Source organism: Microcoleus sp. K5-D4, assembly GCF_036704575.1.
Classification (GTDB): domain Bacteria; phylum Cyanobacteriota; class Cyanobacteriia; order Cyanobacteriales; family Microcoleaceae; genus Microcoleus.
Map to the genome: position 1 here is coordinate 1 of NZ_JAUBSD010000027.1, position 57,671 is coordinate 57,671.

A 57,671-nucleotide genomic window follows, 5' to 3' on the forward strand; every position below is an offset into this window, starting at 1 on the left:
TCGGGCCCAAAAAATCCCGGATTGGGAGTATAAGTAAACGAACCATCCTGATTCAATCCGAGAGTGCCATTGTTGGGGTTTGTAACTTTAGTTGCCGTCAATACATCATCGTCCAAGTCGCTATCGTTGTCTAAAACTCCATCAGCAACAGGCACATTCAGGACTTGACCGTGCAGAGTTTGGTAATAGTCAATTTGTGCCAGCGGTGGATTATTGGTTATGTTAATCACAAATGTCTGGTCTGCCGAAGTATCGACGCCGCCGTTAGCTATACCGCCACTGTCTCTAAGGTTTAGAGTGATATTGGCAGCGCCAGTTGCACCCCCCGCAGGCGTAAAAGTCAGTTGTCCAGAAGAGTCGATCGCCGGTGGTACACTAAACAAAGCAGCATTGTCATTTCCCACCACTTGAAAACTAACAGTTTGAGCCGATTCGTTGGCGGGGCCTGGGGAAATGCCTGTGGCCCATCCAGCAAGGGTTTGCAGCCCTGCGTTGTGGCTGGCGATGGGATCGACCCCTTTAATAAACGAGGGTACGTCGTTGACTGGATTGACGGTAATTGTAGCCGTCTCGCTTTCGCTGCTAAACGGCGATGTGCTGCCGTTTACCGATACGTTTACCGCCGTTGTGCCACTAGCAATGTTATCACTTGTATCCCAAGCCCGGAAAGTTAGGCTGGGCGACGGTCCAAAGTAATCTTGATTCGGTACGAAACGAATCCTCGGTTCTGCGCTTTTGACTGCTACGTTTTTTAATTCAAAACTGGCAGATGCAGAGGTAGTGTCGTCCCCAAAAAACAGAAAATTGGGAGTTTTATAGGGATTTATGGCGCCCGTGAAGCTAGTATAGTTTCGCAGGGGACGGTTGTTGAGAATTGCAGTGCCGTTGCGAAACAGCGTGAAGTTGTCGCCTAAAACTGTGAGTTCATAACTGGCTAGTTGGGTTGTATTGCCAAACCAGCGATCGGGAGAAGTATTGGCAATATCATGAGTAAAAAGCGGCCCCGAGTCAGAAATCCCATCTTTTTGTACCCAAATCTCGTTGTCCCAAAAACCAATTTCTACACCTTTTTGACCGTCAGAACTAATAGCTACAAGGCTGAAACCGGCGCGGTCTGAAAGATTGTCGCTGTTTTTGTCGCTGTCTGCAAAAGTGTGACTCTCGCTGTTAATTTTGACATCAAAACGAACGCCGTAACCTAAAGTGCGATCGAGAACTGGCACCGCCGCAGCTTTGGGGGTAAAAGTAACACTTGTTAAAGTTGGAGGAAGACCGCTAAAGACAGGGACAGCGGTGTGAGTGCTGTAACCTGCATAAATACTTCGATTGGCAATGCTGTTGAGCGTAGTCGAACCACCATTTAAAGTTTCAGTAGCAAAAACACCACCCAAAGGATTAGCCTGATTAACATTTCCTAAAGCCATCCAAGGTTGGCTCGCCGGTGGAGTTCCCAATTGACCTGCGTACAGAGATGTCGAACCCAGTAGCGTGGCGTTAGTATCAGAAACAGCACCAAAAGGCGTCCAAGAATTGCCACCGTTGAGCGAGTATTGCCAAGCGCCATTACTGTTATCTGCGCCAGTGATAGCAATACCTTGAGGGTCACTATTAATATCAGTAACTAAACCACTGATTAAGGTAGAAATGGGCGTACCCGTGTTGCTTGCTGCCGGAATATCTTCATTAATAGCTGTCAGTGTTGGGAAACCGGAATTGTTTAAAATTGGTGCAGCGTAGTGACTACCTAAATCGCCTACTGTATCTTGGGGAAATCCTTGCCATTGCAGGATCAGATCGAAGGTATCATTAGGATTTGGATCGCCATCGGTGACATTTCGAGTGCGTCGCAGGGTGTTGTCTGCCGTACTGATAAGTCCATTTCCCCACTGTGTACCGGGATCGAATCCAATTTGACCGATCGAGTCTACAACTTGACCTCCAGTTCCCCCTTTTCGCAGTACAATTGCATCGTTGCCGTTGTACCACCCAAATTGATTTGTATCAGTTTGATCAGCTTGGGCAAGCATAGCTGCAAGAGTGCTATTAGTTACAGGGTCGCCATTATTCAGTGCGAAAACATAAACATCGCCCACAGCTACCGTTCCCGTTAAAGAAAAGGTTTGTGTGGGAACACTGTTGCCATTAAAATATGTTTGTACAACATAATTTTCTGCGAATAAATTAATTGGTGCTGTAGTACCGTTGTATATTTCTAAAGCTTTATTATTGCCACTGCCTTCTATGTACTCGGAGAAAAATACATCTAATGACGACATGATTGAAGAAAAAGTTATGTATAAAAAAATTCTACTCTTTCATTGTTTTTGTGTCAAGTAATCTTTTTCAGCAAATTACAAAATTGATAAAACTTATAGTTTTTAGCGAGCGAGGTTTGGCAATCTTTATAAACTACCCGACTTAAAATTGACAGTCTAACAGTTCTTCTGCTACCAATCCTTTCTGAATTGCGAGTACAGCAGCTTGAGTGCGATCGCGCACTTCTAACTTTTGCAAAATGGCGTGCACGTGAACTCGCACTGTACCCGGAGCAATGTACAATATTTGAGCAATTTCCTGATTGCTTTTTCCCCCCGCAACTAAAGCTAATATTTCCTGTTCTCGCTTCGTCAGCGGATTCTCTAAAAGTTCCGATTTCAACCCTTTTTTCACAGGTTCGGGATTAGTAAAAACCGCCCGAATTTCCGCAGTCGCGACCTGATCCCACCACGAAGCACCCGCCGCCACCGATCGAATTGCCAAAACCAAAGTTTCCGCCGCAATTCCCTTAAGGCAATATCCCTGAGCACCCGCTGCCATCAATCTTTCAATTAAAGATTTTTGCGAATGAGATGTTAAAATCAAAACTGGAATTGCTGAATGCCGCTGTTTAATTTGGCGGCACGCTTCAATGCCCCCAATTCCAGGCAAACCGACATCGAGAACCACCACATCGGGCAAGTGTTCCTGAGTCAATTCTACTGCCGTTTCGCCATCTTCGGCCTCTGCAATTACTTGTAAGCAACTTTCTTGCTGCAACCTGGTTTGCAGTCCCAACCGAAACAGTTCGTCGTCTTCAACTAAGAGAATTCGCAAGGGATAAACTGGTTTCATTTCTCTGGGATAGCAGGGAGTCGGAATCCAAACAAAGCGCCTAGAGGCAATTTATTTTCTGCCCAAATTATACCGCCGTGGGCGTCAATAATTTGGCGAGATAAGTATAACCCCAATCCCGATCCTTTGGCTTGGCGATGGCTGTGTCCTTGATAAAAACGCTCAAACAAGTGGGGCAGTTCATCGGCGGTAATTCCCAACCCGCTATCGATAACTTTCACCACCTGATAACTCGAATAAGATTCCATGATTATTTCTACTTTGCCACCGCGAGGAGAATGGTTGATGCCGTTTGTTAACAAATTCACAAAAACGCGCTGGAGTTGCACCGCATCGCCATTTACCCACAAAGAGCGACGGAAATCTGAGTCTCCGTAACTCATACTAATGTAAACCCGGCGCGCCGCAGATAAATGGGTGAGAGTTGCGATTACTTCTTCGGCCAAAGCTACTAAATTTACGGGCGCAAGTTGCAGTTTTAAACCTTCGGCATCGTTGCGGTAAACATCTAGCAGCGTTTCTACTAATTGTAGTGACATTTTGTGCGATCGCGCCATTGTTTCGAGAACTTTTTGCTGACTGGCGGTGACATTCCCAAATTTTGCTGACTGAAAAGCTTTAATTGTTTCGATCGCCCCCAGCATCGGCGTTTTTAAGTCGTGACTCAAAGTAGAGACAAAATCTTCTCGGATGCTTGCTAGCTGCTGCTGCGACTGCAACTCAGCTTTAGCGATCGCGATCGCTTCTTGGTACTGGTGGTTGCGATCGCTCAAATATCCCGTCACCCCTAAAGCCATGACTGCGATCAATCTATTTGCGACAGTGGCTAGGGCGATCGCTTCTCCATGAGGAACAAACAAATTTAACAGCGTCAAAGCTGCCGATAGCAGCGTAATTTGCAACTTACCCAACCGACTCAAGCGCGAATTTGCCAGTAAAATTGGCCCCGTGTAGAAATACCCAAACAGATACTCCGACGGCGTAGTAAATTCCAGCATTGCAACAATCGCAAATAAAATTGCGATCGACCACCTCCCCCGCAAATACTTCTCTTGAATAGCCAGGTTTTTTGGGATAGCCGATAAACTTTTAAACATCCTCAATCAATCCATTTTATATTTGATATTCACAGTTTTTTCCTTCTATCTACTCCCTTTTACCTACTCCTTGTTACCTACTACCTTAGCATAGTTATTTTTTGGGATTTTTTTTCACCTATTCTCGCGCAAAAGCCTCGCCTTTAGCGAACATATATATCTCGAAGTATAGACAGTTAACCCGATTTAAATATTTATATATTCTGATAAATATAGAGCAAATAAGCTTAATGTGCAAACAGCAATTTATACCTGAAAGCTGATTATCCAATTTTCTAACAGTGAGTATAGTAATCAGTAAAAGTAGATAGCCTTTTTGGGCTTACAGAAGTGACAGATGAACTTTGTCTAATCAAAGCGAGTTCAGTTTCATCCAAATTAACAATAGTTATGGTGGCGCACTCTTAAATGCTATACAATTGCTCGATCGCTGTCAAAGCATGGGAGTAGCAAAATAAAAACAAGGAATTCTCGCCAGCAAAAACCCGATGATGGCGTTAATCCCTCTGGCTGGGGAGATTGCATCTTAGCAGCATTGAATTGGGCGCTCGCCCCAAACTGAAAGTGAGCTGCAAAAAAAGCTCGCCCGGTTTTTGGAACCTCCCACCTAACCCATTTGGCGATCGGCAAAACCCCTTTACCCAACGATAAAAAATTGGCTCAGTTATGCAGCAAGGATTACTTCAAATCGCATTAACCCTAATCATTTTAATAGCAATCGCGCCTGTCTTTGGCAACTACATGGCGCGGGTGTACATGGGAGAAAAAACCATTCTCGATCCCGCTATTAAACCCCTAGAACAACTCATCTATAAAGCCAGCAACATCCGGTCTGTAGATTCCATGACTGGTTGGCAATATGCCCGCTCTTTACTCTACAGCAATGCAGCAATGGGCATATTTGTTTTTTTTATTTTCATACTTCAGGGAGTGCTGCCTTTAAATCCCACTAGCCTAAGTACCCCAACCTGGGATACTGCGCTGCACACAACTATTTCATTCCTCACAAATACCGACCAACAGCATTACTCCGGGGAGACAACCTTCAGTTACTTATCCCAGTTAACTCTGGGTTTTTTAATGTTTACCTCAGCCGCTACCGGTTTAGCGGTAGGGATTGCCTTTATTCGGGGATTGACTGGTCGCCCGCTGGGCAACTTTTACATCGATTTAATTCAATCAATCACCAGGATTCTGCTACCTCTTTCTTTAATAATTGCCTTACTGTTGCTAATTTCAGGAGTGCCGGAGACCCTCGCAGGGCCGGCAGTTGCCCGTACCTTAGAAGGCGGCACCCAAGTAATTGCTCGCGGCCCAGTAGCTCACTTGGAAAGTATTAAACAACTCGGAGAAAATGGCGGCGGATTTTTTGCCATTAACTCGGCTCACCCTTTTGAAAATCCCAACCCTTTTACCAACCTGTTGGAAACGCTAGCAATGGTTTCTATACCAGCAGCTATGATTCACACATACGGCAGATTTGCCAACAACAAAAAGCAGGGATGGCTGATTTTTTGGATGGTGTTTGTCATCTACGTTGTCTTGATTGGCATTGCAGCGTTTGGCGAGTACGGCGGCAACCCTCAAATTAATAATTTACTGGGCGCGCAACAACCAAATTTAGAAGGCAAAGAAGTTAGATTTGGCTGGGCCGAGACTGCACTGTGGGCTGTTACTACGACTGGGACAATGTGCGGCGCTGTCAACGGGATGCACGATTCTTTAATGCCTCCCGGTGGTTTTGCTACTCTGTTTAATTTGTTTCTGCAAATCGTTTGGGGCGGACAAGGAACGGGAACGGCTTACTTGTTTATTTACTCAATTTTGAGCGTATTTCTCACCGGCTTAATGGTGGGGAGAACGCCGGAATTTTTGGGACGGAAAATTGAAAAACGGGAAATTGTTTTAGCCAGCGTTGTTTTGTTAATTCACCCGATCGCAGTTTTAATCCCCGGTGCAATTACCCTCGCCTTTACCGACAGTTTGAGCGGCATCAGCAACCCGGGATTTCACGGCATTTCCCAGGTGATGTACGAATACGCTTCGGCGGCGTCTAACAACGGTTCTGGCTTAGAAGGATTGGCTGACTCTCAACCCGCACCGACAGGACTTTGGTGGAATTTAAGCACCTGTTTTAGCTTGCTGTTGGGGCGCTACGTTCCCATTATTGCCCTGCTGCTTTTAGCTGACAGCATGACGAACAAACAACTGGTTCCCGAAACAACGGGCACTCTCAGAACCGATTCAGTTTTGTTCACCAGTGTAACCGCAGGAGTAATCATAATTCTGGGCGCGCTGACATTTTTCCCAGTCCTAGCTTTAGGGCCAATTGCCGAAGGATATGAAATTAGCAGCGGCAAGTTTGAACCTGCATCGATAACTACACCCACAACACCTTTAGCAACACCAACTCCTCCACCTCGGTAGCAAAAAGTTATCAACCTAACTCTTCTCTTTCTCTGTGTTCTCTGTGTTCTCTGTGGTTCATTAAAAATTCCCAATCGATATGGCTTCTTCCAATACTCCTGATTCCCCAAAAAAACCTGCTAGAGGCTCTCGCGAGTCTCGCAAGCACACGCCGAAAGCAAATACAAAAGGCCTTTATCAAAGAGCTTTTAAAGAAGCTTTTGTGAAGCTAAACCCGCGGGTGATGCTAAAAAATCCGGTGATGTTTGTGGTGTGGGTCGGCACAATTGTTACTGCATTATTAACGATCGACCCCACGTTGTTTGGCCCGGTTGCCGGCGAAAATCAGAGAGTTTTCAACGGTTTAGTCACGTTTATTTTGTTCTTCACTTTAGTATTTGCTAATTTTGCTGAAGCGGTAGCAGAAGGGCGTGGCAAGGCGCAAGCAGATGCGCTGCGATCGACCAAAGCCGACACAACAGCCCGCAAACTCCTACCAGACGGTTCAATTCAAGAAGTTAGTTCGACATCCCTGAGACGCGGCGACCAAATTAAAGTGATCGCAGGCGATGTCATTCCTTCCGACGGCGAAGTAATTGCAGGCGTCGCGTCGGTGGATGAATCTGCGATCACTGGCGAATCCGCGCCGGTGCTCAAGGAACCGGGTTCGGACATCGCCAGTTCCGTCACCGGCGGTACGCGCATCCTCTCTGATGAACTGACGCTGCGGGTAATGGCCGACCCGGGTAAAGGGTTTTTGGACAGGATGATCGCGCTGGTGGAGGGGGCCGAAAGGTCGAAAACGCCCAACGAGATCGCGCTGACGGTCTTGCTGGCGGTGCTGACGCTGGTGTTTTTGATTGTGGTTTCGACGATTGGGCCGATCGGCAATTACGTGAAAACTCCTGTGGGCGTGGTGACGCTGATTTCGCTGCTGGTGGCGCTGATCCCGACGACGATCGGCGGTTTGCTGAGCGCGATCGGCATTGCGGGAATGGATCGCGTCGCTCAGTTTAACGTGATAGCGACCTCTGGACGCGCTGTGGAGGCTTGCGGCGACGTGAATACGCTGATTTTGGACAAAACGGGGACGATCACCCTGGGGAACCGTTTAGCCGAGGAGTTCATTCCGGTAAACGGTCACTCGCTGGAGGAGGTTGCGAGTGTAGCCCTTGCTGCTAGCCTGTTTGACGATACTCCAGAGGGAAAGTCGATCGTCCGTTTGGCTCAGAATTTGGGCGCACAGGTGGATTTCGATCGCACCAACGCCACGGGGCTTGATTTTTCCGCAAAAACGCGGATGTCTGGCACGGATTTGCCCGATGGGACGGAGGTTCGCAAGGGTGCGGTGGACGCGGTGAAGGGTTTTGTGCGATCGCGCGGCGGCAATTTCGGGCCGGATCTCGATGAAGCTTACGAGCGAGTTTCCCGCTTGGGAGGCACACCCTTAGCTGTTTGTCAAGGCAGCGACACCTACGGCATTATCTATTTAAAAGATGTCATCAAACCGGGAATTCGCGATCGATTTGACCAACTGCGAAAAATGGGAATTCGTACCATTATGCTCACCGGAGATAACCGAATTACAGCATCAGTAATTGCCGATGAAGCAGGCGTTGACGACTTCATTGCCGAAGCAACTCCCGAGGACAAAATCGATGTAATTCGCAAACAACAAGCCGAAGGCAAATTAGTAGCAATGACTGGAGACGGAACCAACGACGCACCCGCACTAGCCCAGGCAAACGTAGGACTCGCGATGAATTCTGGAACCCAAGCAGCCAAGGAAGCAGCGAACATGGTGGACTTAGATTCCGACCCCACCAAACTAATTGACTTAGTGACAATTGGCAAACAATTGCTGATTACTCGCGGCGCGCTGACTACGTTTTCGCTAGCGAACGATATTGCCAAATATTTTGCAATTATTCCGGCAATATTTGCCCCTGTTGGCGCTTTAAACATCATGGGTTTAGCCAGCGGTCAATCGGCAGTTTTGTCGGCATTAATTTACAATGCTTTGATTATTCCCGCTTTGATTCCACTAGCATTAACTGGCGTAAAGTTTAGACCTTTGAGCGCCAATCAACTTTTGCAGCGGAATATTTTAATCTACGGATTGGGCGGAGCAGTCGCGCCGTTTATCGCCATCAAAGTTATTGATGTTTTGATTACCGCCGTTGGGCTAGCATAGATCGGGAAAGCACGATACGGATTTTGACACGGATACAGGGATTAATCTCGTTCCCCGGCTCTGCCGGGGAACGCAGTTCCAGAGGCTCTACCTCGATTTTCCACAAAAAATCCTCCAATAGAAAGACAGAGATTTATTTCCAAAATAAGGAGAATTTATGAAACGGAATGATTTGCTGAATGATATTTTTCCCAGAGATTTCCAAGAAATTATTGAGTTATGGCAAATGCTTTGGCAGCGCCACCCAATCCCGGTGCAGCTATTTCTGGTAATGTGTTTCAATACTATAATTGCCCCCGCTGTTTACGCGGCTGCGGGTGAAGATTTGACCCGAAAAGCTGTCTGGGGTTTAAGTCTCCTGGGTTTGGTGATTATCGCCCTTTCTATTTACCTGTTTGTAGTCATCTTTCAGCCGGAAAGATTTTAGTCAATAATTAACCCTTAGCAAATAACCGAGCCATGTAATTTATGAGAGAAATAATTAGAGCCATTCGCGTTACCCTGGTTTTATGGGGAATCACAGCCATTATTTACCCTTTAATCTTGTTAGTAATCGGTCAAATTGCCTTCAACTCCCAGGCAAACGGCAGCTTAATTACCAAGCAAGGAGTTATAGTGGGATCGTCATTAATTGGCCAACCTTTCTCCTCAGAAAGATATTTTTGGAGCCGCCCCAGCACGACAAATTACAGCACCTTTGCGACAGAAAATTACGCTCCCACAAACGCAGAAAATTTAACTCAAAAAACAGGCATTTCGGGAGCTAGCAACCTGGCCCCCAGTAACTCGGATTTGCTGAAACGAGGTAATGAGAAAGAGGGTTTTCAGGGGGTGCAATTTGAATTAGATAGCCTCAAAAAAGCTGGTATCCAACCGACTGCTGATTTAGTCTACACCTCTGGTTCTGGCCTCGATCCGCACATTAGCGTAGAGGCAGCTAGGGCGCAAATTCAGCGGATAGCAACGGTGCGATCCCTCAATCTCAATCAAGTAGAAATGTTGGTAGCCAAAAATACAGATGGCAGATTTCTCGGCATTTTCGGCGAACCGGGAGTTAACGTCCTCAAACTGAATTTGGCTCTCGACGGTTTACAATAGTTTACAATAGTCGGCAGTCATCGGTCATAAACTGACTGATGACTCGAAATTGACTAACTACCCACTACTCAGCTATGATTCACTCTAGCGAACTTACAAACAATCCAGACGCGGTTTACGCCCAACCGAACCGCACTTACGATCGCACCCTCCGCCGGGGAAAGCACAAAATATTTATCGGCATGGCCCCCGGTGTCGGCAAAACTTTCCGAATGCTAGAAGAAGGGCACAGGCTGAAATCTGAAGGCATTGATGTGGTAATTGGACTGTTAGAAACTCACGGGCGAAAAGAGACAGCAGCTAAAGGCGAGGGACTAGAAATAGTGTCTAAAAAACAAATGCTGCGCGGCGAAAAAATTCTCACCGAAATGGATACTGAAGCTGTCATAGTACGCCGCCCCCAATTAGCCTTGATAGACGAACTAGCTCATACAAACATTCCCGGTTCTCTGCGAGAAAAACGATATCAAGATGTCGAAGAAATTCTCAAGGCTGGGATTGATGTTTTCTCCACTCTCAACATTCAACACATAGAAAGTCTCAACGATTTAGTAGCTCGCATTACCGGAGTTGTAGTGCGAGAGCGAGTGCCCGATCGCGTCCTCGAAGATGCTGAGGAAATAGTCGTTGTCGATGTCACGCCGGAAACTTTAGAAGAAAGGTTGCTAGAAGGCAAAATTTATGCTCCCGAAAAAATTGAACAATCTTTAGAAAACTTTTTCCAGCGCCGCCATTTAATCGCTTTGCGAGAACTCGCCCTGCGAGAAGTCGCAGACAATGTGGAAGACGATGCAGCAACTTTAAAAGGTCAATCTTGCAACATTCACGAACGAGTTTTAGTGTGCATCTCGACTTATCCGAATTCTTTGCAACTGCTGCGGCGGGGGGCGAGGATTGCTAGCTATATGAATGCCCCATTTTATGCTGTGTTTGTCAACGATCCAGACCGATTTTTAACAAAAGCAGAAAGCTTGCACGTTGAAACTTGTGAGAAACTCTGTCAAGAATTTAAGGGGCAATTTTTGCGGGTAAACGGCAATAATATAGCCAAAGCGATTTCCGAGGTAGCTAAACAGTATCGCATTACTCAAATTGTGATCGGCGAAAGCCAGCAATCCCGCTGGAAATTGCTGCTGCGGGGTTCTTTGACTCAACAGTTAGTGCGATCGCTCAAACACGTAGATTTGCACATCATCGCTACCGAAAAAAGTTAGTAGTCAGTAGTCAGTAGTCAGTAGTCATTAGTCATTAGTCAGTAGCCAGCAGTCAGCAGTCAGTAGTTGTGAATGGTTGGTCATTTTGCATAAAAACTGCAACTTTCGGAGGAGAACTCAATCTAGCGGACGACGGATGCGCCAGAAGCTTTTACGTGTCAAAATCGCCCTTGTTGAACCTGATAAAAAGTGCGATCGCTATGGTGGATGATTACATTCTCAAGTTGCTAGTTATTGGCATCCTCCTGCTTACCGTTACCTTGGGTTCCGGCTGGATTTCGCGATTGCCTGTATCTTATGCCTTAATTTATCTCATTGTCGGTATCGGATTAGGGCCCTACGGCATCAAGCTGATTGACTTGCGTCCCGAAGCTGAATTTTTAGAAAGACTTACAGAATTTGTAGTTATTGTTTCTCTGTTCAGTTGTGGCTTAAAAATGAATCGCCCGCTGCAATTTTGGGCTTGGAATTCCACAGTGCGGCTGATCGGTTTTTTAATGCCGATTTCTATTTTTGCAGTAGCTGCTATCGCTCATTGGTTTGTGAAATTAGATTGGGGCCCGGCGATTTTACTGGGAGCAATTCTGGCTCCCACCGATCCAGTTTTAGCCTCAGAAGTTCAGTTAGCTCATCTAGACGATCGCGATGAATTGCGCTTTGGTTTAACATCGGAAGGCGGTTTGAACGATGCTTTAGCTTTTCCCTTTGTTTATTTCGGCATTTATTCGCTAAAAGATAACAACTGGTCGAAGTGGTTTTCACAGTGGGTAGCAGTTGACTTGATTTGGGCGATCGGCGCAGGTATCGTTATGGGAATTTTAGTAGCTAAAGCCGTCACCTGGATCGATCGCCAACTCCAACACTATCGACCGGCCGATCAATTAATGGAAGATTTCATTGCTCTCAGCACCATTCTGCTCACATATTCCCTCACAGAAGTAGTCAACGGGTACGGATTTCTCGCAGTTTTTGTAGCAGGAATTGTGGTGCAGGGGAGTTACAGAAACCCAGAAAAGCCGCTTTCCCAACTGCACTTTACCGAGCGCATAGAAAAGTTAATGGAAGTAGCAACTATTTTACTATTAGGTTCACTTTTACGCCTAGAACCTATGTTGGCCTATGGAGGTTACTCCCTCTTAGTAGCTGGATTGTTAATTTTTTTAATCCGGCCTGTGGGAGCTTGGATTAGTACGATCGGCAGTCCTTTGCATCCCGCTAACCGCTGGCTTTACGGTTGGTTCGGCATTCGTGGTGTCGGTTCTATCTATTATCTTACCTATGCTTTGGGTAAAGGTTTAAAAGGCGAAACCGCCGAAAAGATTGCCTGGATTACCTTTACAACCATCGTACTTTCTGTGGTTTTGCACGGCATTACTTCCACCCCGCTAATGAACTGGTACGAGCGCCGAATCAAACCTGAGGTACCAGATTTAATTTAATTCAGTAAGGTGCATGACTTTAATAGTCCAGGACGCAACCGTCACACCACAGGACTTGTAGGGTGCGTCAGGCAAAGTTCTCTAACGGCGATCGCGAATTTCGGGAGCTGACGCACCTTACTATATAATCTAAAATTGACTTGTAGGGTGCGTCCGGCGAAGTTCTCTAACGACTCCGAAAGAAAAGAAGATTATAATTTTTTGGATAACTCTCATATAAACGTTCGCTCAATCAAACATGGATAGATTTGAGTTTCAGCTAGCAATGCTGCAAAAAGGAGCAGAGGAACTAGAAAAAAAAATAGCTAACTTCACAACGATTCTGATGCAATTAAAAACTGTGGCAATTACCATTTGGGTAGCGTTGATTGGTTGGGTTTTTACAAGCAAAATAGATGCGTTGGTTCCTCTAGGATACGTTATAATTTTTGGTTTCTGGTTTTTAGAAGCTACCTACTGGAAGGTGCAATTTTATTACATACAAAGAGGCCATGCAATTACCCAATTCTTGAATAATGAAAGCGCCTTAGATGAAAGTTTTAATACTCGCTCAATTCCGGAAGGTCTTGTTCACCCGCTCGGCTCATTAAAAACAATTAAAATGCCTTCTTTATGGAGAGCTATCTGCGCTCCATCAATCTATATTTTTTATACCTTTTTGTTTGTTGTTAATTCGATCGTTTGGTTAATAACTCTTAAAACAGCCCTATAACTGGCTAAGATCCCAATGTGCGAGCGACCGGACAATATCTTCCATCCCAACTAACTACAAGTGTAAATTGGAGGTTCAATTTGCTTGCTACTGAAAAAAAAGGTTGCTTTCTGTATCGTTTGGGTTAAGAGTTTGCCTGTTCTCTCCTCAATACTTTGTTGGTTATTTTCAAATAACCCGAACTGTTCGCGTTCAACTTCTACTACGATAGCAACCTTTTATATTCAGGACTTAGGCAACTGGCATACTAAAATCAAGTTGTAGGGTGCGTCAGGTGAATTTATAGAACGATTATTGAGGGTTTAAAAATCTGACGCACCTTACTAATTGTGAATATTTCCAATTTTAAAAGGACACGAGAATGCAGTCCTTACCCGCAGCTAAAAAGGTTTGACCCCAACTAATAAAGCGAGTTCGCGCCACTTCCAATAACAGTCTGCATCGGTAAAACCAATTTCTCTAAACCAGCGCAATTGCGTTTCGACATCAAGCAATTTATTAGACGGATCGTCTGGCGAATCGCTAATACCCAGCGCCTCTCGAAATTTCTCGTGTAAAGCCGGAGTTGCGGAGGCTACGTGCTCCAAATTGCCAAAAATGCCTCCCGGTTCCAAAAGCTCGAAAATTTCAGTGTAAAGCGAACGTTTGCGATCGTCTGCTACGTGATGAATGGCAAAACTAGAAACAACCGCATCAAATTTGCCCAAATCCGGTAGCGGTTCATCAAAATTGTGTTCGATTACCGTGACATTCGGGTCATCAGCAAAGCGAATTCTGGCTTTTTCCAGCATTGTTGGCGAAAAGTCGATCGCCACACATTCAACATTTGGTCGATCGCACTTAAGCAGACCCAGCAACCGCCCGTCTCCCGTGCCCACATCCAGAATTCGCTTAACATTTTTCGGCACTTCCTCCAGCAAAACCGCTTCACCTTCAGTGCGGTGAGGAATACCATCAGCCTTAGCCAGATACCATAAAGCGTGTTCCGCCGAACTCCAAAGATTGACTTGACTCATAAATTTTTAACTCTCATAAACCTCGCCATTTTGGCGAGTGAAAATCCAACCATTATCGCTAGCTTTGGCAATTGGTAGTCCTATTTAGTAAAGGATAGAGAAAAAGCAGACATATTCAACAACTCGAAGGCTCAGAACGAATCAGTGCATTGTAGTGATGGATGAAATTCCCGATTGCGCCAATGTGATTGTCTAACTTCAAAGAGAACGATAATGTCCTTCTTACTAGCCGTGACACTCGTTGCCGCTTTCGTGTTATTGAATCGTTCTATGTAACTGGTCAATCCACTGTCCTTGCCTACGGCTTTTCGGACGTTTGCGATCACAGTGCTGTTTCATAGGCCTGCCAGTAATCGGTATAGATGACGGCACATTATCGGTACACAGGCGGCAGCGAGGCCCATAATGCCCGAGGCAGCATCCAAGCGAACGATCGCCGATATAGCAACCGACAATCTCACGGGTTGTGACATCTTGGGCAAGCCACACCCACTGCTTGTTCCCTTTATCATCCACCAAGGACCACAACTCATCCATCTGCACCGCTAGTTGTCCCTGGGTTTTGGGCTTTACCTGCACTTGTTGCGGCCCGGCGCAGCGTAGCAAGCGTTGACATATCCTTGCAACCAGTCCTCCGACACTTCCATCACACGGGCGATTCCGGCTAGGGGAAGTTTCTCTCTTTTGCAAGCGATCGATCATCGCTTTACGGTCTGGGTCAATCGGCTTCCACTGCGGATTCTCAACGAATTGACGACCACAATCACGACATTTGTAGTTTTGTTTTCCTCGGCGGGTCGTGCCGTTCTTCATGATGTCATCCGAACCACAGCTTGGGCAGAGTAGGTAAAGTTTCACGGCGCAAAAGTGAGACATACAACTCCATGCTAACTATTTTTCTCTATCCTTTACAAAATAGCACTACCCATTTTTGTATTGATTGACTAAACTAAATTTTTATCATACCCTATTTAAAGTCACAACAGCTTCTATAGAGCACTCTTGCTCTTGGGAAAGTGATCGATTATTCCGCAAGCTCTAAGTAGATTAAAAAAGAGGCAACTCGCGTTGCCCCTCATCTATTTAACCAACTGGAAAATTACGCTTCCACAGCAATCTTTTGTTCCGAAGCCTCGGGGGAATTAGCTTCACTCGGCGGCACAACTTGCCAGAACTTAGGCAAATATTCCGACCAATTTGCTAAAATCTTATCAGCTTTCTTGCTGCCCGTTCGATCGCGCTGAGCCTCAATCAACTCCTTCAATTGCGCCTCCCCAGCGGCCGTACAAACGCGCTGCATCTTCACAATCTCCCCGTTGACATGAGCCGGGAAACTGCCATCTTCATCGAGGAAATAAGCCAAGCCGCCAGTCATTCCAGCGCCGACATTCCGCCCGACTTTTCCTAACACCACGATCGCGCCGCCAGTCATGTACTCGCAGCAGTGATCGCCCGCACCTTCAATCACAGCTTTCGCCATTGAGTTACGCACCGCAAACCGTTCGCCAGCTTTACCCGCAGCCAACAGAGTTCCCCCCGTCGCACCGTACAAACAAGTGTTCCCGACGATCGCATTTTCGGAAGCATCATAAGTCGCACCAGCCGGCGGTGCGATCGCGATTTCGCCGCCGTGCATCCCTTTACCAACGTAGTCGTTGGCTTGGCCTGACAGTACCAGCGTCATCCCCGGCAAATTGAACGCGCCGAAGCTTTGGCCCGCACTACCAGTGAAGTTGAGGGTGATGTGACCGCTAAAGCCGGTGTTGCCGTGTTGCTGTGCGATCGCACCTGCCAAACGTGCGCCTACAGTACGATCGGTATTCACCAATTTTACATTCTTGCTAACAGTACCGTGATTGGCGATCGCACTTTTAATCTCAGCATCCGCGAGCAAATCGTCGTCTAACACAGGCCCGTTGGTATGTACGTCGCCGTGGATCAAGAAAGATCGATCGCTCTTAGTATCCGGTAACTTGGTCAAACAATCCAAATTAATTGCTTGCGTTTTAGTTAGTTGCACCCCATCGCGCATTTTCAGCAAATCCGCGCGGCCGATGATATCTGCGATCGACTTATAACCCAATTTCGCCAGCAAACTCCGCACTTCTTGTGCTACGAAATAGAAGAAATTAACAACGTGTTCCGGCGTTCCGGGGAACCGTTTCCGCAAGTGTTCTTGTTGAGTTGTCACGCCCACCGGACAACTATTCATGTGGCAAACGCGAGCCATAATGCAGCCTTCTGCAATCATTGCCACGGTGCCAAAACCGTACTCTTCGCCGCCCATCAAAGCGCCTACAATCACGTCCCAGCCGCTTTTAAAGCCACCGTCAACGCGGAGTAAAACTCGATCGCGCAATTTATTTTCCATCAGCACCCGGTGAACTTCGGTCAATCCGAGTTCCCACGGAGAACCTGCGTGCTTAATCGAACTCAGTGGCGAAGCACCGGTGCCGCCATCGTGGCCGGAAATTTGAATCACATCAGCATTTGCCTTAGCGACACCAGCCGCTACAGTCCCGATGCCGACTTCCGACACCAACTTCACCGAAACTCCCGCTTTCGGATTGATTTGGTGCAAGTCAAAAATCAACTGCGCCAAATCCTCGATCGAATAAATGTCGTGGTGAGGAGGAGGCGAAATCAGCGTGACACCCGGTTTCGATCGGCGCAAATAAGCAATGTACTCGCTCACTTTCGCCCCCGGCAATTGACCGCCTTCACCCGGTTTCGCACCTTGTGCGATCTTAATTTCGATTTGTTCGGCGTTCATCAGATACTCAGGAGTCACCCCGAAGCGTCCCGAAGCTACCTGTTTAATGGATGAAGAAGCTGTATCGCCGTTCTGCAAACCTTTCAAGTGAGGTAGCGTTTGTGAGAAACCAGCCGCGCTCACATCGTTTAGCACTTTGTAGCGCACCGGGTCTTCGCCGCCTTCGCCGGAGTTGGATTTGCCGCCGATGCGGTTCATGGCAATCGCTAGCGTTTCGTGGGCTTCCGGGGACAAAGCGCCGAGAGACATTCCGCCCGTGGCGAAGCGTTTGACAATATCTGCTACAGATTCTACTTCTTCGAGAGGAATCGGAGGACGATCGCTCTGGAAATCCAGCAAATCCCGCAAAGCCGTTACCGGGCGATTTTCGAGCTGTTTCTTGTAAACCTCGTAATGGTCGTAGGCACTTTCCGAATTTTTGTCACCAATTGGTGTCATTTTGGGTTCGGCCCCGTTGCCATTACTGTTAGTCTGAGCCTTAAAAGTAGTCACAGCCTTGTGCAAAGCCTTGGCCATTTCCGGGCTGTTCATGTGATATTCGCCGCCCCGGCGGTACTGCACGAAGCCGAAATTTTCCAGCTTTTTCAGAACCAATTCTGGGAAAGCCTGACTGTGGAAAGACATTACCTCGTTAGCCAGTTCCGCGACACTCAAACCGCCGATCCGAGAAACCGTGCCTTTGAAGCCCAAATCGAGCAGATCGCCGCCAATGCCGATCGCCTCAAAGATTTGCGCCCCCTGATAGCTAGCCAGCAGCGAAATCCCCATTTTCGACATAATCTTCAGCAAGCCGTTTTCCACCGCTGTGCGGTATCTAGCTTGAGCCTGCGTCACGGTAATATTGGGAACTTTGCCGTGCTGCATCAAGTTTTGAGTCTTGGGGTCAGACCACCAGGCGCGCACGCTTTCCAATGCCAGGTAAGGGCAAACAGCCACTGCACCGTAACCGAGCAAACAAGCGAAATGGTGAGTGCTCCAGCACTGGGCGGTATCGACAACTAGGGAAGTTTGCATCCGCAGGCCGACGCTAATTAAGTGGTGGTGAACCGCACCAACTGCCAGGAAGGGCGGAATATAAGTGCATTCTGCACTCAATCCAACAGAAGATTCGCCTTCTGCCTTCGAGACTCGATCGCTCAAAATCAGAATTCTCGAACCCTCGCGCACCGCTTGAGCCGCCTCTTGACAAAGTTGCTCGACTGCTGTTTTCAAACCGCTAGGCCCGGCCGCAATTTTGTAAAGCGTTGACAATTCGGTAGCTGGGAAAGACTTTTGCTCTTTCAAGAAAGACAGTTCAGCGTCGTTGAGTACGGGGGAATCAATTTTTAGCCGCTTGGCATTTTCTGGTATTGCTTGCAGTAAATTGCCCCGCAGGCCCACATTCATCGTCAGCGACATCACCATCCCCTCGCGCAGGGGGTCGATCGGCGGATTTGTCACTTGAGCGAACCGCTGTTTGAAATAGTTGTACAGCAACTGAGGCTTTTCTGACAACACAGCCAAGGGAACGTCGTCGCCCATGCAGAAAGTCGGTTCTTTCCCAGAACTCGCCATCTCGACGATCACCATGTCCAAATCTTCGGCTGTATAACCGAAAGCAGTTTGGGTTGCCAACAGCGTTTGCGAGTCGAGGGTTGGGGTTTCGGCAAAAGGCTGCGGTTCCAAGGTTTCGCGGTGTTTTTGCAGCCATTCGCCGTAGGGATGCCGCTTAGCAATTCGCTGTTTGAGTTGCCAATTTTTGAGAATTTCTTGAGTTTGCAGGTCAACTGCAATCATTTGTCCGGGCCCCAAACGGCCTTTTTCGACAATATCTGCTTCGGGAATATCCACAACTCCGGCTTCGGAAGCCACAATTACCAAACCGTCTTTAGTAATGCAGTAGCGGGCCGGTCGCAAACCGTTGCGATCGAGCGTAGCACCTACTTGTTTGCCGTCGCTGAATACCAGCAGTGCGGGGCCGTCCCAAGGTTCTTGAATGCCGCTGTAATATTCGTAAAAATCGACAATTTCTGGATAACGAGCCAAATCCGGCTGATTTTTGTAGGCTTCGGGAACCAGAATTGTCAGGGATTCTAGGGGGGTGCGGCCGGAGTGTACCAACAACTCCATCACGTTGTCCAAGTTTGCCGAATCGCTGCTTTCAGGATTGACAATTGGGTTAAACGTGTCGATATCCGCTTGACTCCAATTCGGGTGAGCTAAATTGGCTTGCCGCGCCTTCATCCAGGTAATATTGCCCAACAGCGTGTTAATTTCTCCGTTGTGTCCCAGCAAGCGCATCGGCTGGGCTAAGCGCCAGCGGGGCAGGGTGTTGGTGCTGAAGCGCCGGTGATAGACGGCAAAAGAGCTTTTATAAGCGGGATTTTTCAGGTCTGGGTAAAATTCTGCCAGTACGGCCGATCGCACCATGCCTTTATAGACGATCGTGCGACAGGAGAAAGAGCAAGTATAAAAGTCTTCGCGGGTGAAGTTGGGGCGATTTGACAGCGCGTGTCCGATCGTGCGGCGCGCCAGAAATAGGTGTCTGTCAAGTTCGTCTCCGGCTAATTGCGGTGAACTGACAATTACTTGTTCGATTTGAGGTTGATTTTCTAGCGCTTGCTCGCCCAAAACCGACGGTACAATGGGAACTTTGCGCCATCCCAAAAGTTTCAGCCCGCGATCGGTCAGAACTTGCTCAACCACCTGCCGCGCTATAGTCGCTTGAAATTTATCTTGAGACAGAAACAGCATTCCCACGCCGCAGTTTTCCCGTGCGGGAGGCACAATTCCCTGTTCGGCAAACCAAGTATCCAGCAATTCCCAAGGAATCGCGGTCATCAAACCCGCACCGTCGCCGGAATCTTGGTCGGCGCTGCAACCGCCGCGATGTTCTAGACAAGTTAAAGCTGGGAGCGCTTTCTCAATAATCGAGTGGGTGGCTTCACCGCTTTGGTTGGCAATAAAGCCCACACCGCAGGCATCTCTTTCTTCCACTAACCAGCTTTGGCCGGCGAATGGAGTTCCTCGCTCAGTTTGATGCACGTTTCTGTTTGGATCGATCGTGTTACCCATGTTGATTGAATGTTATTTCCGTGATTGTGTGGTTGATGCGTTTTTATAGCTCGGAGAGAGAAGGCTGCCGAGCGGTGGGAGCCTAGTAAACTTTAAGACAGCACGTTGGAAGCTGATTTGATTAAAAATTTACGTCTATGCGGCCTGTACTTAGCACTGAAACCCTGTTTGCAGATTTTAAATTATCTCGCTCGCATCCCCTCGGAGATGTCTCCTAGAATACCCTGCTGTTAAAAAGCAGTGATTCTTTGGGCGATCGCCGCCCTGCAACTAGATACATTGCAGACGATCTAGTTTTTTGTGTGGGTTTTTCCCGAGTTCGGAAGGGTAGCCTTGCGGACTCAGGTAGATAGTAACTTTAGCGTTATTTTGGTTGCTGCGCTGTTGAGTTGCTTTCGTCAGCGCCCGCAGAAACAAAAGCCACCTGCCCGCTCAGTCGGTAGGTGCAATGTAGCAGCGCGGTTCACAACTGGTGAAACCTGTCTTATTGTGAAGTCAACTCTCAAGCCGCGAACATCAAGTTTATCAAAAAATTGATAAAATTTCACCCATTACAGTCTGAGTTTGCGTGCAAGTCTTATCAGCGATGTCCAGAACCCAGGCTAAGATGCCTAGCCGAAAAAGGTTGACAGTTTTCCATAAGCCTATTTTGTATTTTTTTACCCACAAACTTTTTTGACACTCTCAGGTCTAAAGACGCGCTTGATTCTTGATTCGTTGAGGCGATTTGCTGATGCAGGATTTTTATCTTCTTCAATACATCTCATCTCTCCCCAAGCGTTGCCTAGATTTAATCCAGAGGTATCGGTCTTCCCGACCGTACCCCATCCTCTCCTGGAGGATGTTTCTAGCTGCGTTTTCGTAGCGAGCTAATACACAACCACACTTGCAAATAGGGGTTTTGGTATATAGCATTTTCTTTACCACGACTCCGCAACTAGAGCCTTCTTGGCTGGTTGTATTGCGGATTAACCGCAACCGTGCCTCTCTTAAATACTTTTGCAAAATATTCAATCCAGAAACAGGAGTCGATACCACTACCCATCGTTAATTGACTTAGCTAAGCAAAGATTTTTCACCATGCTTTTTATCCTATTCATTAGCTTCTTAAGTTCCTATTCAATGAACTGATGTCATTCCAATCAGCGTTAGCCTCCTTCATTTTCTCCTTAGTCTTAACTGCCTGATCAACATCTCTTACCTAAAATATTAAATCTTGTTTTTTTAAATGGCGTTTTCATAATTTGAGGTACAAAGTAGATTAAACTAAGTATAATTAATGAATAGTACGGCTGATAGAGCGAAAATAGTAGATATTAACTCTAAAAAGCTTCAGGCTTGACAGAAGCAATAGGAATAGGTAGGTATGGCTAGCATAACAAATATTTTTCGAGGATATCAAATTAACGAGCAAATATACGCAGGCAATCGAACTCTAGTTTATCGTGCCCGTCGGTCTTCCGATCAGCAGCCCGTAGTGATAAAACTGCTGCGAAATGACTTTCCCCGCTTCCACGAACTGGTTCACTTCCGCAATCAGTTTGTCATTACTAAAAACTTAGAGATCCCCGGCACTGTCAAGGCATACAGCCTGGAGACTTACCATAACCACTATGCTCTGGTGATGGAAGACTTTGGCGGAATTTCCTTAAATAGCTACCTCGCTAGTTTAGTGTTCGCCAGCAAGGAACCTCTGGAAGGGTTGCCTATTAACGAGTTTCTTCCCATTGCCATTCAAATTGCCAACTCGCTTGATGGACTTTATCGCCACCACGTCATCCATAAAGACCTCAAACCCGCCAATATTTTAATTAACCCTGTCAGCAAACAAGTTAAGCTGATTGACTTCAGCATCGCTTCCCGGTTGCCGCGCCAAACCCAAGAAGTTCAAAATCCCAACCTCCTGGAAGGCACTTTACCTTACATATCTCCCGAACAAACTGGGCGAATGAACCGAGGCATTGACTACCGCACGGATTTCTACTCTCTGGGAGTTACATTCTACGAACTGCTGACGAGACAGTTGCCTTTTCAAAGCGAAGATCCCATAGAGTTAGTACACTGCCACCTTGCCAAGCAGCCAATCCCACTCCATAACCTTAACAAAAGCGTTCCATTGGTGCTGTCTGAAATTGTTAGCAAACTAATGGCGAAGAATGCTGAAGATAGGTATCAAAGTGCGATCGGGCTCAAGTTTGATTTGGAGACTTGTTTGTACCAGTGGCAACAAACTGGAGAAATCGCATCTTTTAAACTAGGGCAGCGAGATTTGTGCGATCGCTTCCTCATTCCCGAAAAATTATATGGTAGAGAGAACGAAGTATTCTCCCTACTAGCAGCCTTCGATCGCGTAAGTGCAGGAAGCGCGGAAATGATGCTGGTGGCTGGCTACTCAGGTATTGGCAAAACCGCCGTCGTCAACGAAGTTCACAAACCGATTGTTGCAGCTAGAGGCTACTTCATTAAAGGCAAATTCGACCAATTTGGACGCAGCCAACCCTTCTCAGCTTTTGTACAAGCTTTTCGCGATTTAATGAAGCAATTGCTGAGCGAAACAGATGCTAAAGTTGAACATTGGAAGACTCAAATCCTGGCAGCATTGGGCGAAAATGCTCAGGTAATCGTTGAGGTAATTCCTGAACTAGAACGGATTATCGGAGAGCAACCACCAGCACCAGAGCTTTCGGGCAGTGCTGCCCAGAATCGCTTCAATCGCTTATTAGAGAACTTCATTCAACTCTTCACAACCAAAGAACATCCCCTCGTCATTTTCTTAGATGACTTGCAATGGGCTGACTCAGCCTCATTAAAGTTGATTCAACTTTTGACGAGCGATCGCGATCGGCGGTATCTCTTTTTAATTGGAGCGTATCGAGATAACGAAGTCAGTCCTGTACACCCTTTGGTAGTGACATTATCCGACATTCAACAAACGGGAGCTACTCTCAATACCATCACCCTCGCGCCGCTCGATTGCGTCAATTTGAATTGTTTGATTGCCGATACTTTAGTTTGTTCTAGAGCGTTGGCTATGCCCTTAACAGAACTGGTCGATCAAAAAACCCAAGGCAATCCATTTTTTAGCACACAATTTCTCAAAATATTGCATGAAGATGGGCTAATTACCTTTAACTTTGACGAGCGGTATTGGCAGTGCGATATCGCGACCGTGCGAACCTTAGCCCTGACAGATGATGTTGTCGAGTTCATGGCGATTCAATTGCAAAAATTGCCCATCCAGACGCAAGAAGTTTTAAAATTAGCTGCCTGCATTGGCAACGAATTTGATATAGAAATGCTGGCGGTAGTGTGTGAAAAATCTTCTTCAGATACGGCAGCCACCTTGTGGCCAGCTTTGCAAGCAGGGTTGATTCTCCCACTAACTGAAGTTTATAAGTTTTTCACTTCAGAGGAGTTTGAATTCACAAATCAGAATTCAGAAGAAGAAAGCAATACTTCTGACTCATGGTTCCAGAATCCCGACTCCTGTAATTACAAATTTCTGCACGATCGCGTACAGCAAGCAGCTTACGTTTTGATTCCCGAATCCCAGAAACAATCCACTCACCTCAATATTGGTCAACTTTTGTTGATTAATACTCCAACAGCAGACAGGGAAGAGAGAATTTTTAATATAGTCAACCAGTTGAATTATGGTGTTGATTTAATTGCCGAACCAACAGAGCGTTATCAACTGGCTGAGTTAAATTTGATTGCTGGACGTAAGGCGAAGACTGCTACCGCTTATGCTGCGGCACGCAAATATTTAAGTTTTGGCAGGGAAATCCTAGCTCCCGATAGCTGGCACACTCACTATGAAACAGCCCTGGAACTGCACGTATTAGCGGCAGAAACTGCATACCTGAGCTATGATTTTCAGGAAATGGAGGAATTAGCAGCTTTAGTCCAGCACCATGCCAAAACGCTGCTGGATAAGGTCAAAGTTTATGAAATCGAGCTTTCTGCTTGTACGGCGCAAGTCAAACCTCAACAAGCAGTTGAAATGGGGTTAGCAGTTCTCAAACTCTTGGGAATCTGCTTTCCAGAAAATCCAACTCCGGCAGATATTCAGCAGAGACTAGAACAAACGGCGTCACTTTTTGCTGGCAAAAAAGTTGCGGACTTTATTGATTTGCCAGAAATGGAAAATCTCCAAAAGCAAGCAGCCTTACGAATTTTATCAGGTTTAGTTTCTCCAGCCTACATCACGGCTCCACTTCTCCTGCCACTGGTTATTGTCGAAATGGTTCATTTGTCGGTTAGTTATGGGAATGCTCCCTTATCTGCTTTTGCTTACGGCTTGTATGGATTGGTATTAAGCGGTGTAGTTCAAGACATTGAAACAGGGTTTGAGTTTGGAAAATTAGCGTTAAATATTGTGGATTTATTTAATGCTAATTACCTAAAAACTAAAGTATACTATACAGTAGGCGTTCACATCATACATGGTAAACATCATGTTAAAGAAACCATCCCTCTTTTAAAAGAGGGCTACACGAGAGGGCTGGAAACGGGAGAGCTAGAATTAGGATATTCAGCCAAAGAAATCTCTCAATATTCATATTTAATCGGTCGGGAAATTACCGGACTCGAAGAGGAGGTAGCGACTTACTGCAAGGCGCTGGTTCAATTTAAACAAGAAGCAGCGTTAAATTATACTCAAATCGTTCATCAGGCTTTATTAAATCTGCTGGGGCGATCGGAAAACCCCTGTCAATTTGTGGGAGATGCCTACAATGAAGAAACAATGCTCCCCTTTCACATCCAAGCAAACGATCGCAACGGGCTCCACTATTTGTACTTCCATAAAATGCTTGTGTGTTACCTATTTGGAGAAACCGAGCAAGCTTTAGAAAATGCTCGGCAAGCCGAACAGTATTTAGACGCGGTGACAGGTATGCTCAATGTGCCGATGTTCTACTTTTATGACTCTCTAGCACGGCTGGGAGTTTGTCACGAGGTGGGTTCATCGGAAGAGAAACAAGAACATCTGCAAAAAGTGAAAAGCAACCAGGAAACCCTTCATAAATGGGCACATCACGCCCCCATGAATTTCTCTCACAAATGTTACCTAGTGGAAGCCGAACTGTTCCGAGTGCTGGGTGAAAATGTGCAGGCGATGGAGAGTTACGATCGCGCCATTTTTCTTGCTAAAGAAAACGATTATCTCAACGAGGAAGCTCTAGCGAATGAATTGGCTGCTAAATTTTACTTGGCATGGGGGAAAGAAAAAGTTAGTCAGGTATATCTAATAGATGCTTACTATGCTTATGCTCGGTGGGGAGCGAAATCAAAAATCGACGATTTAGAACAACGCTACCCCGAACTTCTGGCTCCTATCTTCAAACAGGAGAAAGCTCGTTCGTTTGAGGAAGGTACTATCTCCCATGAGACTTCATTGATTTCTAGCCATCGCCAAACAATTGCTGGAAGTACGAGTACCACAGTAATAGATTTACCAACTGTTATCAAAGCTTATCAAGCTTTGTCTAGCGAAATTAAGCTGGAACAATTGCTCACTACCCTTATGGAAGTAGCGATTCAGAATGCAGGCGCTCAAACAGGAGTATTGATTTTGAAAGAAGACGACAAGTGGACAATCGCCGTCCACTGTAGCGATCGCCAAGGCTGTCTTCTGCAAGAAACTATTGGGATCGAGGAGAGCGAATCAATTCCCCAGACTGTCATTAATTACGTCAAACGCACCCAGAAAATCCTAGTTTTCGATGATGTCAAGACTGAATTAATATTTGCTTCTGACCTCTATATCAAGCAGCATCAACCTAAGAGCATCCTATGTACTCCGATTATCCATCAAGGCAAAATGATGGCAATTCTGTATTTGGAAAATAATCTGACGACAGGGGCATTCACGGGCGATCGCGTCGCTCTCCTCAACATCCTCTGTTCCCAAGCTGCCATCTCGCTGGAAAACGCCCGCTTATATCAGCAATCTCAACAGCTTTATCAACAATCTCAGGATTATGCCCAAAAACTGGAGCAGTCTATCCAAGATCTCAAACAGACGCAACTGCAATTGGTGCAGGGTGAAAAGATGTCGGCTCTGGGAAATTTAGTCGCAGGGGTAGCCCACGAAATTAACAATCCCGTAGGCTTTATCGCCGGCAACTTGCAACCTGCTCAAGAATACGTGGGGGATTTATTCAATTTGATTGATTTGTATCAAGAAAAATTTCCCAATCCGGGAGGGGAAATTGAAGCCGAAATAGAAGATATGGACTTGGAGTATTTGCGGGAAGATTTGCCCAAATTGATTAGTTCAATGAAGGAGGGAGTCGAGCGCATTCGCAATATTAGTACGAGTTTGAGAACGTTTTCAAGGGCAGATAGCGATCGACCCGTTTCTTTCAATATTCACGATGGGATCGAAAGCACTCTGCTAATTCTCAAGCACCGTTTAAAAGCCAGCGAATTGCGCCCTGCCATTGAAGTGGTGAGAGAGTATGGTAACTTGCCCCTAGTGAAATGCTTTCCCGGACAGTTAAACCAGGTATTTATGAATGTGCTGGCTAATGCCATTGACGCTTTGGAGGAGTCAAATAAGGGGCGGAGTTTTAGTGAAATTAAAGCCCTACCTAATCAAATCACGGTTCAAACTGCTCTGAGCGAAGACAAAAATCAGGTTTTGATTCGGATTAAGGATAATGGAGTGGGGATGTCGGCGGAAGTCCAGGAAAACATCTTTAACCACTTATTTACAACCAAGCCTGTGGGTCAAGGAACCGGGTTAGGATTGTCGATCGCACACCAAATTGTTGTGGAAAAACATGGAGGTACGTTACTCGTAAATTCTTCTTTGGGGCAGGGTTCGGAGTTTGTGATTTCTATTCCGGGGTGAGCCTTTTGTAGTAGGGCTTGAGGGCAATTAGTGCGCTCGCCAAAAATATCGGATTTAGTTAAGAAGAGACATACGGATTTTCCGGGTTTCTACATCCCCAGGCGTTTAGAAGTGAAATTGTGAGTTGTAAGCTGTGAAAGGTAACTTTTTCTATTGGCGTATAATATTTTCAGTCTCGATTTTACCCGTACTGGCGATCGCCCCGTCTTTAGTGTGGAATCAACCCGCAAGAGCACAAGAGGGGGAGAGGGCTGCGCTGATTCATGCTTCGAGAGCCCGCCAGGGAATGAATTCCCTGGCTGATAGCGAAAGTCGGTTAAAACCGACTGAAATATTGAGCCATAGTTCTCTTGAGAGAACTTCAGCTATGAGACAGGGGTTTCAACCCCTGTCGGACTTTAAGTTTGTGACTCAATCCCTACCGCCAGCTTCCACAATCAAACAAGGTCGCCAAGTTTCTCTAAACGGTCGCATTCTGCCCCTAGCTTGGACTCAGCAGCGGGCAAACAGCACTTCTGCGAATTTCCGAACTTGGATTGCTGACGTTGGATTGATGCAAAGTGCGGGAGTGGATTTGCTTAGCAGCGCCGACAGTGCCAAACAACCAGTGCAGTGGTTTTCGGTATCTTTAACCGGCGCTCAAAGCTTAGCAGCGCGGGCAACGGGGCCCTATCGTTACTTAGATGTTACCGATTTTGCTAGACTTGCGGGCTGGGAGATATCTGCTGATGGGAATATTCTAAAAATTACTTCTCAAACTGCAACTGTTACCGGAATTCGGCAAGCAGAAATAGAATCGGGCGATCGCATTGTTGTAGATCTCGATCGACCAACTCCCTGGCAAGTCAACTTTGTCAATAAACCAAGCCCGTCGCCGACACCCACACCCAACCCCCCGGACGACCCCACAAAGCCCGCTATCCCACTACAAAACCTCCGCGCTGCGCCAAACCTCGAAACACCAGACGACCCCACCAAACCCGCTCTCCCGTTGCAAATAACCCCCGCAGCGCCGATCGCCGGTCAAGAATGGTCAATCGCGATCGATGCCAAAGCCGCACCCGCCATAATTCAGCAGACTTTCTCAACCAGCAAACAATTGCTATCACTAAAAGTCGAACCTGACGGCGCTCAAACCAAAGTCAAAGTCACGATTCCTTTAGGTTGGCGGCCGCAAGTTTTCAGTCTGGGAAATCCCAATCGATTAGTAATCGATATTCGGCCAGATTCGTTAGTAGAAAAAAACATTCTTTGGGCGCCCGGTGTGCAGTGGCGACAGCACTATCAGAATTTAGGAACCGCGCGTTTTCCGGTAGTTTGGTTAGAAGTTAATCCCCGTCAAGCTGGTGTGAAAATTCGACCAATTCTCAGCAATCCGCCTGCCGATCAAGGCACGGCACCTTTATTGCAAACCGCAGAAGTGTCGGGTGCGGCTGCGGCGATTAATGCAGGTTTTTTCAATCGGATAAATCGGTTATCTTTAGGGGCAATTCGGCGGGACAATAAATGGCTTTCTGGGCCGATATTGAACCGGGGGGCTATCGCCTGGAACGATCGGGGAGAATTTGCGATCGATCGTTTAACTCTGCAAGAAACTGTGATCACTCCGGCAAATCAATTTTTGCCTGTTTCTCATCTAAATAGTGCTTACGTACAACCGGGAATCGGTCGCTACAATTCTGATTGGGGAACAACTTATACTCCGTTGTCTGGCAATGAAATAGTTGTGACAGTTGGGGGCGATAGAGTTGTCAGCCAATCCCCCGGAGGTGCGGTGGGAACAACAACTTTTCCCATTCCAGCTAACGGTTATATTTTGGTTTTACGTTCCGATTTTTTCCCTGCATCTGAACTCTCCATCGGCACTTTATTGCGTTTAGAAACTAACATTTTTCCTGCTGATTTCAACCGTTTTCCGTATATTCTCGGCGGCGGGCCTGTGTTGGTACAAAACAGTCAAGTTGTGCTGGATGCTAAGGCGGAAGGGTTTAGCGATGCGTATGTTAGACAGACAGCAATTAGAAGTGCGATCGGGCGAAATGCTGCGGGGAATTTGCTGATTGTAGCGGTGCACAATCGCGCGGGCGGGGCGGGGCCAAATTTCGCAGAACTGGCGCAGATTTTGCAGCAAATGGGTGCTGTGGAGGCTTTAAATTTGGATGGGGGAAGTTCGACGAGTTTGTATTTGGGAGGTAGTTTGCTCGATCGACCTCCGTCAACTGCTGCGAGAGTTCATAATGCGATCGGTATTTTCATTCAACCATAAACCGTCACCTTAAATTGTAGGGTGCCTCAGTGTGAGTTATCTTCTCAACAATCTAGAATCTCCACACTGACGCACCCTACAAATTCTTGTCCCCCCCCTTGCTAAGGGTGGAAGTAGAAGTTTTTATAATCTAAAATCGCAAATCGAGCGGCTTGTTTGTATGTGAGGATAACGGGATATTCCCCGCGAAATTTGCAGTGTCAAGACCCGTTTTTGGCGGTTTTACAAAATGATGCGGTTCCTGTGCGCGATCGCACTTCTGCGATTCCTCAACCGCTAGCCACCGTTATCGATCGCGCTTTAATTGACAATCCTGATATTTATTATACAAATGCGGCGGAATTTAAACAAGCGCTATTCAAGAGTATATCGTAATTTATGGTTCGACTAGCAATAGGTTTTCAGAAACCGGGTTTCTTCAAGAAACCCGGTTTCTTGGTATTCTCAATCTGCCATCACACACAATACATACTCTCCTTGATTTACTGAGTGATTGGTCGAAATATCAAAAATGAAAAGATCCGACTCAGCACAAACATCAACCAAACTCGGAAATTCCCCATTCTTATTAAAGCTGAGAATTTGATAAAGCCGATCGCCCTTTTTGACATAACTCCCCAATTGCACTCGATTTTGAATCATCCCGCCCGCCGGCGCGTAGTATGTGTTCAGCGAATTCTTGGGGGTGAAAATAACTTGATGGGCTGCAGTTTCCCGGAGAGGAAATCCATCTAATTTCAATAAACCCTTACTTGCTAAGTAATTTTTGATGCCCCGCAAGCCATTCGCCACCGACTCGGGATTCATTTCCATCCCCGAACCTAATTCTAAAGTCCAAGCTTCCACATCAAATTGGATCGCACTTCCCAACTCTGCTAAAATCTTCTCCAACGCCAGCCAAGGCTTGAGAAACGCCTCGTCAAAAGCATCGCCGTCGTACTCGTCCATCAAGATAGCGCGATCGAGCAAAAAAGCTTTTGCACTCTCCTCGCGGGAATTAAAACAGTAAAGGTAATCTAAACTTTGATTCGTAGAACTGTGAAAGTCCAGCACGTAGTCAGCATCCAAACACAAAGATTGTAGCTGATATCGGTAAAGTTCGCTGTAGGGGCGGCAGCTAGGAGCGTTAATTTTTTCTAACTCTTTCGCAAAACTCAAAGCAATCGCTTTTCTGTAATTAAATTTGACAGTATCGGCGTCGAGATGGATGTGAGACTTAGCAAAACCCAGAATATCTTCCCCTTGTTTTTCAAAATCCCAGAAAATCCGGTTCCAATTTACCCCATCATAAAGATTGTAGCGACCAGGAGAAAAATGGTGCGATCGCTGGCTGACACCCACAGGATTGCAAACCGGAACTAGCCAAATTTCCCCGATTAACTGACTGCTGTCCAAAGACCTTAAAAACTCAATTAATTGGTAAATCACAGCATTACCGCTAATCTCAGCGCCGTGGAGGTTAGATTGGAGATAAGCTTTTTTGCCGGGAATCGCACCTTGGAACTGATAGACTTGCAGTGAAAGCCGATCGCCCGAAGCAAGCTGCACCACAGGAATAGTCGAAATAACTGGAATCATAGAGAAGGAAACGGGGAATGGGGAATGGGGAATTGGGAATTGGGCATGGGGCATGGGGCATGGGCCAAACAGGTAACTGGTAATTGGTAATTGTTACTAATGACTAATGACTAATGACAACTGCCAACAGACTTATTCCTTAATAGCCGATTTGCTGACGAAGGTCTAAAATCAATACAGTCCTCTGCTGACTTGCTTTCAGCAAGATTTAAGCATACTTATCCTGCAACCTTATAATAATTCTTGTGCCAGACACTGCCCAGAACCGCCCAGAGCTGGATCTGAAGACCATATTTCCATTCGAGCTAGATAACTTTCAGAGAGAGGCGATCGCCGCCCTCGATGCAGGTAAATCGGTTGTCGTGTGTGCTCCCACAGGCTCTGGGAAAACGTTAATCGGGGAATACGCCATCCATCAAGCACTCTCCAGGGGGCGGCGCGTCTTCTATACCACTCCCCTCAAAGCTCTTTCTAACCAAAAGCTGCGCGACTTCCGCAGTCAATTTGGAGACGACAACGTAGGTTTGCTCACGGGCGACATCTCCGTCAATCGAGATGCGCCGATTTTGGTGATGACTACCGAAATATTTCGGAATATGCTCTACGGTACGCCGATCGGAGAAGTCGGTACTTCCCTCACCGGAGTCGAAACCGTGGTGCTCGACGAGTGTCACTACATGAACGATCGCCAGCGCGGTACCGTCTGGGAAGAATCCATCATCTACTGTTCCAGCGAAATTCAACTGCTGGCCCTCTCAGCAACCGTTGCCAATAGCGAGCAACTCACAGACTGGATTAACAAAGTCCACGGGCCCACAGAACTCGTCTACTCAGACTTTCGGCCAGTGCCGCTGCAATTCCACTTCGCCAACCAAAAAGGGATATTTCCCCTGCTAGACGAGACCGGCAAAAGAGCGAATATCCGGTTAGTCCCCAAAAAGAAGCAGCAAAAAGTAGAAAGAGGCAGCATCCCCACTCCGAGTTTGACCGATGTTTTGGCGCGGTTGGACGATCGAGATATGCTACCAGCAATTTACTTCATCTTCAGCCGCCGCGGGTGCGACCAAGCAGTCGCCGAAGTCGGCAATTTCTCCCTGGTTAACGAAGCCGAAACAGCCGAACTCAAACGCATCATTGACGATTTTTTACAGCGAAACCCAGAAGCAGAACGCTTCGGTCAAAAAGAAGCACTTTTAAAAGGCATCGCCGCCCACCACGCAGGCATTTTGCCCGCTTGGAAAGGTTTAGTAGAAGAACTCTTCGGCAGAGGTTTGATTAAAGTCGTATTTGCCACCGAAACCCTAGCAGCCGGGATTAATATGCCCGCCCGCACCACAGTCATTTCCACCCTGTCCAAGCGCACCGACAAGGGACACCGACTGCTAAACGCTTCAGAATTCCTGCAAATGGCCGGTCGGGCTGGTCGCCGGGGCATGGACAAGCTGGGGCACGTCGTCGCAGTTCAGACGCGCTTTGAAGGCGCAAAAGAAGCCTCTTATTTGGCAACAGCCAAAGCCGACCCTCTCGCCAGTCAGTTTACGCCCAGCTACGGCATGGTGCTGAATTTGCTGCAAACTCACACTCTCGACGAAGCTCAAGAGTTGGTAGAGCGGAGTTTTGGTCAATACCTGTCAACCTTGTACTTGCAGCCGCAGCAAGAAGAATTAGACCGGCTGCAAACAGAATTGGCGGTGCTCGAACAGTCCCTGGCGGCCGGAGGAAATGTCTCCACCCTGGAAAAAGAGCTCGCCCATTACGAAAAATTGCAGGCAAGACTCAAAGAAGACAAACGTTTACTCAAAATTCTCTTGCAGCAAGCTGAAGAAGCCAGATTTAAGGAGATGTCGGTAGCTGTGGCTTTTGCAGTGCTCGGCACGGTTCTGAGCCTCAAAGGCAAGCACGTTCCGACAGCTAAACGATCGCACACAACTCCTGTACCCGCCGTATTGGTTGCCAAAATCGCAGGTTCCGGCCAAGCACCAAATTTGGTGTGCTTGGGCAAAGATAACCGCTGGTATGTCGTCGCCATTAGCGATGTCGCTACCCTGCACGCCGAATTACCCCGCTTGAGTGTTGCAGATACCTTGAACCCGCCGTCGGAAATGCCCCTGAGACTCGGCCAGTGCCGCTTGGGAAATGAAGAAACTGCTTCAATTGCTGCATCGATCCCACAATTGCCGACACCGGAACCGAGCCCGGAGGCGATCGAGCAACAGCAGAAAATCGCAGCCCTAGAAGCTAAGCTAGAAATTCACCCGGTTCTAGAATGGGGAAATCCCGGTACTTTGCTCAAACGCCAGCGCCGCCGGGAAGAATTGAAAAAAGAAATCCGCAAAAGCGAACAAGAATTAGAAAAGCAGCGAGCTCGCTACTGGGAGCAATTTCTCAACTTAATCGACATCTTGCTTAATTTCGGCTGCTTGGAAAGAGTAGTTTCGGCAACGGGAAACCGAGATGACTCCTCCGACAGATTGGTGCCCACAGTCTTGGGCCAAGCTTGCGCCGCCATTCGCGGCGATAACGAACTGTGGCTGGGTTTGTCCCTGATGTCTGCAGAGTTTGACGAACTAGACCCCCACCACCTCGCTGCTGCTTGCGCGGCCTTAGTTACAGAAGTTTCCAGGCCGGACAGTTGGACTCACTACTCGCTGTCGCCAGAAGTTTTGGCACCTTTGGACAATCTGCAAAAAGGCCTGCGCCGCCGATTGTTTCAAGTGCAGTACCGCCACGAAGCTGCCATCCCGATTTGGCTGGAACGGGATTTAGTGACTTTGGTCGAACAGTGGGCTCTGGGTGTTGAATGGCTGGAACTGATTAGCCATACGAGTTTGGATGAAGGGGATGTGGTGCGGATTTTGCGCCGGACTTTGGATTTCTTGTCTCAGATTCCTCACGTTCCTCACGTCTCGGATTCTTTGCGGAGGAATGCTTGTCGGGCGATGCAGTTAATCGATCGATTCCCGGTGAATGAAGCTGCAACGCCAGAAAATTAGTTGACTGTTGGCTGTTGGCTGTTGGCTGTCCCGCATCTAAATTGTATTTTTGGTTTTTCAACCCAAATGCACGCAGATTTTAATCTAAAATCGTTTGCGGTTGCATCGGTATTGTTCAAATGTCCAAACAGTCAATACTCAACAGTCAACTGTCAACTGTCATCAGGACTACACCCAGATTTAAATCTAAAATCCCAAATCTAAAATCTAAAATCTAAAATCGCTCGATCGCACATTTTCCTGATTCAGGTTGCAGAACAGGATAGAAAATTGTATGGTGCGGATCGATCGCTCTTAATTGTTATTGAATTTTTCTTAAGCGGTGTGGTGAGTAATTCTCATATTTATGCAACAAATCAAAAAGCCTGATCAAATGCCTGATGCCTGCTCCCAGGCTAAAAAAATTCGATTTTTCACTTTCTTGCAAAGAGTCTTAATTGGAACTCTAGCGAGTACATTACTCAATCTCTTCATCCTATTTCCCTCTCCGAGTTTCGCAGAAGTAGTTCTGGGCGTTGTTCGCAGTTCCGAGAATTCTCCCGATTGGGTAAAGATTACCACACGCCTCTGGGAAAGTGGCATTGCTTACAAACCAATCAATCTCGAAGAAATCAAAAGTACGGCGGATTTAACAGGCGTTAACGTGCTGTTTTTGCCCAACATTGAAACTTTGAGTCCGACGCAAATTAAAGTTTTAGAAGCTTGGGCCTCCCAGGGCGGCCGCTTGATTGCTTCGGGCCCCGTCGGCCGCAGTTCTCCGGCCTTGGTGCGCCAATCTTTGCGATCGCTCCTCGGGGCCTATTGGGCTTTTCCGTTAACCCAACCGGCAACCCCGCAACCGCGCAACCGCTGTCGGGATCTTGCTTGCACTACTTCTAGCAATTGGGTGCCGACTGCACAACAAAATGCTTCTGTTCAAGGCGGTGTCTTGATTCCGGCTGATGCGAACAGTCAAACTATTGCTACTTGGAAAGATAGTTCCGGTTCCTCCGCAGCCATCGCCACGGATCGCGCTACCTACCTCGGCTGGCGCTGGGGTAGCGACGGTTCGGCAAATGTAGATAAGGCTTGGCTGCAAGCCTCGATCGCCCGCTGGGGAGGCACGATCGCTTCTGGGCCTGTAGCGCCGCCCACTGCTGCCGCGACCCCACTGCCAACTCCCCCCTCAAGAGTCACTAGAAACAGCCCTAGTTCGCCGCGTACTACCCCGCTGAGCCGACTTTCTCCCTCTGGCTCGGTTCCCGATCCAGTACCTGCAACTTTTACAGACCCTTCGGATCAGTCTGCGCCGCCCGGTTTGGACGTGCAGGCAAATTCCAATAAGCCGATCGTCAGCATTGAAGCGTACTTGATGCGCCAAGAACTCACTAACCTCCTCGGCCGGTTTGAAAGCGCCCTGACAGCATCTAATTCAGCCAATACCGCCATCAATCTCAATGCTGCTACCTCCCCTCAACTGGTGGCTGCAGAACAGGGGGGCGGCGGCCCGGCAGCCAGTCGCTTGACTATTCTGCAAGCGAGCAGGACGGGGGCGATCGCCCAAGCGCGACAGGTTTTGCAAAATTTTGACCAACTCCTGCAACAGCAAAACTACGCGGAGGCTAGAAAGCAGTGGGTGGAAGCGCGGCAGTTGCTGTGGCAAAATTACCCGAAGGAAGGACAGCGCGTTGGGGCGGAAATTCGGGCGGTTTGGCTCGATCGCGGTACGATCGTCGCAGCGCGATCGGAACAGGGTTTGGCCGCAGTGTTTGATCGACTCGCCGCCGCCGGTATCAATACCGTTTTCTTTGAAACTTTGAATGCCGGATATACGATTTATCCCAGTCAAGTTGCACCGCAACAAAATCCCCTAACAGTTGGCTGGGACCCGCTGGCATCTGCGGTTAAATTAGCTCACGAGCGAGGCATGGAACTGCACGCTTGGGTTTGGGTTTTTGCCACAGGAAATAAGCGCCACAATACTTTAATTGGTCAGCCTAGTTCTTATCCCGGCCCGGTACTTTCCGCTCATCCACAGTGGGCGAATATTGACAATAAAGGACGCACGCAAAATCCTAATGATGGTAAATTTTATCTCGATCCGGCGAACCCGGAAGCGCGTAATTATTTGCTGCAAATTGTCAGCGAAATTGCCAACAACTACAAAGTAGATGGGGTGCAATTAGACTATATTCGCTATCCTTTTCAAGATGACAATGCGAATTTTACTTACGGTTACGGTATTGCGGCGAGGCAGCAATTTAGGCAGTTGACTGGTGCAGATCCGGTGAATATTTCCCCCAGGGACGGCAGTTTGTGGCGGCAGTGGGTTGAGTTTAAAACTACTCAAATTAATAGTTTTGTAGCTGAAGTTTCTCAGCTTTTGCGGCAGAATTATCCGCGCACAATTCTGTCGGTGGCGGTGTTTCCGCACCCGGAAAGTCAGCGGATTTACAAAATTCAGCAAAATTGGGAAGTTTGGGCTCGTCAGGGCATTGTAGATTTGATTGTGCCGATGACTTATGCTTTGGATACAAACCGACTTCAGCGCATTACGGAACCGTTGGTAAAGGAACAAATTCTGGGTTCGGCTTTGATTTCTCCGTCGGTTAAGTTGTTGAGTCTCCCGGAAGTGGTGGCGATCGACCAAATTCAAGCTTTGCGCGATTTGCCGACAGGGGGCTATGCTATTTTTGCGGTGGAAAGTATCAGCAGCGGGATGCAGGGGTTTTTTAACCGCACTCAAGGCACGCCAGTGCGTTCCACTTCTGCTGCGGAGCCGATTCCTTACCGACAGCCGTTTGCAGCGGCTGCTTCGCGCTATACTGCTCTCAAGCAGGAATGGAGTTTTTTGTTGGCTAACAATCAGTTGCGGGTGTCGGAATCTGAACTGAAAGTTTTGCAAAGTCGAGCGGATGAATTGGCGCAAGCTTTGAGCAACTTGGCGGCAAATCCTTCTACGGAAAGTTTAGCCAATGCTAAAAGATTGTTAAGGGGTTTTCAATCTCAATTTCAATCTTCGATGCGCTTGCATTCTGCCGAAAATAGCTATCAGGTGCAAACTTGGCAAAATCGTTTGGAGAGTTTGGATATGCTGTTACGTTACGGCGAAAGGATGGAGTTGAATCGCAGGTAAATACAGATTTTTGGGTTGTGTGCTGCAGTGGATAGTGCGATCGTGCTAACATTTGGGCGATCGTACTCTAATTAATAAAACTTACGCACGTACTAAGATTTTGTGTCATGGCAAACGTAGGGAAGCACTCTCAAAGCCTTGATTTAACGCCCTTGAGTACGTCAGCCCTGATTAAGTTAGTTGGCGATGCCAGGGGTAATCCTCACCTTGGTTTTTTCACAGCAATACTTCGTTCGATCCCGCAGATGCAGTAAAAAACCCGGTGGTTGAGCAAAGCCGAAACCCGCTGTCTTGGGTCGGAGTGCGATCGCGAACTGTAAGTTTGTAAGTAGGTCATCGCAAAATAACCATAGTATCTTAATCTTATCAGAGAGGGTTTAATTAAGATCCACGATCGAAGTGAGTAGATGAGTCTTCTCACCCGCCCGAACCATGTAATGTTTATTTGCACTTACTTAGTGACGACGAAAGTCCTCAAAACTTTTAAAGGTCGAGATCAAACTATTTGACCATGAGTGATTAACCGGATTTGATATTACTCGCTCGTCTCTCGCTCCAAGATTTTAACACCTACTAATTTAAACTGCCAATTTTAATCACTTTTAGGATGAATATGTTTCCTAAACCCCTCAATCGTTTGGCTACAAAATTTATCGGCAAAGCTCCATTACAAACGGTGCTAGTGGTTCCTTTTTTAGTGCAAATTGTTGGCACGGTAGGAGTTGTAGGTTGGCTATCTTTCCAAAACGGTCAGCGGGCGGTCAACGAGGTGGCCGCTCAGTTGCGGGGAGAAATTAGCGATCGCATCAAAGACCGCATGGAAAATTATATGTCAATTCCCCATATAGTCAATCACCTGAACGTTCAAGGTATAAAATTGGGGCAGTTGAACTTAGAAGACAACCAAAAACTAGAACATCATTTCCTAGAACAAATTCAATATTTTGATTCGATCAGCATCATTTACACAGGGAAAGAAAATGGAGAACATTCGGGAGCAATCCGCACTCAAGAACGGATTATGATATCGGCAGCAGACAGCTCTACTGGCAATAAATTAGCTCGATATACTCCTGACTCTCAGGGAAACCGCGTTCAATTAGCGCAAATTTCACCCAATATTTACGACCCGCGAATTCGCCCTTGGTACATAGCAGCGGTGGCGGCAAAAAAACCAATTTGGACTCCAATTTATACAGACTTTTTGACAAGGGAACTGGCAATTACTGCTGCTTTGCCTATCTACGATAACGCTGGCAAGCTGTTAGGAGTAGCTGGCAGCGATTTGCTGTTTTCTAAAATCAAAGAATTTCTGGTTAGCCTCAAAATTGGCAAGTCGGGGCAAACTTTTGTGATGGAGCGATCGGGGATGTTAATTGCTACTTCAACGGCGAGTGCAGAATTTGTGGTGGAAGGTAAAGAAACAAGACGCATCAAAGCTTCAGAAAGCGACAATCCGGTAATTAGACAAACCGCACAGCATTTAGATAAACACTACGACAGCTTAGCTAAAATCAATAATTCTCAACAGCTTACTTTTGATGTTGACGGCAAGCGAAATTTTATTCAGGTAGCTCCTTTTAAAGACGATCGAGGCTTGGATTGGCTGATTGTAGTAGTTGTACCCGAGTCTGACTTTATGGAGCAAATTAACCTCAACACACGCACGACTTTTTTACTGTCAGTTGCAGCTTTGATTGGTGCGACAATTCTGGGGATTCTTACTGCTAAATGGGTCGTACAGCCGATTTTAAGATTGAATGCGGCGGCGAAAGCTTTGGCCCGGAATGAATGGGATACAAAGCTCACTCTGAACCGCGAAGATGAACTTGGAGAACTTGCTGCTGCTTTTAACAGCATGGCAGAGCAATTGCAGCATTCATTTACTTCCCTATCGGAAAACGAAAGCCGAGTCAAACAATTTCTCAATGCAGTACCGCTAGGCATTTTTATTACAGAACCCAACGGTCAACCTCACTACATTAATCCTACAGGAGAGAAACTTTTATCTCAAGGAATTGTCGCAGCAAAATCCGAAAATTTGCGCCAATTATACCGAGTTTATTTAGCAGGAACTCACGAAATTTACCCTGCGGAGCGCGACCCCATTTTAAATGCTTTACAGGGCAAAAGTGTAACTGTTGATGACATTGAAATCTCCTCAACTCACAAGACTGTTCCCCTGCAAGTTTGGGGAACTCCTATTTACGATGCTAAAGGAAATATTATTTACGGGATGTGCGCTTTTCAAGATATTACGAAACGCAAACTAGCGGAGAAATTCTTAAGGGCATACAACCAAAATTTAGCACTGCAAGTAGCAGAACGCACTGCCGATCTTGCTAAGGCAAAAGAAAAGTTTTCTAAAGCTTTTCGTTCCAGTCCGAATGCGATTACAATTACAAGAATTCGTGACGGTTGTCACCTAGAAGTTAATGATAGTTTTTGCCGGATGATGGGCTACACCCAGGAAGAAATTATCGGTAAGACAGCGGTTGATCTCAACTTTTGGGCGAGTTTAAAAGAGCGTGACCGCATGATTCAAATGTTGAAAGATCAGACGGCAATTCACAATTATGAGCTGAGGTTTCGCAATAAAAATGGTACAGAAAGAACGGCACTGCTGTCTATAGAAACCATCGATATTGAGGGAGAAGCTTGTTTTTTGTCGATTTCTAGCGATATTACCGATCGCCAAAAAGCAGAAACTGCGCTCCGCGAAGCAGAAGAAAAGTACCGCAACATTTATGAAAATGCTTTAAATGGAATTTTTCAAACTGCTGGTGATGGGAAATACATCAGCGCTAACCCCGCTTTAGCTAAGCTTTACGGTTACGACTCCCCTGCAGAATTAATAGCAGCACAGCCGAATTTCAAGAACCAGCTTTACGTGAAACCCAACCGCCGCGACGAATTTGCAGCGCTGATGAACGAGTACGGGATACTATCAAACTTTGAATCGGAAATTTACCGCAAAGATGGCAGCATAATATGGATTTCGGAAAATTGTCGCGCTGTCTGCGATGAAGCCGGAAATCTACTTTACTACGAAGGTTTTATTAAAGACATTACTGATAACAAACAAGCGGAAATCAAAATGCAGCAGGCGAAAGAAGCGGCCGAAGCAGCAAACAAAGCTAAGAGTACCTTTCTCGCCAATATGAGCCACGAATTGCGATCGCCCCTGAACGCGGTCATCGGCTTTGCTCAAGTCCTGATCCGCAGTCAAAAGTTGTCTCAGGAAAACCAAGAAAATGTCGGAATTATCCTGCGGAGTGGCGAACATTTACTGGCTTTAATTAACCAAGTCTTAGACTTGTCAAAAATCGAAGCCGGACGCACGACGCTTAATGCAAAAAGCTTCGATTTGTACCAACTAATCGACGATTTAGAAGATATGTTTGCTCTCAAAGCTGAGCAAAAAGGTTTGCAATTAATCTTCGACACAGACGGAGAAGTTCCCCATTACATTTGTACTGATGAAGTTAAATTGCGGCAAGTCTTAATTAATTTGCTCAATAATGCGATTAAATTTACCTCAGAAGGGGGAGTGTCGGTGCAAGTCAAAGGAGGAAGGCAGAATATACATAAAAACAGCACTGACCAATTGCCCGGCCGCTACTGGCTGCATTTTGAAGTTCAAGATACTGGTGCAGGCATTGCTGCTGAAGAAATCCATCAGTTGTTTGAAGCATTCGTGCAGACAAAAACAGGTAAAGATTCTCAGGAAGGAACGGGTTTAGGTTTAGCTATTAGCCGCCAGTTCGTGCAATTAATGGGAGGTGAAATTACTGTTAGTAGCGAGATCGGAAAGGGTGCAGTATTTCAGTTTGACATCCAAGTTCATCTGGTTAAAGCTAGTGATATTGAAAGCAAAAAAACTCAACGTCGAGTTGTTGCCCTCGAACCGAATCAGCCGAGTTATCGCTTGCTAATTGTGGACGACAAACCTTTGAATCGCCAACTATTAGTAAAACTTCTCAGTCCACTCGGATTTGAGTTGAGAGAAGCAAATAACGGTAAAGAAGCGGTTGATATTTTTATGGAGTGGGAACCGCATCTGATTTGGATGGACATGAGAATGCCTGTCATGGACGGCTATGAGGCAACGAAACAGATTAAAACTACAACTGGCGGGCAAGCAACGGCGATTGTGGCCCTAACTGCTAGCGTTTTGGAGGAAGAACGGGCGGTGATTCTTTCGGCGGGTTGCGATGATTTTATGCGGAAACCGTTCCGAGAGGAGGATATTTTTCTGGCGATGGGAAAACATTTAGGAGTACGCTATATTTATGAAGATCCAACCGCAGTAAGTGGCGCAGGTGTAGAGGAGTCAAGTCAGGAGGTGCTGACACCGGAGGCTTTTGCCTCTCTTTCTCCAGACTGGATGGCCCAATTTAAGCAAAGTATTTTGAGTGTGGAGATGGAGGCGATCGCAACTTCGATCGCACAAATCGGCACTGTCAATCCCTCTCTTGCGGGCAAGCTTCAAGATTGCATTAATAATTTTGAATATGACAGAATTTTGAACATAATCGAACTCAGCGAGAAACAGTAAATACCAGATGACTTCAACTTCACTTAAAACCCATCGAGCTAATATTTTAGTTGTGGACGATACGCCAGAAAACCTGCGGCTGCTGGCAGGAATTTTGAGCGAAAAAGGCTATCAAGTTCGCCCCGTACCCAATGGCAAGCTAGCATTGTCTGCTGCTCAAAAAATACCCCCGGATCTTGTGCTGCTGGATATTATGATGCCGGAAATGGACGGCTATCAAGTTTGCCAGCAACTCAAAGCTTCGGAAATTACCAAAGACATTCCTGTTATTTTTATTAGTGCGATCAATGACGTGCTGGATAAAGTTAAAGCTTTTGCAGTGGGCGGAGTTGACTTTATTACTAAACCGTTTCAAATTGAAGAAGTTTTAGCCCGGATAGAAACTCACTTAAAAATTTGTTCACTGCAACAAACTTTGCAAGAAAAAAATCAAGATTTAGCAAATGCCCTGCACCAACTGCAAGCAACCCAAGAGCATTTGATTCAATCGGAAAAAATGGCAGCTCTGGGACAACTGATTGCCGGCATTGCCCACGAAATCAATACCCCCTTGGGCATTATAGGTTCCTCTATTAATAATATATCTAATTTCTCCGACGAGTTTTTAGAAAAATTTGCTGAAATTTATCCACAACTTTCTGACGAAAGCAAAGCTTATTTTTTAGCTTTACTGTACAGAGCCACCCATCAAGAAGTTTTATTCACAAGCAAAGAGAAACGCAAATTTAAGCAGCAGTTGGCGGCGGATTTGAGCGCAGAGTCTGTTGAAAACTTCGAGGAAATTGCGGATACTTTAGTTGACATGGAAATCTACGAAAACATAGAAGAGTTTTTGCCGCTTTTTAAATCGCCGGATTGGGAAGTAGTTTTAAATAGTGCTTACCAGTTTGCGAGTTTCAAAAAAAGTATTAGCCTGATCCAAAGAGCAACAGCGAAGTCGGGTAAAGTAGTATTTGCCTTAAAAACCTACGCTCATTTTGATAGCAAACCAGAAAAAGTCCAGGCCAACTTGCATGATGGCATTGAAACGGTGTTAACCCTTTATCAAAATCAACTAAAACACGGTATAGAAGTAGTAAAAGATTATGGAGATTTACCCCAAATTATGTGCTATCCCGATGACTTAAATCAAGTTTGGACTAATCTCGTTCATAATGCCCTGCAAGCCATGGATTATAAAGGTATTTTGATGATTGAAACTCGGCAGCAAGAGGCAAATATTTTCCTCAAGTTTACTGATAACGGCAAAGGTATTCCCTCAGAAGTTATTCCCAAAATTTTTCAGCCGTTTTTTACGACTAAATCTGCGGGCGAAGGTAGCGGTTTGGGATTGGATATTGTGAAAAAAATTGTGGAAAAACACGAAGGTACAATTGCTGTAGATTCTGTACCGGGGCAGACAACTTTTACAGTCTCGCTGCCAATTTATTAAACAAAACTTATTTGCAGGGGGCTGATTCCCGGTGACACCCGTCGCTGTCTCGCAGATAAATACAAGATTTATTACAAGAAACCGGGTTTATCTTCGGAAGTCCTATTAAAATAAGATAGGGGGCAGATATCCTGCATCTTTGCCGGAAATCAATGTAAAAAGAATTCATGTCAGTAAACCTACTACAATTTAAGCAGAGAGAAAAAGATGAATAAGCCTGTAATTCTTTGCGTTGATGATGAACCGGATATCCTGAATACTCTCAAGGTTCAGCTCAAAAATGAATTTAAAAATGATTACTTTTATGAATTAGCTGAAAGTGGTGATGAAGCTTTAGATTTACTGGAGGAATTTCAAAAAAAAGCTCGGGTGATTGTGGTTGTTTCTGATTGGCTGATGCCGGGAATTAAAGGTGACGAACTTTTAATTAAAGTTCACCAAAAATATCCTAAAATTATTAAAGTGATGTTGACTGGACAAGCGGATGCAGGGGCAGTTCAGCGGGCATTAGAAGAAGCAGATTTATACTGTTGTTTGTACAAACCCTGGCAAAGCAAAGACTTAATAGACATTATAAAATCTGGGCTGGCTAAGTTATGAAAAAACCTGTGATTGTTTGTATTGATGATGAACCTGACGTTTTGAAGAGTTTAAAGATTGAACTGAAAAAGGCGATCGGCGATCGGTGTATAATTGAAACCGCTGAAGGGGGGGCTGATGCTTTAGAGTTGCTGGCTGATTTGCAGGCAGATGAATACGAGATTGCTTTGGTGCTTTCCGATTATATCATGCCGGATATTAAAGGGGATGAGCTGCTTAGAAAAATTCACGAAAGCTCGCCGGAGACGCTGACCATTATGCTAACGGGGCAAGCAGATTTGGAAGCCCTGAGTAATGCTATTAAGTATGCTAAATTGTACCGTTATATCCCTAAACCTTGGCAAAATGAAGACTTAAAATTAACGGTAGTAGAAGCTGTTCACAGTTATTTGCAAGATCAAAAGTTAACAGATGAAATTCATAAGCGCCAAGAAGTAAACGATGAGTTAAAGCTAGTAAATGAGGCGCTGTCTGCGAGTGAAAGTCGCCTGAGTCAATTTTTAGAAGCTTTGCCCGTGGGGGTATCTGTTTATCATCCCGATGGTTCGATCGCCTATTTCAACCAAACAGCGCGGGATTTGCTGGGTGCAAACACTATCCCGGAAAGCACTGCGGAACAATTAGCTGCCACTTATCAACTTTATGTTGCCAATACTGATGAGCTGTACCCCCCGGATAATCTGCCAATTTTGCGTGCACTGAAAGGAGAATCTGTCAAGGTTGACGATGTAGAACTCCGTCAAGATGGCAAAAGAATTGCGATCGAGATCAATACGACGCCGATTTTTGACGCTAGCGGAAATATTGTTTATGCGATCGCAGCTTTTCAAGATATTAGCGATCGCAAACAAGCCGAAAAAATACTAGCAGAATACCACCACACCTTAGAAGCCAAAATTGACGAACGCACAGAACAACTGCAACAAGCCGCCTTAGCTGCTGAAGCAGCAAACAAAGCTAAAAGCACGTTTATTGCCAATATGAGCCACGAGTTACGCACCCCTCTCAATTCTATACTCGGCTTTGCACAAGTCATGGAACCCAGCCCGGATCTGACTGTCGAAAACCGAGAAAATATGAGAATTATTCGCCGTAGTGGCGAACACTTGCTGAGCTTGATAAATGAAGTGTTAGACTTGTCAAAAATCGAAGCGGGACGGATGACACTCAACCCGAAAAACTTCGACCTCTACCGCTTGCTTGACGATTTGCAAGATATGTTTCAACTGCGAGTACATAATCAAGAATTGCAGTTGCATTTCCAGCGCGATGCTGATGTTCCTCAGTACGTGCGAACCGATGATATTAAACTGCGACAAGTGCTGATTAATCTTCTGAGTAATGCGATTAAGTTTACCCAAACAGGCGAAATCATCTTAAGAGTGATCAAGTTAGAAAAATCGGGATTTCTGGATTTATTGGATAGTCCCACAGCTTGCTTTGATACCACAAGAAGTATTCGGGAATTTTCGAGAGCTAGCAGTGATTTTGCCAAGGTTGAATGGAGCGATGAGGCTGATTATTCAACTGTGCCGGGTTTTTTCCTTCTATTTGAAATAGAAGATACAGGAGTTGGCATTGCTCCCGAAGAATTGGGCAATATTTTTAAGGCGTTTGTGCAAACCGCTTCCGGTAAAAAAAATCAGAAAGGCACGGGTTTAGGATTGAAGATCAGCCGTCAATTTGTCCGCCTGATGGGAGGAGAAATTGTCGTAGAAAGTCAACTGGAACTCGGCACTACTTTTAAATTTGAAATTCCAGTCGGTGCAGTTTATGCTGCTGAGCTTCCAGATCCGGAAATTAACCGCGAAGTTAGTGGGTTGGAACCCAATCAACCGTGCTACCGGATTTTAATTGTGGACGATCGCGAAGACAACCGCCAACTTTTAGTTAAAATGCTTTCTCCTTTAGGTTTCCGGGTGGAACAAGCCACCAACGGCCAGGAAGCAATAGAAATGTGGGAAAATTGGCATCCCCACTTAATTTTGATGGATGTGCGAATGCCAGTGATGGACGGCTACGAAGCTACTAAACAAATTAAGGCTAGAATCAAGCAGAGAGAGCAAGAGGGGGAAATGAATATTTCCCATCCCGACTCTCCGATTCCAAAGATTATTGCTTTGACAGCTAGTACAATTGAAGGGAGGCAAGCGTTTGCTTTATTAATCGGCTGCGACGATTTTATTAGCAAACCTTTCCGCAAAACAGATATATTTGATGCCATCAACAAACATTTGGGGGTGAAGTATCTCTACTCTAACTCAAGGGACTTTATCTCAATAGGCGATCGAAATAATTTATCTGGCTACCTCCCTAATGCTGCGCTTGCTTATTTACCTACACTTCCCGCAGAATGGGTAGACAACATGAAGCAGGTAATCCGCAGTGCTGATTTTGACTTAATTGTCAGGACAATAGACGAAATAAGGGAGCCTCATCCTGAATTTGCGGAAATCCTCCAGGGTCATCTCGATAATTTTGATTACCAGAAAATTCTCAATTTAATTGCCGAGGCGGAGGAATCAGATAATGCAGATGAAGGCGGAACAAACTGAAAACGCTCAAGCAGATATTTTAGTAGTTGACGATACGCCAGATAATCTGCGTTTGTTGATTAGAATTTTGCAAAAAAATGGCTATAAAGTTCGACCGGTTACTAATGGTTTTTCGGCGTTAGATGCAATTCAATCCAGCCCACCCGATTTGATTTTACTCGATATTATGATGCCGGATATTGACGGCTACGAACTATGTAAAAAATTAAAATCACAAGCGAAACTCAGGGAAATTCCAATTATTTTTCTCAGCGCGCTAGAAGAAGGAATAAATAAAGCAAAAGCTTTTGAAGTGGGCGGAGCAGATTATATCACCAAACCTTTTCAGGTGAAAGAAGTATTGGCACGAGTGAGCAATCAACTTACTGTGCGTTCATTGCAAATGCAATTGCAAGAAAAAAATCAAAAATTGACCGCTCAAAATATCCAGTTGCACCAGGAAATCGCTGAACGCCACCAGGTGGAAATGGAAACAAGATTGCTGCTGGAGGCTACTCAAGCTATTAGCAAGTCTGAGGATTTTGACTCTGCTATAGATTTGATTTTAGGTTTAATTTGCAAAACTATTGAATGGAATCTGGGCGAAGCTTGGATTCCTTGTAGTGAGGGGTTTTTAAAATGCGCTACAGGCAGGTACGTTAGTGACTTGAGTTTTGCTCAATTCCGACAAACAAGTTGGCAGTTAATTTTTGCTCCCGGTGTGGGACTCCCAGGTAGGATTTGGCAGTCGCAGCAGTCTGAATGGATCGATGATGTTTCTACTGCACCGCAACAAGTTTTTTTACGAGCGGAAATTGCAGTAAGTTTGGGATTGAAAGCGGCTTTTGGGGTGCCAATTGTAGCGGACAATCAAGTGTTAGCTATTTTGATTTTTTATCGCGAAAAAGTTCTGAAATGTCAGCCACGCTTGTTAGAATTAGTGAGCGCGGTTGCTACGCAGCTTGGTTCGTTGATTCAGCGGAAACAAGCTGAAGCAGCGCTGAAAGTGCAGCAAGCACAAACAGAGAAATTGCTGCTGAATATTTTACCGAAACCTATTGCGGATCGCTTACAAAAAGAGCAAAAGTTGATAGCGGATCATTTTGATGAGGTAAGCGTCTTGTTTGCTGATTTGGTGGGTTTTACGCAGTTTTCTGCTCACAAAAGTCCAACGCAGTTGGTAGAAATTTTGAACGGGATTTTCTCGGAGTTCGATAGGTTGTCTGAATTGCACGGGTTGGAAAAGATTAAGACGATTGGGGATGCTTACATGGTGGTTGGGGGTTTGCCGACGCCACGGGAGGATCACTCTGAGGCGATCGCACTTTTAGCTTTGGAGATGCAGGCAGCTTTGAGGAGGTTTAATGCCAAAATGGGAGAAAATTTTCAATTGAGGCTCGGAATTCACAGCGGTTCGGTGGTGGCTGGCATTATTGGGATTAGTAAATTTAGCTATGATTTGTGGGGTGATACTGTTAATGTTGCTTCACGCATGGAATCTAACGGATTGCCTGGTAAAATTCAAGTGACGGCGGCGACTTACGAGCGTTTGAAAGAGCAGTTTGTTTTGGAAGAACGGGGTCATATCCCGATTAAAGGTAAAGGAAGAATGCTGACTTACTGGTTAATTGAAGAACAAAATAAATATTTTTAATTTTTTGATGTTAATTTCAATTAATATGAAAAGTAGACCGCATTTATACTTTCAGGAGGGCTAATCCTTTGCAAACAGTTGAAACAAAATCGCCGACAGCATGGAAAAAAGTCGTGGTTATTTTAATATCACTACTAGCAGTAGCGGTACTGTCGATCGCTACTTTTATCGCTATACCCGGAGAAAAAACAATGTTTGCTGGAACAAGACCTGCCAATATCGGGATTCAGTCAGAAAAACTCGCAGCGTGCCCGAGTTCCCCCAACTGCGTCAGCAGCTTCAGTCAAGATGCCGAACACAAAATTGAGCCTTTGGCATACACTTCGTCCGCTGCGGAAGCTATGGTAAAGCTCAAAGGAGTGATCGAGTCCTATGGAAAAACTAAAATTATCACGGCAACTGATAATTACCTGTATGCGGAGTTCACCAGTGCTTTGATGGGGTTTGTTGATGACGTTGAATTTTTGGTAGATGATGAAGCAAAAGTCATCCATGTGCGATCGGCTTCGCGTCTGGGACAGTCGGATTTGGGAGTTAACCGCAGTCGGATAGAAGCTATCAGAACTCAATTCAATCAACTCTGAACTTAAAATTTCTAACTTTCCCGAAGCCCCTCTCCTGCAAGATGAGGGGCTTTAATTTTTGTCTATTACTATGTAATGCTGATTTGTCACCACCTAGTTAACAATTATTAACAATAGGCACACCACAAAGGAGTCTCCTGCAGAGGGAGGAGGACACAGCAATGCCGTGTTCCTACGGTTGGCTTTGAGTTTTAATACTTGTTATAAGATTGACGATTGTAGAGTTTTACAATCTTTAAAATAGCTGAGCGCGCTAGCACAGAAGCAGAGATGCCGTAGTATTCCTATAGTATTAAACAACCTAAATTATACACTTCTGACTTTAGGGAGAGGGAAGTTGGCGAATTAATTTCTACTATTAATTTAAGTAGAGCAAAGAGGAAAAAACACATGGCACTTCAAAGATTAGCAGAATTTTACCCTAACTATCAGGAAGAAATCTTTGCTGGAGACGACATCAAGGGATTTGATGTTTATGCTGGCGACTCTGATGAAAAAGTAGGCACAGTTTATGATGCTTTGGTTGATGACACTGGTCGTTTCCGCTATCTGGTAATTGATACGGGTATTTGGATTTTTGGCAAAAAAGTATTGTTGCCAATCGGCTCGGCCCGCTTCGACTACGGAGCCCGTCGCGTCCACGCCACAGGCCTTCGCAACAAAGCTCAAGCAGAACAATTGCCTGCTTACAATGATTTAGAAGCAGTAGATTACGATCGCGAAGAACAGGTAAGAGGCGTCTACCGCAATCAAGGAACTGCCGCTGCCACTGCAACTCCTGCTAGCTACGATCGTAGCAGCTACAACTACGATATCGACCGCCCTCTCTACGAAACCAACGAACAGCAGCACCAAAATCTCAAGCTTTATGAAGAACGCTTGATTGCCAACAAACACCGCGCAAAAACAGGCGAAGTAGCAGTGGGCAAGCGCGTGGAAACTGAAACAGCGCGAGCTTCAGTACCCATTGAAAAAGAACGAGTTGTAATCGATCGAGTAACCCCGGTAGAAGCGGGTCGAGTAGTTTCAGTCGGTGAGGCTGACTTCCAATCAGGGGAAGTTGCACGCATGGAAGTCTACGAAGAAACGGCTGACATTCACAAGGAAGCTTTTGTCCGGGAAGAAGTCAACGTCAGAAAAGAAGTTGTTCGCAGCACGGTTGAGGGCGAAGAAACCTTGCGTCGTGAAGAATTAGACGTTAAGACTGATGGAACTGCGGTTGTAGATAATAAAAATAACAAGATCTAAACCAACCGCAACAGCTATTGCATAGGAATTGCGCCTTAAGGACATAATTCTGTCACCGCGCAGGTTTGATTGGATTGGTAGTTATCGCGCAATTCCTATGTGAGGGGCGGGGGGGTACAAAACTTGTCTAGTTTTGGCAACGTTTATGCACTTTCCCCGCCTTTACCAATTTCCCCTTACCAATTCATAAGAAAAATCTCTAAGCAGGAAAGTTTAAAAAATGAACGGTCAAGCATCAGCAGAAAAGATAGCAACTGCCAAATCAATAACCCGTCTCAACCGGGTACCTGAAAAAGTCAGAACTAAGCTAAAAAGTTTTACCGTGAAAGACAACCAAGGTCACTTGGTAGGCAAAGTTAAAGATGTATATTTTGATGCTAACGGTAAGTTAAACTTTGTGGTGGCTGGGCTAGGCAGCGAAAACGCCCGCATTTTTTTATTAAGTGTTAAGCTGCTCAAAAAAGTCGATTATCACCAAAAGGCGCTGTTTGTAACTATTAATTCGGATCAAGTCGATCTGCTGCCAGTAGTTTCGGCAAATGGCGGGCATCCATATTTAGAAAATGCCTCTGAACCGGATAGTGAATTTAGCAACAGTGAGTTAACAAATCCCTCAACAGTTATGTCAAATCTAACAGATGCCGATCGCACAGATGCAAATTGGGAGACAGATCAGGATGAGGAAAACTTGGATATTGTCGATCAAGAAGTAATTCGCCTGCTAGAAGAACGATTGGTGATCAATCGCAGCAAGCGCAAAGTCGGCGAAGTCATAGTGCGAAAAGAAATTGAAACTCGGATGGTACAAGTACCCATCCAGTGGGAAAAGCTGATTGTCGAACAAGTCGGCGACGATCCGAAGGTGTTGGCAGAAATAGATTTAGGCGAAGGACACATCACCGGTATAGATTTGACCGAGATTAAGAGCGATCGCCATGAACCGACAGTTAAGGCTGAATTTACCTCTGTGCAGAAAGCTAGCAAAATCTTAAATTCGATCGCCTCTCAACCCCGTCACGGTTGCGTCAAAGTCCGCCTCGAACTCGTTCTCGAAGACAAGCAACTTGAGGATACTTACCAAAAATGGATGACCGAACACCACTCAGAAAGTTAAAATATTCGTCCTTTTCCGTGTAGATTTTAGCTATTAGCGAGAAACTTAAATCTAAGAGCGGACTGTGGCGATCCCTGATCGGGAGAAAGTTCACCGCCATCTACTAACATCATGTTCGGTAAATTAACCGTCATTTTTGTAGGGGCGGATTCACCCATATCTATAATATAAGCGCGAGATGCCTCAACCCGCCCCGATCGGGATATTGAAATTTTTAGCGATCGACCTCTAGACAAAATTGTACGGACTTGCGGTAAAATTGTGGTGGTCAAATTTAAAAGTATTTGAAAATGCCCAGCACAATCTCCGACATTAAAGTAACAACGATCGCAGGCGAAGACAAGCAGCTAGGAGAGTACGCTGGCAAGGTACTCTTGATAGTTAATGTAGCTTCCAAATGTGGCTATACACCTCAATACAAAGGACTCGAAGAATTGAGCCAGAAGTACAGCGCGGCTGGACTCCGTGTTTTAGGATTTCCCTGCAACGACTTCGGAGGCCAAGAACCCGGAAGTAATCCAGAAATCGTCAATTTCTGTACTACCAAATACGGCGTCAGCTTTGAATTATTTGACAAAGTACGCGCTAAAGGTACTCAGCAGCACCCGCTATACGCTAAGCTTACGAGTGCAGTCGAGCCCAAGGGTGAGGTTTCCTGGAATTTTGAGAAATTCTTAGTTAGCAAACAGGGTGAAGTGGTGGCCAGATTCCGCAGCAGTGTTGGCCCCGATTCGCCAGAACTAATCGCTGCTATTGAGCGAGAATTGGCAAAATAAGAAGTTCGGCAACTAAGCTGTGTACAGGATTTAACTGATTTAACGGATGGATGTTTAGGGAAGACGGAAGAAATTAATAGGCTTTTTTTCTAATAAATTGAGAGCTAATTTTTTCTTCTGATATTCCCCATTGTGTGCAAGCACTCAACCATGAAAAAATACCGATGATTGTATTTAATTGGAGAACAGTTTAATTTAATGGAAAATACATCGGGATTAGATTTAGTTGTAGGTGTACTTGCCTTCGCAATTCTGGCAGGGGGTCTGGCAATGCTATTTGTAGGCATGGCATCGTTTCCTAAAGAAAAATAATACTAATCGATATGATGTGCGATCGCACAACTCGAATAAAAGTTTTGGTAGTGAGGACTTCAGTTATCCTAGAAATCGGATGGCAGTAGTCCTCACTACCAACTTAAAATGCTTATTTTACAGGGCACCCTCTGAATAAATCAAACTGCATTCAATTTGAACATTCGCAATTGACAATCATGCAAACTACCGAAAACAACGTCAAAATTGTCCTCGCGCCGGGGAATTTGCGCCGCGTTCACCATATCGCTTTAAACGTGCGCGACATGAAAGCTTCCCGGCACTTCTACGGTACAATTCTCGGCCTCCACGAACTAACAGGTGCAGAAATTCCCGCAACTTTAACAGAAATGGTAGCGGCTGGTAAAGTTGCTAATTTCGTCACCCCAGACGGCACTGTTATTGACTTATTTTGGCAGCCAGACTTAGAACCGCCAAACCCAGACCCGGAGAAAGCTTTTACCCGCGCCAACCACTTAGCCTTCGACATCGATCCGGCTTTGTTCGATCGCGCTCTGGAAGTGCTAAAGTCAAATCAAATTGCGATCGACAGCGGCCCCGTCACTCGCGCTACAGGACGCGGCATTTACTTTTACGATCCTGATGGATTTATCATCGAAATCCGTTGTGATCCAGTTTAAACACTCGCTATCTGGTTCTTGGTAGTCCGGGTGCACCCTACATTTACTCTTTGGATCGCCGTGAGTAGTGTTATTTTCCGTCTTGGCTAATAGGTTGCTTCGGCCAAGTAAACCGAAAAGTTGCTCCCTCACCTTCAGCAGATTCGAGGGAAATACTGCCCCCTTGACCTTCGACAATTTTTTTCACCAGCGACAAACCAATCCCAGTATTTTCAACTTTATCGCGAGCTTCCAAGGTCTGAAAAATCACAAAAACTTTATCGTGATATTGAGGATCAATCCCCGGCCCGTCATCTTCTACAGAAAACTCGTAAAAATCATCTAACTCTTTAACCGATATTTTTACATGACCCGATTCAGCTCGGTTATGCTTAATTGCGTTGCTAATTAAATTAGAAAAAACCTGCTGTAGCAGCAATTTTTCGGTCACAAAAGTTGGCATTCCCGGTTCAACTTTCACCTCAAATCCAGACGGCGGCGCCAACGAATCAATAATTTCTGCTAATAACTTCTCAACTTTTACCATTTCTGAAGGCACTTGAATCCGTCCGACGCGCGAATATTGCAGTAATCCCTCAATCAAACCTTCCATCCTGTGAACTCTGCCGCGCAGCAGGTTCATTTGGTGCAGAGTCTCCTCTGTCATCGACTCGCTGAGGTCTTCTTCTATCCAACTGCTGAGATTGGCGATCGCCCTGAGTGGCGCTTTCAAATCGTGAGAAACTACATAAGCAAACTGGTCTAATTCTTGATTCCGCTTTCTTAAACTATTCGTCGTTTGAGCTAGATTTTGGGCTGTCAACCTCAATTCTTGAGCGCGCAACCGCAGCGATTCCTCAGCTTGTTTGCGTTCTCTAATATCTTCAATCACACTCATCAGAAATGGAGTGCCATTTTGTTCTCGCAGCAGCGAAACCGTTAAGTTTGCCCACACCAACTCTCCGTCTTTGCGGATGTAGCGCTTTTCCACAGAGAAATTTTCAATTTCTGCTGCTAACAATTGGCGCAAAAGTTCCAGTTCGCTTGCCAAATCTCCAGGCCAAGTAATATCCTGAAATCTTTTCTCCACCAATTCTTGCCGGCTGTAGCCCAAAATTTCGCAAAGTTTTTGATTGACTAAGAGAAATTTGCCTTCCACAGTCGCTTGAACCATGCCTACTGCCGCCTGCTCAAAAGTAGCGCGAAACCGCTGCGCGCTTTCGGCTAAAGCAATTTCTGAGCGTTTGCGATCGCTAATATCGTTGCTGATTTCCAAAATAGCCACTGGTTGATCTTGCTTGTCGTACTGCAAAGTCCAGCGGCTTGCCACCGTTATTTTTGTCCCGTCTTTCTTAGTTCGCACCAGTTCTCCTTGCCAAGAACCCTTCTCGAAAAATACTTTTTGAATTACCTCAAAAGGTTGGGCCCATTCTGTTTGTAAAAGCTTGTGAATATTTTTTCCTATTGCTTGCGACTTCCGCCACCCGTAGAGCCACTTCGCCCCTAAATTCCAATAAGAAATTACCCCATTCAAGTCTAGGACCGCGATCGTATCATTTGCCAAATCCAGCATTTGCGCTTGCTTTCGCAGAGTTTCTTCGGCTTGTTTTCGTCCTCGGGCATCGCGGCAAATCGCAATAAACAAGTGTTGATTTGCCAGACGCATTTCGCTGACAGCCAACTCCATCGGGAACTTCGTTCCGTCGTGTCGAATTCCAACTGTTTCTTGCTGGTAAGTCTTCAGCCTAGTATCTGGATGTAACACAAAATATTCGATCGAATAATCCCCCACACTGCTGTGCGGCAGCGGTTGAGCTATCAGCCGCCGCAGGTTAGATCCCATTATTCGATCGGCTTTCTCGCCAAAAATCTTTTCTGCTGCCCTATTAAAAGACTCAATATTTCCCTGTGCGTCCAAAGTAATAATACCGTCAGCCGCATTGTCTACCACAGCTTGAATGCGACTTTTACTTTCTTCCAAGCCCGCTTCCCGCTTGCTCAATTCCTTCTCTAAACTATCAAATAAATACCAGGAAGCCCCTGCACCCAAACAGCCGGAAAGTAAACCCGCAACTTGCACAAAATTAATGAAATCTACTAACTCCCCTAATTGCCGATCTAGACTTTTCTGGTAGGCTTCGCCGGCATTAGCAAACACATTAATTTTTGCGCGCAGGTTCTCCCTCCTCAATTTGCCTTGAGTGAACACCTCAATTATTTCCGGCGACTGCATCCTTATTGCCGAACTGTCCAGCTTATTCAAAGTGTTTTGCAAGAAATTTATATGCTGTTCGGTACTTTTTTTAATTTCTTCAAATCGCTGAGCTTGCAGTTTGTTTTCTTGAACCAAAACGTTGAGTTTAGCCAGTAGCGGAGGCAAACTCTTCTTTGCTTCTAAGTAGGGTGATAGAAATTCGCGGCGCTTTGTCAAGCCATAACCCCTAACGCTCGTTTCCGCATCCACCACCAGGGTTATCATGCGGTTAGTTTCCTGAAGTAATGCCTTATTAGTATCTGCTCGCTTTCTTATCTGTAGGGCACTATCCCGGAGGGCTGCAATTGCTAGCAGCGAAGCAAACAGAAAAATCATGGGAATAGCAATGATGACTGTTCCCCGCTGGCGAATTGGTCGGTCTGTCCATACAAAGTGGAGGCAGCGATCGAGCAAATACTTCACGGATATTGAAGGAGAAAGTTTGCTGCCAGTATATCGCTTTTTGACAGTTTAAGCTATGGATAAGTTTGTTTTGTTTGGTTTGACGATCGTCGGGGACTAACCGTGGAAACTAGATTAGACCCCTGCGATATCTACCTGCTGACACTAACAGCAGATTTTTTGGCACGGTGTTTAAATGGAGGCAGGGAGAAAGAAAGGACTTTTTTCGACACCGAGACAGCAGGCGAAGCAGAAACGATCCTTTCTGCTTTACCTTCGTTTTCGCCTTCGGCTTCTGCTTTTAAACTAGAGTCTGTTTCGCAAGTGTTTGGAACACTTGTAACTACAGTAGTCCACCTGCCTGTAGCCGGATCGCGATAACAAGTAAAAGGGTTTATTTTTAGCGGTTGACTGCAAGGTTTAATCATGTAGATGCACTCCTTTGATTCTGAGAAATTGTGCATTGCTTTCAGCAGCAGTGCTATCTCGCCCGTAGAAGCAGTATGAAGGCAAAAAGCAGAATTGTGTTTCTGCGTCCAGAGACTTTTGAAACTTCCTGATTTCCTGTTAAATTTTGCCTTCTACTGCTTCGCGACCATAGCATTACTTTTACCAAATTGCCTTTCTGGAAGCAACCCCCCACCGCCTTAATTAGGTTGAGGTGGGACTTGTGAATGCAGCGAGGCCCCCTATCGTGCCTGCAGGACAATCTTGGAATAATATAGGTATTCTAGGCTGAAAAAAAATGCTACTGTGTGATCGAAAACAGAGGTTGATCGCGATCGGTGTCACAATAAAAAAGGGAATGGGTAATTGGTAATGGGAGAATGGGTAATGGGGGAATTATTCCATCTTTTGCCATCCGTTAAATCCCCTACACAATTCCTGGCAAAACCCCCACCCATTAAATCCGTTACATCCCCTACATTGCTAGTTGCCCAATTTGCTTCTAACTAATATCAACTTTTGTCTTTAAATGAACAGTAAAAGTAGAGCCAACATCCAACACACTCTCAACAGTGATATCGCCGCCCATCATCTGGCAAAACAAGCGACTAATGGCCAATCCTAAACCGGTGCCACCGTACTTGCGAGTAGTCGAAGCGTCCCCTTGAATAAAAGGTTGAAACAAACCCTGCTGCTGTTCTGCCGACATTCCAATCCCCGTATCAGATACCTGCAAATAAACCCAATCGGTGTCGCCGGCTGGTTCGCGAGTCGCGCTCAACAGCACCGTTCCACCTTCGGTAAACTTCAGGGCATTTGAGAGCAAATTAAACAGAATTTGCCGGACTTTAGTCAAATCTGCATACATCACTCCCAAATTTTCAGAGCAAGAAACTTGCAATTGATTGTGATTTTTTTCGACCAAAGGGTGCAAAGTTGCAACGACTTCTTCTATTAAATTACTGAGGTCAAATTTTTCTAAATAAAGCTCCATCCGACCAGCTTCTATCTTAGAAAGGTCGAGAATATCGTTAATTAAAGTCAGCAAGTGTTTGCCAGCGTTATAAATTTTTTGGGTATCGGGAATGATCTCTTCGAGTCCCGATTCTCGTGCTTCTTCTTGTAGCATTTCGCTGTAACCGATAATCGCGTTGAGCGGCGTCCGCAGCTCGTGGCTCATATTGGCTAAAAAAGTGCTTTTAGCTCTCGAAGCTGCTTCAGCTTTGTGTAAGGCTTCTTGCAAGGCTATTTCGGCTCTTTTGCGCTCGGCAATTTCGATGCGGAGCAGTTTATTGGCGGCGGTGAGTTGAGCGGTGCGCTGATCGACGGTCATTTCTAGCTGGGCTTTGGCTTTGGAGAGTGCTTCCTGAGCCCGCTGGCGCTCAAATCCTTCGATCGCCAGCGCTACCAAATTTGCCAAAGAATCAGCGAAGGTGCGTTCCTCCAGAGCCCACTGGCGGGGCGCGCCGATATGTTCGAGAGAGAGGATGCCCACGATCTGCCCACCGAGCCTAATTGCTACATTTAATATGGATGAATTGGGCTTGCTGGCATTTGGCAGCACAGCGGAATGTTCGGCTAGGGAAGATGAGTGGGACAAATTTGTTTGTAGAGAGTTTTGAGTCTTTGTCGTAGGTTCTAAACCATTGTCCGATCGCACATTTTCGCCCGGTGCGTCGCCTTCAACATCTAAAATTGATAAATTTAAATCGCTTGCCGATATGCACTCCCGGCTCAAATGATTCTCCTGGGTGCGATCGTACACGTCAAGACAAACTAATTTGAGGTTGGGCATTTTAAACTTAGAATGATTCACCCCCTCGTGTTGCTCTGGGGCAGCGGCCTCTGTATCGAGTGGCTCTGTTTGGTTCTGGGCGAGAACTCTCTCGGTAAAATTTAGCTGATCGCTGGGGTACCGAGTTCCAAATCTTCCATGGTTGTAAAGCCAGACGCTGACTTTTTCCACATCCAAAGTCCGGGCAGCAGCCTCGGTAATTTCCCGAATTCCCACATTCAGCGCACCGCTGTTGAGAGTCCTCTGCCTACCTAGCTGCAACAAAGCCAAACTCTGGCGGCGGAGACGCTTTTCGCTCTCTTGGAGGGTTTGTTCTGCTTCCTTGCGCTGGGTGAGGTCGTACAAGGCGCACAATGCCGTCTGCTGCCCGTTAAACACCAGCGACTGAACCGAGATCATCGCCCAGAAAGCGGTGC

Annotated in this window: 33 protein-coding genes and 1 pseudogene (1 of these 34 running past the window's edge); 22 read left to right on the forward strand and 12 right to left on the reverse strand. The window is 45.9% G+C overall.

Features of this window, described 5'->3' with window-relative positions; all coding sequences use genetic code 11:
• The 3 genes from QUA77_RS11115 to QUA77_RS11125 form a co-directional block, all read right to left on the reverse strand.
• Positions 1-2,276 (reverse strand): choice-of-anchor Y domain-containing protein (locus QUA77_RS11115; protein WP_333450162.1); only part of this gene is annotated, 2,276 nt, incomplete at its 3' end.
• Positions 2,277-2,418: 142 nt separating this feature from the next.
• Entirely contained in the window at positions 2,419-3,111 is a 693-nt protein-coding gene (locus tag QUA77_RS11120; RefSeq protein WP_333450163.1) for a response regulator transcription factor, read from the reverse strand.
• Positions 3,108-4,208 (reverse strand): HAMP domain-containing sensor histidine kinase, encoded by a 1,101-nt coding sequence (locus tag QUA77_RS11125; RefSeq protein WP_333450164.1) that lies wholly within the window; start codon positions 4,206-4,208, stop codon positions 3,108-3,110. The genes QUA77_RS11120 and QUA77_RS11125 overlap by 4 nt, the downstream gene beginning before the upstream one ends.
• 666 nt (positions 4,209-4,874) lie before the next feature.
• On the opposite strand from QUA77_RS11125, the gene kdpA reads away from it, so the two are divergent.
• The 7 genes from kdpA to QUA77_RS11160 all read left to right on the forward strand — a co-directional run bounded on the left by kdpA (position 4,875) and on the right by QUA77_RS11160 (position 13,271).
• Positions 4,875-6,635, forward strand: coding sequence for a potassium-transporting ATPase subunit KdpA (kdpA, locus tag QUA77_RS11130; RefSeq protein ID WP_333450165.1), 1,761 nt, complete (start codon positions 4,875-4,877; stop codon positions 6,633-6,635).
• A gap of 79 nt (positions 6,636-6,714) precedes the next feature.
• Complete coding sequence (kdpB, locus tag QUA77_RS11135) at positions 6,715-8,808, forward strand: potassium-transporting ATPase subunit KdpB (protein ID WP_333450166.1); 2,094 nt, start codon at positions 6,715-6,717, stop codon at positions 8,806-8,808.
• Between the two features lie 157 nt (positions 8,809-8,965).
• Positions 8,966-9,235, forward strand: coding sequence for a K(+)-transporting ATPase subunit F (gene kdpF / locus QUA77_RS11140; RefSeq protein WP_333450167.1), 270 nt, complete (start codon positions 8,966-8,968; stop codon positions 9,233-9,235).
• 41 nt (positions 9,236-9,276) lie between these two features.
• Entirely contained in the window at positions 9,277-9,906 is a 630-nt protein-coding gene (gene kdpC, locus QUA77_RS11145) for a K(+)-transporting ATPase subunit C (RefSeq protein ID WP_333450168.1), read from the forward strand.
• A 74-nt stretch (positions 9,907-9,980) separates the two neighbouring features.
• Complete coding sequence (locus QUA77_RS11150) at positions 9,981-11,120, forward strand: universal stress protein (protein WP_333450169.1); 1,140 nt, start codon at positions 9,981-9,983, stop codon at positions 11,118-11,120.
• Positions 11,121-11,188: 68 nt separating this feature from the next.
• Complete coding sequence (locus QUA77_RS11155) at positions 11,189-12,559, forward strand: sodium:proton antiporter (RefSeq protein WP_333450170.1); 1,371 nt, start codon at positions 11,189-11,191, stop codon at positions 12,557-12,559.
• A 238-nt stretch (positions 12,560-12,797) separates the two neighbouring features.
• A complete protein-coding gene (locus QUA77_RS11160; protein ID WP_333450171.1) occupies positions 12,798-13,271 on the forward strand; it encodes a hypothetical protein in 474 nt (157 codons plus the stop codon).
• Between the two features lie 380 nt (positions 13,272-13,651).
• On the opposite strand, the gene QUA77_RS11165 is transcribed toward QUA77_RS11160, so the two are convergent.
• From QUA77_RS11165 to QUA77_RS11180, 3 genes and pseudogenes are all read right to left on the reverse strand, one after another.
• Positions 13,652-14,287, reverse strand: a complete 636-nt coding sequence (locus QUA77_RS11165) for a class I SAM-dependent methyltransferase (RefSeq protein WP_333041460.1) — start codon at positions 14,285-14,287, stop codon at positions 13,652-13,654.
• Between the two features lie 115 nt (positions 14,288-14,402).
• Positions 14,403-15,163, reverse strand: a pseudogene (locus tag QUA77_RS29300) (IS1 family transposase).
• A gap of 223 nt (positions 15,164-15,386) precedes the next feature.
• Entirely contained in the window at positions 15,387-20,114 is a 4,728-nt protein-coding gene (locus tag QUA77_RS11180; RefSeq protein WP_333450172.1) for a glutamate synthase-related protein, read from the reverse strand.
• A 1,366-nt stretch (positions 20,115-21,480) separates the two neighbouring features.
• Between QUA77_RS11180 and QUA77_RS11190 the strand changes: the two genes are divergently transcribed.
• From QUA77_RS11190 to QUA77_RS11200, 3 genes are all read left to right on the forward strand, one after another.
• Positions 21,481-26,973 (forward strand): AAA family ATPase, encoded by a 5,493-nt coding sequence (locus QUA77_RS11190; protein WP_333450173.1) that lies wholly within the window; start codon positions 21,481-21,483, stop codon positions 26,971-26,973.
• A gap of 133 nt (positions 26,974-27,106) precedes the next feature.
• Positions 27,107-29,239 (forward strand): phosphodiester glycosidase family protein, encoded by a 2,133-nt coding sequence (locus QUA77_RS11195; RefSeq protein ID WP_333450174.1) that lies wholly within the window; start codon positions 27,107-27,109, stop codon positions 29,237-29,239.
• A 192-nt stretch (positions 29,240-29,431) separates the two neighbouring features.
• Complete coding sequence (locus QUA77_RS11200; RefSeq protein WP_333450175.1) at positions 29,432-29,614, forward strand: hypothetical protein; 183 nt, start codon at positions 29,432-29,434, stop codon at positions 29,612-29,614.
• 69 nt (positions 29,615-29,683) lie between these two features.
• On the opposite strand, the gene QUA77_RS11205 is transcribed toward QUA77_RS11200, so the two are convergent.
• A complete protein-coding gene (locus QUA77_RS11205) occupies positions 29,684-30,817 on the reverse strand; it encodes a succinylglutamate desuccinylase/aspartoacylase domain-containing protein (protein ID WP_333450176.1) in 1,134 nt (377 codons plus the stop codon).
• A gap of 245 nt (positions 30,818-31,062) precedes the next feature.
• On the opposite strand from QUA77_RS11205, the gene QUA77_RS11210 reads away from it, so the two are divergent.
• Together QUA77_RS11210 and QUA77_RS11215 are read left to right on the forward strand one after the other, a co-directional pair.
• Positions 31,063-33,810: a DEAD/DEAH box helicase gene (locus tag QUA77_RS11210; protein WP_333450177.1), complete on the forward strand. Its 2,748-nt coding sequence runs from the start codon at positions 31,063-31,065 to the stop codon at positions 33,808-33,810.
• Between the two features lie 373 nt (positions 33,811-34,183).
• On the forward strand, positions 34,184-36,925 hold the full coding sequence (locus QUA77_RS11215) for a family 10 glycosylhydrolase (RefSeq protein ID WP_445302072.1): 2,742 nt from the start codon (positions 34,184-34,186) through the stop codon (positions 36,923-36,925).
• 202 nt (positions 36,926-37,127) lie between these two features.
• Here the strand turns inward: QUA77_RS11215 and QUA77_RS11220 are convergent, their stop codons facing one another.
• Positions 37,128-37,262, reverse strand: a complete 135-nt coding sequence (locus tag QUA77_RS11220; RefSeq protein ID WP_333450179.1) for a hypothetical protein — start codon at positions 37,260-37,262, stop codon at positions 37,128-37,130.
• A gap of 276 nt (positions 37,263-37,538) precedes the next feature.
• Between QUA77_RS11220 and QUA77_RS11225 the strand changes: the two genes are divergently transcribed.
• From QUA77_RS11225 to QUA77_RS11260, 8 genes are all read left to right on the forward strand, one after another.
• Positions 37,539-41,483, forward strand: a complete 3,945-nt coding sequence (locus QUA77_RS11225; RefSeq protein WP_333450180.1) for a PAS domain S-box protein — start codon at positions 37,539-37,541, stop codon at positions 41,481-41,483.
• Positions 41,484-41,490: 7 nt separating this feature from the next.
• Positions 41,491-42,915: a response regulator gene (locus QUA77_RS11230; protein WP_333450181.1), complete on the forward strand. Its 1,425-nt coding sequence runs from the start codon at positions 41,491-41,493 to the stop codon at positions 42,913-42,915.
• Between the two features lie 207 nt (positions 42,916-43,122).
• The gene (locus tag QUA77_RS11235; RefSeq protein WP_333450182.1) at positions 43,123-43,515 is read left to right on the forward strand and encodes a response regulator; all 393 of its coding nucleotides are present in this window, start codon (positions 43,123-43,125) and stop codon (positions 43,513-43,515) included.
• On the forward strand, positions 43,512-46,070 hold the full coding sequence (locus QUA77_RS11240; RefSeq protein WP_333037117.1) for a response regulator: 2,559 nt from the start codon (positions 43,512-43,514) through the stop codon (positions 46,068-46,070). Before QUA77_RS11235 ends, QUA77_RS11240 begins: the two co-directional genes overlap by 4 nt.
• Positions 46,045-47,703 carry an adenylate/guanylate cyclase domain-containing protein gene (locus QUA77_RS11245; protein WP_333450183.1) on the forward strand — a complete coding sequence of 553 codons (1,659 nt, stop codon included), beginning with the start codon at positions 46,045-46,047 and terminating at the stop codon, positions 47,701-47,703. Before QUA77_RS11240 ends, QUA77_RS11245 begins: the two co-directional genes overlap by 26 nt.
• 68 nt (positions 47,704-47,771) lie before the next feature.
• A complete protein-coding gene (locus QUA77_RS11250) occupies positions 47,772-48,287 on the forward strand; it encodes a DUF1499 domain-containing protein (protein WP_333450184.1) in 516 nt (171 codons plus the stop codon).
• 390 nt (positions 48,288-48,677) lie between these two features.
• Positions 48,678-49,535: a DUF2382 domain-containing protein gene (locus QUA77_RS11255; protein WP_333037114.1), complete on the forward strand. Its 858-nt coding sequence runs from the start codon at positions 48,678-48,680 to the stop codon at positions 49,533-49,535.
• A 220-nt stretch (positions 49,536-49,755) separates the two neighbouring features.
• Positions 49,756-50,649 carry a DUF2382 domain-containing protein gene (locus tag QUA77_RS11260; RefSeq protein WP_333037113.1) on the forward strand — a complete coding sequence of 298 codons (894 nt, stop codon included), beginning with the start codon at positions 49,756-49,758 and terminating at the stop codon, positions 50,647-50,649.
• A gap of 26 nt (positions 50,650-50,675) precedes the next feature.
• Here QUA77_RS11260 and QUA77_RS11265 read toward each other — a convergent pair whose 3' ends face one another.
• Positions 50,676-50,921 carry a hypothetical protein gene (locus QUA77_RS11265; protein ID WP_333037112.1) on the reverse strand — a complete coding sequence of 82 codons (246 nt, stop codon included), beginning with the start codon at positions 50,919-50,921 and terminating at the stop codon, positions 50,676-50,678.
• 18 nt (positions 50,922-50,939) lie between these two features.
• Between QUA77_RS11265 and QUA77_RS11270 the strand changes: the two genes are divergently transcribed.
• Together QUA77_RS11270 and QUA77_RS11275 are read left to right on the forward strand one after the other, a co-directional pair.
• Positions 50,940-51,425 (forward strand): glutathione peroxidase, encoded by a 486-nt coding sequence (locus QUA77_RS11270; RefSeq protein WP_333037111.1) that lies wholly within the window; start codon positions 50,940-50,942, stop codon positions 51,423-51,425.
• A 491-nt stretch (positions 51,426-51,916) separates the two neighbouring features.
• Positions 51,917-52,378, forward strand: coding sequence for a VOC family protein (locus QUA77_RS11275; RefSeq protein ID WP_333037110.1), 462 nt, complete (start codon positions 51,917-51,919; stop codon positions 52,376-52,378).
• Between the two features lie 70 nt (positions 52,379-52,448).
• On the opposite strand, the gene QUA77_RS11280 is transcribed toward QUA77_RS11275, so the two are convergent.
• From QUA77_RS11280 to QUA77_RS11290, 3 genes are all read right to left on the reverse strand, one after another.
• Complete coding sequence (locus QUA77_RS11280) at positions 52,449-55,034, reverse strand: PAS domain S-box protein (RefSeq protein ID WP_333037109.1); 2,586 nt, start codon at positions 55,032-55,034, stop codon at positions 52,449-52,451.
• A 131-nt stretch (positions 55,035-55,165) separates the two neighbouring features.
• Entirely contained in the window at positions 55,166-55,441 is a 276-nt protein-coding gene (locus tag QUA77_RS11285; protein WP_333037107.1) for a hypothetical protein, read from the reverse strand.
• A 521-nt stretch (positions 55,442-55,962) separates the two neighbouring features.
• Positions 55,963-57,671, reverse strand: partial view of an ATP-binding protein gene (locus QUA77_RS11290; protein WP_333450185.1) — the 3' portion only. It continues 427 nt past the right edge of the window; 1,709 of the gene's 2,136 nt are visible here — the last part of the coding sequence; its start codon lies beyond the right edge, outside the window; the stop codon is at positions 55,963-55,965.

Bases quoted from the DNA above. Each gene is read 5' to 3' on its own strand.
- QUA77_RS11120 (WP_333450163.1), bottom strand. From the start codon at position 3,111: ATGAAACCAGTTTATCCCTTGCGAATTCTCTTAGTTGAAGACGACGAA.
- QUA77_RS11275 (WP_333037110.1), top strand. From the start codon at position 51,917: ATGCAAACTACCGAAAACAACGTCAAAATTGTCCTCGCGCCGGGGAAT.
- QUA77_RS11165 (WP_333041460.1), bottom strand. From the start codon at position 14,287: ATGAGTCAAGTCAATCTTTGGAGTTCGGCGGAACACGCTTTATGGTAT.
- kdpB (WP_333450166.1), top strand. From the start codon at position 6,715: ATGGCTTCTTCCAATACTCCTGATTCCCCAAAAAAACCTGCTAGAGGC.
- QUA77_RS11125 (WP_333450164.1), bottom strand. From the start codon at position 4,208: ATGTTTAAAAGTTTATCGGCTATCCCAAAAAACCTGGCTATTCAAGAG.
- QUA77_RS11270 (WP_333037111.1), top strand. From the start codon at position 50,940: ATGCCCAGCACAATCTCCGACATTAAAGTAACAACGATCGCAGGCGAA.
- QUA77_RS11150 (WP_333450169.1), top strand. From the start codon at position 9,981: ATGATTCACTCTAGCGAACTTACAAACAATCCAGACGCGGTTTACGCC.
- QUA77_RS11160 (WP_333450171.1), top strand. From the start codon at position 12,798: ATGGATAGATTTGAGTTTCAGCTAGCAATGCTGCAAAAAGGAGCAGAG.
- QUA77_RS11225 (WP_333450180.1), top strand. From the start codon at position 37,539: ATGTTTCCTAAACCCCTCAATCGTTTGGCTACAAAATTTATCGGCAAA.
- QUA77_RS11205 (WP_333450176.1), bottom strand. From the start codon at position 30,817: ATGATTCCAGTTATTTCGACTATTCCTGTGGTGCAGCTTGCTTCGGGC.
- QUA77_RS11190 (WP_333450173.1), top strand. From the start codon at position 21,481: ATGGCTAGCATAACAAATATTTTTCGAGGATATCAAATTAACGAGCAA.
- QUA77_RS11245 (WP_333450183.1), top strand. From the start codon at position 46,045: ATGCAGATGAAGGCGGAACAAACTGAAAACGCTCAAGCAGATATTTTA.
- QUA77_RS11180 (WP_333450172.1), bottom strand. From the start codon at position 20,114: ATGGGTAACACGATCGATCCAAACAGAAACGTGCATCAAACTGAGCGA.
- QUA77_RS11255 (WP_333037114.1), top strand. From the start codon at position 48,678: ATGGCACTTCAAAGATTAGCAGAATTTTACCCTAACTATCAGGAAGAA.
- QUA77_RS11220 (WP_333450179.1), bottom strand. From the start codon at position 37,262: ATGACCTACTTACAAACTTACAGTTCGCGATCGCACTCCGACCCAAGA.
- QUA77_RS11215 (WP_445302072.1), top strand. From the start codon at position 34,184: ATGCCTGATGCCTGCTCCCAGGCTAAAAAAATTCGATTTTTCACTTTC.
- QUA77_RS11285 (WP_333037107.1), bottom strand. From the start codon at position 55,441: ATGATTAAACCTTGCAGTCAACCGCTAAAAATAAACCCTTTTACTTGT.
- QUA77_RS11230 (WP_333450181.1), top strand. From the start codon at position 41,491: ATGACTTCAACTTCACTTAAAACCCATCGAGCTAATATTTTAGTTGTG.
- QUA77_RS11260 (WP_333037113.1), top strand. From the start codon at position 49,756: ATGAACGGTCAAGCATCAGCAGAAAAGATAGCAACTGCCAAATCAATA.
- QUA77_RS11235 (WP_333450182.1), top strand. From the start codon at position 43,123: ATGAATAAGCCTGTAATTCTTTGCGTTGATGATGAACCGGATATCCTG.
- QUA77_RS11240 (WP_333037117.1), top strand. From the start codon at position 43,512: ATGAAAAAACCTGTGATTGTTTGTATTGATGATGAACCTGACGTTTTG.
- kdpF (WP_333450167.1), top strand. From the start codon at position 8,966: ATGAAACGGAATGATTTGCTGAATGATATTTTTCCCAGAGATTTCCAA.
- kdpA (WP_333450165.1), top strand. From the start codon at position 4,875: ATGCAGCAAGGATTACTTCAAATCGCATTAACCCTAATCATTTTAATA.
- kdpC (WP_333450168.1), top strand. From the start codon at position 9,277: ATGAGAGAAATAATTAGAGCCATTCGCGTTACCCTGGTTTTATGGGGA.